General features: G+C 40.2%; 60 protein-coding genes and 1 pseudogene (1 of these 61 running past the window's edge). 33 read left to right on the plus strand and 28 right to left on the minus strand.

Annotation, left to right across the window (positions count from 1 at the left end; translation table 11 throughout):
• Positions 1–133 precede the first annotated feature (133 nt).
• A complete protein-coding gene (locus tag UYI_RS0104610; RefSeq protein WP_016865500.1) occupies positions 134–1,039 on the plus strand; it encodes an ATP adenylyltransferase family protein in 906 nt (301 codons plus the stop codon).
• Between the two features lie 7 nt (positions 1,040–1,046).
• Here the strand turns inward: UYI_RS0104610 and UYI_RS0104615 are convergent, their stop codons facing one another.
• Entirely contained in the window at positions 1,047–1,373 is a 327-nt protein-coding gene (locus UYI_RS0104615; protein ID WP_016865501.1) for a monooxygenase, read from the minus strand.
• Positions 1,374–1,513: 140 nt separating this feature from the next.
• On the minus strand, positions 1,514–2,011 hold the full coding sequence (locus tag UYI_RS0104620; protein ID WP_016865502.1) for a cupin domain-containing protein: 498 nt from the start codon (positions 2,009–2,011) through the stop codon (positions 1,514–1,516).
• Positions 2,012–2,636: 625 nt separating this feature from the next.
• Between UYI_RS0104620 and UYI_RS36485 the strand changes: the two genes are divergently transcribed.
• From UYI_RS36485 to UYI_RS0104635, 3 genes are all read left to right on the plus strand, one after another.
• Complete coding sequence (locus UYI_RS36485) at positions 2,637–2,810, plus strand: hypothetical protein (RefSeq protein ID WP_016865503.1); 174 nt, start codon at positions 2,637–2,639, stop codon at positions 2,808–2,810.
• Between the two features lie 202 nt (positions 2,811–3,012).
• The gene (locus tag UYI_RS0104630; protein WP_016865504.1) at positions 3,013–3,321 is read left to right on the plus strand and encodes a hypothetical protein; all 309 of its coding nucleotides are present in this window, start codon (positions 3,013–3,015) and stop codon (positions 3,319–3,321) included.
• Between the two features lie 187 nt (positions 3,322–3,508).
• The gene (locus UYI_RS0104635; protein ID WP_016865505.1) at positions 3,509–5,056 is read left to right on the plus strand and encodes a phytoene desaturase family protein; all 1,548 of its coding nucleotides are present in this window, start codon (positions 3,509–3,511) and stop codon (positions 5,054–5,056) included.
• Positions 5,057–5,392: 336 nt separating this feature from the next.
• On the opposite strand, the gene UYI_RS0104640 is transcribed toward UYI_RS0104635, so the two are convergent.
• The gene (locus UYI_RS0104640; RefSeq protein ID WP_016865506.1) at positions 5,393–6,427 is read right to left on the minus strand and encodes a hemerythrin domain-containing protein; all 1,035 of its coding nucleotides are present in this window, start codon (positions 6,425–6,427) and stop codon (positions 5,393–5,395) included.
• 264 nt (positions 6,428–6,691) lie between these two features.
• Here UYI_RS0104640 and UYI_RS0104645 point away from each other — a divergent pair, with 264 nt between their 5' ends.
• The 4 genes from UYI_RS0104645 to UYI_RS0104660 all read left to right on the plus strand — a co-directional run bounded on the left by UYI_RS0104645 (position 6,692) and on the right by UYI_RS0104660 (position 8,753).
• Positions 6,692–7,432, plus strand: a complete 741-nt coding sequence (locus UYI_RS0104645; RefSeq protein WP_016865507.1) for an LmeA family phospholipid-binding protein — start codon at positions 6,692–6,694, stop codon at positions 7,430–7,432.
• 28 nt (positions 7,433–7,460) lie between these two features.
• Positions 7,461–8,003, plus strand: coding sequence for a DUF2231 domain-containing protein (locus UYI_RS0104650; protein ID WP_016865508.1), 543 nt, complete (start codon positions 7,461–7,463; stop codon positions 8,001–8,003).
• 131 nt (positions 8,004–8,134) lie between these two features.
• Positions 8,135–8,548 (plus strand): ribosomal maturation YjgA family protein, encoded by a 414-nt coding sequence (locus UYI_RS0104655; RefSeq protein WP_016865509.1) that lies wholly within the window; start codon positions 8,135–8,137, stop codon positions 8,546–8,548.
• Positions 8,526–8,753, plus strand: coding sequence for a DUF167 domain-containing protein (locus UYI_RS0104660; protein ID WP_016865510.1), 228 nt, complete (start codon positions 8,526–8,528; stop codon positions 8,751–8,753). The genes UYI_RS0104655 and UYI_RS0104660 overlap by 23 nt, the downstream gene beginning before the upstream one ends.
• A gap of 245 nt (positions 8,754–8,998) precedes the next feature.
• On the opposite strand, the gene UYI_RS0104665 is transcribed toward UYI_RS0104660, so the two are convergent.
• Positions 8,999–9,619 (minus strand): glutathione S-transferase family protein, encoded by a 621-nt coding sequence (locus UYI_RS0104665; protein WP_016865511.1) that lies wholly within the window; start codon positions 9,617–9,619, stop codon positions 8,999–9,001.
• Between the two features lie 203 nt (positions 9,620–9,822).
• Here UYI_RS0104665 and UYI_RS0104670 point away from each other — a divergent pair, with 203 nt between their 5' ends.
• The 5 genes from UYI_RS0104670 to UYI_RS0104690 all read left to right on the plus strand — a co-directional run bounded on the left by UYI_RS0104670 (position 9,823) and on the right by UYI_RS0104690 (position 13,920).
• Positions 9,823–10,497 (plus strand): SOS response-associated peptidase, encoded by a 675-nt coding sequence (locus UYI_RS0104670; protein WP_016865512.1) that lies wholly within the window; start codon positions 9,823–9,825, stop codon positions 10,495–10,497.
• 106 nt (positions 10,498–10,603) lie between these two features.
• Complete coding sequence (locus UYI_RS0104675) at positions 10,604–11,125, plus strand: photosystem I assembly protein Ycf3 (protein WP_016865513.1); 522 nt, start codon at positions 10,604–10,606, stop codon at positions 11,123–11,125.
• A gap of 89 nt (positions 11,126–11,214) precedes the next feature.
• Positions 11,215–11,505, plus strand: a complete 291-nt coding sequence (gene gatC / locus UYI_RS0104680; protein ID WP_009457928.1) for an Asp-tRNA(Asn)/Glu-tRNA(Gln) amidotransferase subunit GatC — start codon at positions 11,215–11,217, stop codon at positions 11,503–11,505.
• Positions 11,506–11,640: 135 nt separating this feature from the next.
• Positions 11,641–12,612, plus strand: a complete 972-nt coding sequence (locus UYI_RS0104685) for a glutathione S-transferase family protein (RefSeq protein ID WP_016865514.1) — start codon at positions 11,641–11,643, stop codon at positions 12,610–12,612.
• A gap of 153 nt (positions 12,613–12,765) precedes the next feature.
• Positions 12,766–13,920 (plus strand): CapA family protein, encoded by a 1,155-nt coding sequence (locus UYI_RS0104690; RefSeq protein WP_016865515.1) that lies wholly within the window; start codon positions 12,766–12,768, stop codon positions 13,918–13,920.
• A gap of 9 nt (positions 13,921–13,929) precedes the next feature.
• Here UYI_RS0104690 and UYI_RS0104695 read toward each other — a convergent pair whose 3' ends face one another.
• Both UYI_RS0104695 and UYI_RS37925 read right to left on the minus strand, forming a co-directional pair.
• Positions 13,930–14,148 carry a Nif11-like leader peptide family natural product precursor gene (locus UYI_RS0104695; RefSeq protein WP_016865516.1) on the minus strand — a complete coding sequence of 73 codons (219 nt, stop codon included), beginning with the start codon at positions 14,146–14,148 and terminating at the stop codon, positions 13,930–13,932.
• A gap of 181 nt (positions 14,149–14,329) precedes the next feature.
• Positions 14,330–14,512, minus strand: coding sequence for a hypothetical protein (locus UYI_RS37925; protein WP_180977259.1), 183 nt, complete (start codon positions 14,510–14,512; stop codon positions 14,330–14,332).
• A 266-nt stretch (positions 14,513–14,778) separates the two neighbouring features.
• Between UYI_RS37925 and UYI_RS0104705 the strand changes: the two genes are divergently transcribed.
• Positions 14,779–15,300, plus strand: coding sequence for a dihydrofolate reductase family protein (locus UYI_RS0104705; RefSeq protein WP_016865518.1), 522 nt, complete (start codon positions 14,779–14,781; stop codon positions 15,298–15,300).
• 20 nt (positions 15,301–15,320) lie between these two features.
• Here UYI_RS0104705 and UYI_RS31960 read toward each other — a convergent pair whose 3' ends face one another.
• Positions 15,321–15,869 (minus strand): 2'-5' RNA ligase family protein, encoded by a 549-nt coding sequence (locus tag UYI_RS31960; protein WP_199332239.1) that lies wholly within the window; start codon positions 15,867–15,869, stop codon positions 15,321–15,323.
• 146 nt (positions 15,870–16,015) lie between these two features.
• Here UYI_RS31960 and UYI_RS0104715 point away from each other — a divergent pair, with 146 nt between their 5' ends.
• Positions 16,016–16,465 carry a hypothetical protein gene (locus UYI_RS0104715; protein ID WP_016865520.1) on the plus strand — a complete coding sequence of 150 codons (450 nt, stop codon included), beginning with the start codon at positions 16,016–16,018 and terminating at the stop codon, positions 16,463–16,465.
• Between the two features lie 248 nt (positions 16,466–16,713).
• On the opposite strand, the gene UYI_RS0104720 is transcribed toward UYI_RS0104715, so the two are convergent.
• From UYI_RS0104720 to UYI_RS0104730, 3 genes are all read right to left on the minus strand, one after another.
• Positions 16,714–17,013: a hypothetical protein gene (locus UYI_RS0104720; RefSeq protein WP_016865521.1), complete on the minus strand. Its 300-nt coding sequence runs from the start codon at positions 17,011–17,013 to the stop codon at positions 16,714–16,716.
• Between the two features lie 8 nt (positions 17,014–17,021).
• Complete coding sequence (locus UYI_RS0104725; protein WP_016865522.1) at positions 17,022–17,321, minus strand: P-loop NTPase fold protein; 300 nt, start codon at positions 17,319–17,321, stop codon at positions 17,022–17,024.
• A 111-nt stretch (positions 17,322–17,432) separates the two neighbouring features.
• Entirely contained in the window at positions 17,433–18,902 is a 1,470-nt protein-coding gene (locus UYI_RS0104730; RefSeq protein WP_016865523.1) for an MFS transporter, read from the minus strand.
• A 636-nt stretch (positions 18,903–19,538) separates the two neighbouring features.
• Between UYI_RS0104730 and UYI_RS0104735 the strand changes: the two genes are divergently transcribed.
• The 6 genes and pseudogenes from UYI_RS0104735 (at position 19,539) to UYI_RS31970 (ending at position 24,033) form a co-directional block, all read left to right on the plus strand.
• Positions 19,539–20,315 carry a sterol desaturase family protein gene (locus UYI_RS0104735; RefSeq protein ID WP_016865524.1) on the plus strand — a complete coding sequence of 259 codons (777 nt, stop codon included), beginning with the start codon at positions 19,539–19,541 and terminating at the stop codon, positions 20,313–20,315.
• Positions 20,316–20,610: 295 nt separating this feature from the next.
• Entirely contained in the window at positions 20,611–20,739 is a 129-nt protein-coding gene (locus tag UYI_RS39540; RefSeq protein WP_258003648.1) for a hypothetical protein, read from the plus strand.
• A gap of 1,055 nt (positions 20,740–21,794) precedes the next feature.
• Positions 21,795–21,925, plus strand: a pseudogene (locus UYI_RS38685) (heavy metal-responsive transcriptional regulator); the annotation flags it as partial.
• A 337-nt stretch (positions 21,926–22,262) separates the two neighbouring features.
• Positions 22,263–23,150 (plus strand): hypothetical protein, encoded by an 888-nt coding sequence (locus UYI_RS0104740; protein ID WP_016865525.1) that lies wholly within the window; start codon positions 22,263–22,265, stop codon positions 23,148–23,150.
• 92 nt (positions 23,151–23,242) lie between these two features.
• Positions 23,243–23,602 carry an ATP-binding cassette domain-containing protein gene (locus tag UYI_RS31965; RefSeq protein ID WP_016865526.1) on the plus strand — a complete coding sequence of 120 codons (360 nt, stop codon included), beginning with the start codon at positions 23,243–23,245 and terminating at the stop codon, positions 23,600–23,602.
• A 5-nt stretch (positions 23,603–23,607) separates the two neighbouring features.
• A complete protein-coding gene (locus tag UYI_RS31970) occupies positions 23,608–24,033 on the plus strand; it encodes a hypothetical protein (RefSeq protein ID WP_180977258.1) in 426 nt (141 codons plus the stop codon).
• 16 nt (positions 24,034–24,049) lie between these two features.
• Here UYI_RS31970 and UYI_RS0104750 read toward each other — a convergent pair whose 3' ends face one another.
• Positions 24,050–24,850: a glucosamine-6-phosphate deaminase gene (locus UYI_RS0104750; protein ID WP_016865528.1), complete on the minus strand. Its 801-nt coding sequence runs from the start codon at positions 24,848–24,850 to the stop codon at positions 24,050–24,052.
• A 388-nt stretch (positions 24,851–25,238) separates the two neighbouring features.
• Here UYI_RS0104750 and der point away from each other — a divergent pair, with 388 nt between their 5' ends.
• From der to UYI_RS0104770, 4 genes are all read left to right on the plus strand, one after another.
• On the plus strand, positions 25,239–26,600 hold the full coding sequence (der, locus tag UYI_RS0104755; RefSeq protein WP_016865529.1) for a ribosome biogenesis GTPase Der: 1,362 nt from the start codon (positions 25,239–25,241) through the stop codon (positions 26,598–26,600).
• A 73-nt stretch (positions 26,601–26,673) separates the two neighbouring features.
• Positions 26,674–27,615, plus strand: a complete 942-nt coding sequence (locus tag UYI_RS0104760; RefSeq protein WP_016865530.1) for an energy-coupling factor transporter transmembrane component T family protein — start codon at positions 26,674–26,676, stop codon at positions 27,613–27,615.
• A 214-nt stretch (positions 27,616–27,829) separates the two neighbouring features.
• Positions 27,830–28,906 carry a 4-hydroxyphenylpyruvate dioxygenase gene (gene hppD, locus UYI_RS0104765; RefSeq protein WP_016865531.1) on the plus strand — a complete coding sequence of 359 codons (1,077 nt, stop codon included), beginning with the start codon at positions 27,830–27,832 and terminating at the stop codon, positions 28,904–28,906.
• 693 nt (positions 28,907–29,599) lie between these two features.
• Complete coding sequence (locus UYI_RS0104770) at positions 29,600–30,304, plus strand: HAD family hydrolase (RefSeq protein ID WP_026085739.1); 705 nt, start codon at positions 29,600–29,602, stop codon at positions 30,302–30,304.
• A 57-nt stretch (positions 30,305–30,361) separates the two neighbouring features.
• On the opposite strand, the gene UYI_RS0104775 is transcribed toward UYI_RS0104770, so the two are convergent.
• Positions 30,362–30,991: a CPP1-like family protein gene (locus tag UYI_RS0104775; RefSeq protein ID WP_016865533.1), complete on the minus strand. Its 630-nt coding sequence runs from the start codon at positions 30,989–30,991 to the stop codon at positions 30,362–30,364.
• A 687-nt stretch (positions 30,992–31,678) separates the two neighbouring features.
• Between UYI_RS0104775 and UYI_RS0104780 the strand changes: the two genes are divergently transcribed.
• Positions 31,679–32,398, plus strand: a complete 720-nt coding sequence (locus UYI_RS0104780) for a response regulator transcription factor (RefSeq protein WP_016865534.1) — start codon at positions 31,679–31,681, stop codon at positions 32,396–32,398.
• Positions 32,399–32,727: 329 nt separating this feature from the next.
• On the opposite strand, the gene UYI_RS0104785 is transcribed toward UYI_RS0104780, so the two are convergent.
• The 3 genes from UYI_RS0104785 to UYI_RS0104795 form a co-directional block, all read right to left on the minus strand.
• On the minus strand, positions 32,728–32,925 hold the full coding sequence (locus UYI_RS0104785; protein WP_016865535.1) for a DUF2811 domain-containing protein: 198 nt from the start codon (positions 32,923–32,925) through the stop codon (positions 32,728–32,730).
• Between the two features lie 707 nt (positions 32,926–33,632).
• The gene (hisIE, locus tag UYI_RS0104790; protein ID WP_016865536.1) at positions 33,633–34,283 is read right to left on the minus strand and encodes a bifunctional phosphoribosyl-AMP cyclohydrolase/phosphoribosyl-ATP diphosphatase HisIE; all 651 of its coding nucleotides are present in this window, start codon (positions 34,281–34,283) and stop codon (positions 33,633–33,635) included.
• Between the two features lie 101 nt (positions 34,284–34,384).
• Positions 34,385–34,573 (minus strand): ChaB family protein, encoded by a 189-nt coding sequence (locus tag UYI_RS0104795; RefSeq protein ID WP_016865537.1) that lies wholly within the window; start codon positions 34,571–34,573, stop codon positions 34,385–34,387.
• Between the two features lie 108 nt (positions 34,574–34,681).
• Between UYI_RS0104795 and hemL the strand changes: the two genes are divergently transcribed.
• Positions 34,682–35,980 (plus strand): glutamate-1-semialdehyde 2,1-aminomutase, encoded by a 1,299-nt coding sequence (hemL, locus tag UYI_RS0104800; protein ID WP_016865538.1) that lies wholly within the window; start codon positions 34,682–34,684, stop codon positions 35,978–35,980.
• Between the two features lie 63 nt (positions 35,981–36,043).
• Here the strand turns inward: hemL and UYI_RS34520 are convergent, their stop codons facing one another.
• A complete protein-coding gene (locus tag UYI_RS34520) occupies positions 36,044–36,205 on the minus strand; it encodes a metallothionein (RefSeq protein WP_071588812.1) in 162 nt (53 codons plus the stop codon).
• Between the two features lie 393 nt (positions 36,206–36,598).
• Here UYI_RS34520 and UYI_RS0104805 point away from each other — a divergent pair, with 393 nt between their 5' ends.
• Both UYI_RS0104805 and UYI_RS0104810 read left to right on the plus strand, forming a co-directional pair.
• Entirely contained in the window at positions 36,599–38,215 is a 1,617-nt protein-coding gene (locus tag UYI_RS0104805) for a serine/threonine-protein kinase (RefSeq protein ID WP_026085740.1), read from the plus strand.
• Between the two features lie 636 nt (positions 38,216–38,851).
• Positions 38,852–39,586 (plus strand): FHA domain-containing protein, encoded by a 735-nt coding sequence (locus tag UYI_RS0104810; protein WP_016865540.1) that lies wholly within the window; start codon positions 38,852–38,854, stop codon positions 39,584–39,586.
• Positions 39,587–39,812: 226 nt separating this feature from the next.
• Here the strand turns inward: UYI_RS0104810 and recA are convergent, their stop codons facing one another.
• Positions 39,813–40,892, minus strand: a complete 1,080-nt coding sequence (gene recA / locus UYI_RS0104815) for a recombinase RecA (protein WP_016865541.1) — start codon at positions 40,890–40,892, stop codon at positions 39,813–39,815.
• Positions 40,893–41,428: 536 nt separating this feature from the next.
• Between recA and xseA the strand changes: the two genes are divergently transcribed.
• A complete protein-coding gene (gene xseA, locus UYI_RS0104820; protein ID WP_016865542.1) occupies positions 41,429–42,661 on the plus strand; it encodes an exodeoxyribonuclease VII large subunit in 1,233 nt (410 codons plus the stop codon).
• 41 nt (positions 42,662–42,702) lie between these two features.
• Positions 42,703–42,942 carry an exodeoxyribonuclease VII small subunit gene (gene xseB, locus UYI_RS0104825; protein WP_016865543.1) on the plus strand — a complete coding sequence of 80 codons (240 nt, stop codon included), beginning with the start codon at positions 42,703–42,705 and terminating at the stop codon, positions 42,940–42,942.
• A gap of 46 nt (positions 42,943–42,988) precedes the next feature.
• On the opposite strand, the gene UYI_RS37930 is transcribed toward xseB, so the two are convergent.
• The 7 genes from UYI_RS37930 to UYI_RS0104865 all read right to left on the minus strand — a co-directional run bounded on the left by UYI_RS37930 (position 42,989) and on the right by UYI_RS0104865 (position 50,881).
• Positions 42,989–43,162, minus strand: coding sequence for a hypothetical protein (locus UYI_RS37930; RefSeq protein WP_016865544.1), 174 nt, complete (start codon positions 43,160–43,162; stop codon positions 42,989–42,991).
• A gap of 63 nt (positions 43,163–43,225) precedes the next feature.
• A complete protein-coding gene (locus UYI_RS0104835) occupies positions 43,226–44,227 on the minus strand; it encodes a glycosyltransferase family 2 protein (RefSeq protein ID WP_016865545.1) in 1,002 nt (333 codons plus the stop codon).
• Between the two features lie 397 nt (positions 44,228–44,624).
• Positions 44,625–45,902, minus strand: a complete 1,278-nt coding sequence (locus tag UYI_RS0104845; RefSeq protein ID WP_016865547.1) for an ABC transporter ATP-binding protein — start codon at positions 45,900–45,902, stop codon at positions 44,625–44,627.
• A 2-nt stretch (positions 45,903–45,904) separates the two neighbouring features.
• Complete coding sequence (locus UYI_RS0104850; protein WP_016865548.1) at positions 45,905–46,765, minus strand: ABC transporter permease; 861 nt, start codon at positions 46,763–46,765, stop codon at positions 45,905–45,907.
• A 148-nt stretch (positions 46,766–46,913) separates the two neighbouring features.
• Positions 46,914–48,404 (minus strand): asparagine synthetase B family protein, encoded by a 1,491-nt coding sequence (locus UYI_RS0104855; protein WP_016865549.1) that lies wholly within the window; start codon positions 48,402–48,404, stop codon positions 46,914–46,916.
• A gap of 36 nt (positions 48,405–48,440) precedes the next feature.
• Positions 48,441–49,514 carry a glycosyltransferase family 2 protein gene (locus UYI_RS0104860; RefSeq protein ID WP_016865550.1) on the minus strand — a complete coding sequence of 358 codons (1,074 nt, stop codon included), beginning with the start codon at positions 49,512–49,514 and terminating at the stop codon, positions 48,441–48,443.
• A gap of 77 nt (positions 49,515–49,591) precedes the next feature.
• Positions 49,592–50,881, minus strand: coding sequence for a glycosyltransferase (locus UYI_RS0104865; RefSeq protein ID WP_016865551.1), 1,290 nt, complete (start codon positions 50,879–50,881; stop codon positions 49,592–49,594).
• 331 nt (positions 50,882–51,212) lie between these two features.
• Here UYI_RS0104865 and UYI_RS0104870 point away from each other — a divergent pair, with 331 nt between their 5' ends.
• Positions 51,213–52,757 (plus strand): FAD-dependent oxidoreductase, encoded by a 1,545-nt coding sequence (locus UYI_RS0104870; protein ID WP_016865552.1) that lies wholly within the window; start codon positions 51,213–51,215, stop codon positions 52,755–52,757.
• Between the two features lies 1 nt (position 52,758).
• Here the strand turns inward: UYI_RS0104870 and UYI_RS0104875 are convergent, their stop codons facing one another.
• From UYI_RS0104875 to UYI_RS0104890, 4 genes are all read right to left on the minus strand, one after another.
• The gene (locus tag UYI_RS0104875; RefSeq protein WP_016865553.1) at positions 52,759–53,385 is read right to left on the minus strand and encodes a class I SAM-dependent methyltransferase; all 627 of its coding nucleotides are present in this window, start codon (positions 53,383–53,385) and stop codon (positions 52,759–52,761) included.
• Between the two features lie 11 nt (positions 53,386–53,396).
• On the minus strand, positions 53,397–54,143 hold the full coding sequence (locus tag UYI_RS0104880; protein WP_016865554.1) for a phytochelatin synthase family protein: 747 nt from the start codon (positions 54,141–54,143) through the stop codon (positions 53,397–53,399).
• Positions 54,144–54,350: 207 nt separating this feature from the next.
• On the minus strand, positions 54,351–55,247 hold the full coding sequence (locus UYI_RS0104885) for a glycine betaine ABC transporter substrate-binding protein (protein WP_026085743.1): 897 nt from the start codon (positions 55,245–55,247) through the stop codon (positions 54,351–54,353).
• A 156-nt stretch (positions 55,248–55,403) separates the two neighbouring features.
• Positions 55,404–56,690: an aspartate aminotransferase family protein gene (locus UYI_RS0104890; protein WP_016865556.1), complete on the minus strand. Its 1,287-nt coding sequence runs from the start codon at positions 56,688–56,690 to the stop codon at positions 55,404–55,406.
• 141 nt (positions 56,691–56,831) lie between these two features.
• Here UYI_RS0104890 and UYI_RS0104895 point away from each other — a divergent pair, with 141 nt between their 5' ends.
• On the plus strand, positions 56,832–57,029 hold the 5' portion of the coding sequence (locus UYI_RS0104895; protein ID WP_016865557.1) for a potassium channel family protein. 867 nt of this gene lie beyond the right edge of the window; only the first 198 of its 1,065 coding nucleotides appear in the window; the start codon lies at positions 56,832–56,834; its stop codon lies beyond the right edge, outside the window.

The following is a 57,029-nucleotide window of genomic DNA, read 5'->3' on the forward strand; positions in this document are numbered from 1 at the left end:
TTAGTAGGTAGTCACACTCGTCACACTCCCAGACGCTTCAAACAGCGCGTCTCTACATTACTCCCCACACTCCCCACGAACCGTCAGGCAAACATAATATAAAATTTTGTTGGTATAACTTAGACCTTAACAAATGGCACAGGGAAAAATATTACTGCAAGCTGACACATTCTGGACAAGAATCAAACAGCAGACTGAACATGCTCTTGCTACCAATGCTATGGTTTCAATACCGACAGAATCGGAATTTATTGAGCAAAACGGTGTTTGCTTTTTGGTGCGGATTGTGTCTAACCTCGCTCGTAAGGATGAACTTAAGCAGAAACAAGAAAAACAAAACAATTCCTCTGCCAAAGATTTTAATCCTTTTCTTCCCTACGAAGAAGATTTATTTGTTGCAGATATTTCTGATACCCATGTGTGTATTTTAAATAAATACAACGTTGCTAAATATCACTTGCTATTGATTACCCGTGCCTTTGAAGAACAAGAAAGTTTACTGACTTTAGCAGATTTTGCTGCTATGTGGGCGTGTATGGCTCAATTTGATGGGTTGACATTCTACAATTCTGGCAAGATTGCTGGTGCTAGTCAGCGACACAAACACTTGCAACTTGTGCCATTACCACTGACACCCACAGCAGGATTGCAGCTACCAATTGCACCTCTACTCAAATCTGCTCAATTTCATAACTCGATCGCAATTATACCAGGATTTGATTTTGTACATGCTTTTGCACCGCTAAATTCTCTCTGGCAGCAACCGCCATTCACCGCTGCTAAGGCAACATTAGAGTGTTATCATTCTCTACTACAGGCAGTAGGTTTAAAAGATGAACAATCCCCAGCTTACAATCTTTTGGTAACACGAGAATGGATGCTGCTCGTACCGCGATCGCAAGAATGTTTTGCATCTATATCAGTCAACTCACTAGGATTTGCTGGGACTTTGTTTGTGCGAAACGAGCAACAAATGCAGACTCTCAAACAACATGGGCCGATGAATGTGCTGAAAAATGTCGCTGTACCAATCAACTAGCGATCGCCTATGATGAGAAAGTTCCCCAATTCAGCTTTTCTCCAGTAATTTGAGTTAATTGTTCGTTAACATCAAATTGCTTAGCGCTGATATTTTCAATCCCAAAAGATTTTAAACGTGTTATATGTTCTGTGAGGAATGTGTCTAGTGAAGATGTATCCTCAAACAAATAAATTCCTCCCGTTTCTCCATAATTAGGATTTTCTATCCATATTTTACACAACAAACCTGGAGTTTCGGAAAGTTTGTGCGCTAATTCTGAATATGCTTGCGCCATCTCATTTCCCCACGGCCCATTAAAAGGGAAATTAATCTGCAAAAGCTTTAAACCCATTGTTAATCACCTCTTTTACTTCATCGGTGTCCATCTATGTGCATCTGTGTTCGTTTTCTCAAATAAGTGCTTATGCAAATTATCCATCAAAATCGACTCAAAGCCTTATTAAGTTGAGAGTCAGGGTGAAATTAATTTTGCTAAGCAAGAAACTGTAGTCCATACTTAGTTACAGCAACTTCAATCGCCTTTTCAATGTCAGCAGGATTTGGAGGACACAAAAGATTACGCTTTTCTTCCTCACTCATTGGTTCCAAAATTCGCTGTCCCATTTCTGAGAAAAACTGCTCAGCTCCTGATGGTGTAATTATCATTAAAATTTTGGCAGGATTTGAACCAATGTTCTTGAAACCGTGATATTGATTTTTAGGAAAATTAAGAAATGTTCCAGAATAAGCAATAATAGTCTGATCTTCAAGCTGATACTCAATTTCTCCTTCTAAAATATAGTGTGCTTCATCAGCTTGATCATGACGATGAGAAGGAATCACACTTTGTGGTTGCATCAGAACTTCAGTTATTGAATAGGCTCCACCTGTATCTTCCCCTGTAGCCAAAAAAGTATATAAATCACCCAATGCTAAATACGTAGAACCCTTACCCCGCTGAACTAATGTTGTTTTATGGCTAGATGTCATGGTGATTCTCCTTTGGATGCGATCGCATGTTTCTAGTTAATTAACTATTCACCCAAAGACTTTTACGCAAAGCGATCGCTATTTTTAGCTTAGAATTGTTTTCAACATAACCATTGGCGTCAAAAGTGATCGCTTATAACTGAAGACAATGCGATACTTACTCAAGTCTGACACAATATAAACTTAACCACAGCCTGAATATTATTGACTTTGCTTGAGTAACACCAGATTACACTGGGGCAACAACTGAATAATATTTAAGATTTGTTGCCTACTAAAATCGATATTCTACCGTGCTGAGCATCAGCCAAAATAAAAGAATTTTTTCTAGCATAAGCTTTTCGAGGTTGATGACTTTGTCATGGTTTAGTTATTAACACCATGCTACGCTAAGAAATTTTTTTATTTTTTGAAAATATGCGTAAAGTTGCAAGCAGCACTTGATTAAGACTATAGAAACAAAAAATTAAGCACGCTTAGATCAACAAAAATAGTACTACAAACAGATAAAGCTCGTTGAGAAAGTTACTGTTTGATTATGAACAATAACAAAATCTCCAACCTACATTGTATCTACAGCACAAAACTTAATTTTAAAATTAATCAAAATCAAGGATAAATAAAAATGAAAATCTGCGTAGAAAATACTAATCAAGAATCTCATCTAGCATCATTATCATTCAAAGCTGATTCTGTTAATCAGAATATTTTTAATAAAAAACCAAAACTTTCTATGATTTGGGTAAAAGAATACAAAGGAGAACGAGAAATCTTTGTTGCCAAGTGGATTGCTGAGTAATACACAGTTGAATTCCATTGACAAATACAAGCAACAAATCTTGGGAGAAATTAAGTGCGATCGCTCCACTCCCTACCGAGGGACACAAAGCTTTGTGTCCCTCGGTTAGTTATTTGGTAGTACATAGGTATACAGATAGGAACATGACAAGAAAAATGCTATAAGTCAAAATAATAATAAGCTGTAATCAGGAGGCAGTGCCATGTCTGGTTTAATGCAAATCATTAGAAACTTCTTTATTCGCCTAGAAGGTCTTTTATATCAATTCTTTGGTTTGATCAGAAACATCTTCTCTCAAGTATTTGGTTTTTTGGCTAGGATATTTGGATTCTCCAATCCTGGCTATTTCTTGGAAACCGATGACGCAACTACCATCAAATCATCTCAGAGCAAGCAAGTCACAGAACCTGAGTCAAAGATTACTCCAGAACCTGCAATCACTGCTCGTCGACGTCCCGACCCCAAGATGGACTATTTTCGTAAGATGGCCCAAGAAGTGAACAAAAACTAGTACTCCACCCTACAAGTTCTGGGGTATTGCAAGGGGACAGATCCCCGACTTTTTAAAAAAGTCGGGGATCTTGCAGCGTTCCCGCAGGATAGTCTTGATTACAAACTTTTTTATAAACTTAAACTTGACAAACAAGTAGGTCAAAAGTCAAAAGTTAACTTTTGACTTTCTTTGTTGGGTAATACTAATGGACATTGCAGATGTAGTTGTTATTGGTAGCGGTATTGGCGGTTTGAGTTGTGCAGCATTGCTAGCACGATATGGCTTTGATGTAATTGTTTATGAAAGCCATTCTATCGCTGGTGGTGCTGCTCATGCTTTTGAGCGTCATGGATTCAAGTTTGACTCTGGGCCATCACTTTATTCTGGACTATCTTACAAACCTTCTGCCAACCCCCTGCGACAAGTACTAGATGCGATCGCAGAGGATTTAACATGGGTAACATACGATACATGGGGTTGTTGCCTCCCAGAAGGGGATTTTGACACCACCGTCGGTGCTGACCAATTTTGCGAAGTTCTTTCCCAACTGCGTGGTCAGGATGCTGTAGCCGAATGGCGTCATCTTCAACGTGTAATGGCGCCCCTAGCTAAGGCAGCTGTAGCAATTCCCCCGGCAGCAGTGCGCTATGATTTGGGTGCAACAATCACGGTCGGTCGATTTGCATTATCTATGGCGCGTCATGCGCCTAATATCAGCAAATTGACTGGGTCTTTTAGCCAAATCATAGATGGTGTTGTTCGTGATCCTTTTATTCGTAACTGGCTAGACTTGCTTTGTTTTCTGCTTTCTGGACTGCCAGCCAATGGAACCAGTGCCGCAGAGATGGCATTTATGTTTGCAGACTGGTATCGACCAGGTGTGGTACTGGATTATCCTGTTGGTGGTAGTGGTGCGATCGTAGATGCCCTGGTACGAGGACTGCAACGACATGGTGGTCAGTTGATACTTAATGCTCATGTGGAACAAGTGCTTGTAGAAAATAACCGTGCTACAGGTGTGCGTTTGCGTAATGGCAAGGTGATCCGGGCGCGTCAGGCTGTTATATCTAATGCATCGGTGTGGGATACGCTGAAATTATTGCCAGAAAAAGCTTTGCCAAAATCGTTTCAACAACGAGCCAACACACCAGAGTGTGATAGCTTTATGCATCTACATCTAGGTATTGATGCCCAAGAACTGCGCCCTAATTTGGCGTGTCATCATATCATAGTCAACGATTGGGAAAGAGGTGTTACCGCCGAGCAAAACGTTGTTTTGGTATCGATTCCATCTATTTTAGACCCATCGCTCGCACCCCCAGGAAAGCATGTGATTCACGCCTACACTCCTGGTAATGAACCGTATGCATTCTGGCAGGGAATGAACAGAAACAGCCAAGAATATCAGCAACAAAAGCAAAAACGCGCAGAGGTGATGTGGCAAGCCTTAGAACGAATTATTCCCGATGTGCGATCGCGCTGTGATGTTACTCTTGTGGGTACACCCCTCACCCACGAACGATTTTTACGCCGTCACCGAGGTTCCTATGGCCCAGCCATCCCAGCCGGAAAAGGTTTCTTTCCTGGTTCCACTACACCCCTAAAAGGATTGCTATGTTGTGGAGATTCGACATTTCCTGGGATTGGTCTACCAGCAGTTGCCGCTAGCGGTATGATTACTGCCAATACACTTGCACCTGTTAATAAGCATTTACAAATGCTCAAAGATATTGGTTATATCATGTCCGCTTGAACACTTGTATTATGCGTTGAGGTCGGTAATGGGTAATTGGTAATCGGAAAACCAATAGACTTCTCCGACAAATAGTGTACCAGACGTGCCATGGCACGTCTGGTACAAGGATTTTGGGTAACGCATAATTAATTTCTGGAGATGTCTAATGACATAAACTCAATGACTAAGCTTTATATCATAAGCAATTAGCCGGACTTGATATTATTAGTCTTTTGATTATTTTCAGATAAAATGCCGTAGGGGCGTACGGCTGTACACCCCTACAAGACATTGTGATCCAAAGTGATGAATTAGTTGCAGTGATTAACTATTTTGCTAGTAGCAAAATGATAACTACTTAGCTGCTTGCTGTTGGATTTTTTGCTTAGCAGCTTTGAATTGGCTAGCTAATTGCTCACTTTCATCGCTACTCAAGTTGTTGCGAATAGCAGCGAACATTGTGCTTTCTTCTTGACGAATGTGGTCGCCGACAGCATCCATTAGCTGTCTAACTTTATCTTTGAATTGAGAAGAAGAAGGATTAATTGCCTTGATTTCCTCTAACATCCGCTTCATTTCAGCTTGTTCGTCATACAATTCTTGAGTATCGCTTTGACCGTAGAAAGGACGTACTCTTGGGTAGACTACTTCTTCTTCAGCAACAGCATGAGCAGTCAAGTCTTTGTAAATTTGACCAAAGTACTCTTGGATTTTTTGGGGATCGTTGCTTGCCAACAATTCAGTGAATAAGGTGTTAACTTTGTTGTGATCCAAGCGAATGACATCCTGGACGTTCATATCGCTTTTATCACTGGTTTGGGTAACAGCACTACCAACAACACCGCTTAATGCTGCCATAGCATCTTGTACACGTGCCCAAATACCTTGGTCTGCATCTTGTCCAGTGAGTTCACGAACACCTAAGATTTCTAAAACACCTTTGAGTTGTTCTTGGTGAGCGCGGTTCTCAAAGTTAACAGTATTTAAAGGCCCAATCGCCAGCATTACATCCGCACCAACTTTTTGTGCTGCTTTGTGAATTGTCAAGCCGGACATTACTTGTTGATGCTTTAATAATTCATGCTGAAATACTTTTTCATACAAGCTTAATTCAGAGCCTTGCATCAATTGCCGAACCTTATTAATCATTTCTGTAATTGTATTTTCTGGCTCGGCTTGAATGCCATATTGCACATTAACTGTTTCCAGAACGCCCTTATTTTTGCGGTCATCTTCGAGCATTTTCCGGAAGCGATCGGCAATTTCGCTATCGTTAATTTCTTTCAAAAACTGTTCTTCGTTTTGAATGAGCAAATCTTGGATTGCTCTCATAGCTGCCAATTTTTCAGCAATAGCGGTACGCTTAGAATCATCTAAAGCTACAACCATCTTGTATTCTCCTCTAAAAAATTTGTCTCTTTACTTTTCTCAGGTTACATAAAGGTTTCAGAGAGTACCATCTTTCTTTTGAACGATAACCTCAAAACCAAGGAAATAAAAATTTCATTTTTAGGATAATTTTAAAAATAAAAATATATCTATACTTTGAGATAGATAACTAGGAAAACTATACCTCCACCGCCAGATAGATAAAATTCCTTTTCTACTTTTCTAGATTGACTCAAGGATAGTAAAACTGGAGATTGATTCGTAATGTCTGAAAATCCTGGACTAGGAGAACAGGCGCTAAATAAAGCCGTAGAAATGGGTTTATCTAGTCAGTTAGATGAAGTCGAAAATCTAGATGTCAATGTCAAAGCTGAACCACTCAATCTAGTCCAAGGACAAGTGGAAGCAGTCTCTATTGACGGCGAAGGTTTGGTAATGCAGCAAGAACTCCGCATGGAGAAAATAGAGATGGAAATTAGTAGCGTTGCTATTAATCCTCTGAGTGCTGCTTTCGGCAAAATTGAATTAACTAAACCAACACAAGGCCGTGCATTGGTGGTATTAACCGAAGAGGATATCAACCGTGCCTTTAATTCTGAATATATCCGTTCTCAGCTACAAAGCCAAAAAATTCGAGTTGATGGGCAATTAATGACTGTTGTGCCGCAAAAAGTTGAGTTTCGGTTGCCTGGAGACGGTAAAGTAGCTTTGAGTGCAACCTTAGTTTTAAAAGAAAGCAATGAAACTCATAAAATCAGCTTTTCAGCAGTTCCACGTGTGAGTGAGAATGGAGAAACATTGACACTCGAGAATGTCGAATATGGTGATAGTCAGGAAGTATCACTGGAACTGACAAAAGCTTTAGTGGATGCAACTAGCCAAATTTTGAATTTGAAGAACTTTAATTTAGAAGGAATATACCTAAAAATCAAAAGATTAGAGGTGGAAGCAGGCAAACTCATCCTTCAAGCAGAAGCAGAAGTTGAGCAAATCCCTTCAGCATAAAGTTACTTCAATTCTTAAAGGTGAGACTATGGACACTCAAGAAAGAAACTCTACACCCTATCCTAATATTCCAGCCTTTTTGGAAAGTGACGATAGAGAGTTTCGTGACCCTGGTGTACCTAGTACTGTAGCAGTTGCAGGTCATCCCATCCATCCTATTCTTGTGCAATTCCCAATAGCTTTTCTTGTAGGGGCCTTGTTAACTGATGCAGTTTTTTGGTTCACAGATGATAGTTTTTGGGCAAGGGGTTCTTTTTGGTTAATCGCTGCTGGCTTGGTGGGTGGTGTGGCAGCAGCCCTCACAGGACTTATGGACTTTTTAAGAATCGGACGAGTCCGTAAGCGCACTGCTGGCTGGGCACACTTAATCCTGAATGTGAGTGCTTTGGTGCTGACGATTATCAACCTAGTATTACGTTGGAATAACCCCATATCGGCTGTACTACCTTGGGGACTTGTAATCTCAGTACTTGTAGCTACGCTTCTTGGCATTTCTGGCTGGTATGGCGGTGAATTAATATACCGACACAAAATTTCTGTGATTGGCAACGGAAATCCTAACCAACCTTAGTGCAGCTTTGCCTACACCCCTACACCCATTTTCATTGGAGGGACTAAAGAAAAATTAAAAATTGTAAACTTTATATTTTTAATTTTCAATTTTTAATTTTTAATTGACTTGTCCCGAACCCTGAGAAAAGCGTGTCAAAAAAAACACAAAGTTTTTATATTATAGTTTCTTTGCTCATCTTTACAGGGATGGGCTTTTTATTTAAATACTATACTGGTTTTGCTCATAAATGGTTCAATAATTATGGGGCTGCTGTTTTCTACGAAATATTTTGGTGCTTGTTTGCATTTCTATTTTTCCGGAGTCCAAAAGCTATTATTCAAATTCCTTTATGGGTCTTTATAATTACCTGTATATTAGAATTTCTACAACTATGGCATCCTCCCTTTTTAGAGCAAATTCGCGCTACTTTATTAGGTAAACTACTACTTGGTACAACCTTTGCTTGGTGGGATTTTCTTCATTACGCAGTAGGCTGTTTTTTAGGTTGGTTGTGGCTGCGACAATTACAAGGAAAGGGTTATGCAAAGAAAAGTCAAAGTTAAACCAAAATCAAAGATGCAAAAAATAGAAGAAGCTGCCGATGGCAGTTTGATTGTACATTTAAAATCCCCGCCTGTTGATGGTAAAGCAAATGAAGAATTAATAAAAGTTTTATCTGAAAATTTTCATGTCCCACAATCTAGGATTAGAATTAAGTCTGGGTTATCATCAAGACAAAAGTTAATTGAAATAGACACTGATTTATAAAGCCAAATAACATTTAAATAAAGTTAAGTAAAAATCAGAATTAGTGAAAAATTTAAATGATAGAATGGGAGTAAATTACAAATTGCTTTCTAAGCTCGGCAATACCCACCCTGGTTGAGATTCGCTAGATATGATGAGCATCCAACAACCCCAATAAACTTTTAAAAATACTCTGAAATACAACAAACTCGTTTTCCAGCCTCAGCTTAGAAAACGAGTGGGTAGATGCAAATTATATGAACAAATCAATGCTGTAATTCTTCTTTAATTGAGATATATCTTGGCTGTGCTTTTACTCTTTCAATCCATGCTTGGATAGCAGGAAATTGTTTCAAATCATATCCACCTTCATCAGCTACATGGGTGTAAGCAAACAAAGCAATATCGGCAATAGTATAACGTTCGCCAACAAAAAAGTTATGACTCTGTAAATGATTTTCCATCAGTTTTAAGGCTGCATAACCAGATTCACGTTTTTGCTCTATGGCTTCCTTGTATTCTTCCGCTTTGCCTAGTATAGAAATCCAAAATCTCAATGGTGCAATGCAAGGCTTAAGGCTGCACTGTTCAAAAAACAACCATTGCATTACTTGCGCTCGTAAAAAGCGGTCATAAGGTAAAAATTCTGTGCCTTCACTTAAATAAACTAATATGGCATTTGATTCTGCCAAATATTTATCTGGTTTCACCTCCAATAATGGAATTTTACCATTAGGATTTTTACTTAAAAACTCTGGTGTTTGAGTTTCACCTTTCAAGATATTCACCTCTACCCTCTCAAATGGCATACCAATTTGTGACAATAAAAGACGTATCTTGTAGCCATTTCCTGAAGGTAAAAAATCGTACAATCTTAGCGTTTCCATGCCAATATATTGTGAGATGAAGGTTTTGATTATTTATGATGCAGCAAAATACAATGGTTTTTCAAAAAAACTAATAAACAGAATAAAATTTTTATAAATGCTGCAATTCTATACAAAATAAATTCTCTGAAAAACAAATTTTATTTAAGTATTATTTTTATCATTGAAATGTTTAATTAGAGTCAGCAACTAAGGATCAAACAATGTGTGGAAGATTTACTTTAAGCGTATTTCCAGAAGTTTTAACCCAAATATTTGAGATCGAAAAAGTTCCTGATTTCAAGCCGCAATATAACATTGCACCTACGCAAATGGTTTTGGTGGTTTTGTATAATTCTGAAGGTCACAAGCGCGAAATTCAGCGATTACGTTGGGGTTTAATACCTTCATGGGCGAAAGATCAGAGCATGGGGGCAAGGCTAATTAATGCTAGGGCTGAAACCGTAGCGGAAAAACCAGCGTTTCGTCGTGCTTTTAAGCGCCAACGCTGTTTAGTAGTAGCAGATGGCTTTTACGAATGGCAACAACAAGACGGTAAAAAACAGCCATATTATTTTCGTCTGTCGGATGGAAAACCTTTTGGTTTTGCAGGATTATGGGAAGAATGGCAATCTCCAGAACAAGAACAGATAAAATCTTGTACAATTTTGACAACCCAAGCTAACGAATTACTGCAAATGGTTCATGATCGTATGCCAGTAATTCTCCAACAAAAAAATTATGATTTATGGCTAGATCCCCAAGTTCATGACGTGGAATTGCTACAACCACTACTGCACCCCTACCCATCAGAGGCGATGACTAGCTATCCTGTTACAACCTTTGTGAACAGCCCCAAAAATAATAGCGCTGAGTGCATTACCCCAGTCAACACTTGAATCTAACGAATAGTCATACAACCGATAACTGACAACTGAATAACTGTTAAATTAGCTAATAGTTAAAAAACCCCTGCCTTTAGCGCAACCTCAATAGAGGCCTGATATGCCAAGAACTCAGAAAAACGATAATTTTATCGATAAATCTTTTACAGTCATGGCGGATCTGATCCTGAAGATCCTGCCGGCGAACAAAAAAGCCAAAGAAGCCTTTGTTTACTACCGAGATGGGATGTCGGCACAATCAGAAGGAGAATATGCCGAAGCCTTAGATAACTATAGACAAGCCTTAGAACTAGAAGATGATTCCCTCGATCGCGGTTACATACTCTACAACATGGGATTAATCTACGCTAGTAACGGCGAACACGAAAAGGCTCTAGAGTTATATCACCAAGCACTGGAGTATAATCCCCGCTTACCACAAGCCTTAAACAACATTGCAGTAATTTATCACTACTTGGGTGAAAAAGCCAAAGAAGCAGGAGACGAAGACGGTGGCGAAGCACTGTTTGACAAAGCTGCTGACTATTGGATCAGAGCCATTCGCCTTGCTCCCAACAACTACATTGAAGCCCAAAACTGGCTGAAAACCACAGGTAGAATGCAAATTGATGTATTCTTTTAGTCCAGGGTCAATTGTCAATTGTCCAGAGTTTTTACAAATGACCATTGACCATTGACCATTGACCATTGACCATTGACCAATGACTATCTATGCTCGATCGCGAACAAGTCCGTAAAGTAGCCCATCTTGCTCGTTTAGAATTGACACCAGAAGAGGAAGAGCAATTCACTACCCAACTGGCAAGCATTCTAGATTACTTTGAGCAACTCAGTGAATTGGATGTTAGTGATGTACCACCCACAACACGGGCTATTGATGTTAGCAACGTGACACGCCCTGACGATCTACAACCTTACAGCGATCGCGAAGCTATTCTTCAGAGTGCGCCAGAACAAGAAGGCGAATTTTTCAAAGTGCCGAAAATTCTCAATGAAGAATAGGTTGATGGTTGGTTGTTGATGGTTGATTGTTGATGGTTGGTTGTTAATGGCTAATTGTTGGTGGTTTAAGATAATTCCCAACAAACAACAAACAACAAACAACCACCAACACACATCCATCAAAGGAGGATAACTATGGGTTTGGGAATTCTCAAGGATGGTAAATGGTTATCTGAACGGGAACAGGAAGACTCAGAAGGTAAATTTATCCGTCCTTCAACTACTTTCCGTAATCAGATTACCGCTGATGGTGCGAGTGGATTTAAAGCTGAAGCAGGGCGTTATCATCTGTATATTTCCTGGGCGTGTCCTTGGGCGTGTCGCACTGCGATTATGCGCCAACTGAAAGGACTGCAAGATATTGTTGGTATGTCTGTGGTTGCTCCCGAAATTCACGACAACGGCTGGGAATTTGCAGATGAACCAGGCTGTATTCCTGATACAGTCAACGGCGCTGATTATCTCTGGCACATTTATCTCAAAGCTGATCCTAACTATAGCGGGCGTGTCACAGTTCCAGTTTTATGGGATACACAAACCAATACTATTGTCAATAACGAATCCCGCGAAATTATGCGGATGTTTGATACTGAGTTTCATCATCTTGCTCAGAATAATGTAAATTTTTATCCAGAAAATTTACAAAAGATGATTGACGAGACAATAGATGCTATTTACCAACCGATTAACAATGGTGTGTATCGGGCGGGTTTTGCAACCAAGCAAGCAGCCTATGATCAAGCAGTAACAGAACTATTTGATGCTCTTGAGCATTGGGAAAAAGTTTTAGGAGAGCAACGCTATCTTTGCGGGGAGCGAATTACTGAAGCAGACTGGTGTATGTTCACAACTTTGTATCGCTTTGACCCAGTCTATTATGTGCATTTCAAATGCAACTTACGCCGGATTGTAGATTATCCTAACTTGTGGAATTATCTCAAAGACTTGTACCAACAGCCTGGTGTCAAACAGACTTGTAACTTAGACCACATCAAGCGACATTATTACCGCAGTCATCCCAAAGTTAACCCGACTCGGATTGTTCCGAAAGGGCCACTGATTGATTTTGATGCTCCCCATAATCGCGATCGCCTGTTTGCAAAATAATCTAAATATTCACCAAACGATAGCATAGTCATAGATCATGCCTTTGCTGCCATTTAATTCCCAATCCCCGATTCCCGATCTCTGATCCAGAATTGCTACCGACAACCTCTGAGTTATGGAGTAGACTAATCTCATGGTGTGAGAAGTGGGAATATGGCTAATCCACGACCGGGGGTAAGGTTACTTTCTTTGGCTTTTATTGGTGTATGTTTTTGTGTAGGCATTAATATAGGATTGGGTATCCGCTCGAAGCGATCGCAAGCCACAGATACGAACAACCTACCCAGTGAAATTGTCCCTGAGTCGAACTCACCTCCACTGATCAAAGAGCCAAGTTATATAGACACTATTACGATTCAAGCAGTAGGGGATGTGATTCCTGGTACAAATTTTCCTAACTACAGATTGCCACGCGATCGCAACCAATTAATCCCAAAGTCCGTAAGGACACACCTCAAAAAAGCTGATATCTTGTTTGGTAACTTTGAAACCAGTTTAACAAAGCATCCCTACACTACCAAAGACATCAGTCGTGGACAGGTGTTTGCATTTCGCTCTCCACCTTCCTATGCTCAGTTGTTTGCTGATGTCGGCTTTGATGTATTCAATATAGCTAACAATCATGCGATGGATTTTGGTCTAGTGGGATTTGCAGATACGATTAAGAATCTCTCTGCGGTTGGTATTGAAACACTAGGTCATAAAAATCAAATACTTTTGCTGCAAGCTAAAAATATTCCAGTTGCAATGATCGGGTTTGCACCCTATGAACGTTACAACTCCATTCACGATTTTCAAACAGCAAAAGCCCTTGTACAAAAAGCCAGAAAACGTGCAGATATAGTAATTGTATCGATGCACGCAGGAGCAGAGGGAACAAAAGCATTACGAGTGAAAAATCGGACAGAGACTTTCTACGGAGAAAATCGGGGTAACGCGGTAAAGTTTGCCAGGACAATGATTGATGCAGGAGCAGATTTAGTTCTTGGCCATGGCCCCCATGTTCCTAGAGCCATAGAAGTTTATAAAGGAAAATTGATTGCTTACTCTTTAGGAAATTTTTTAGGATATCGAACTTTATCTACAAGAGCCGAGACTGGTTACTCAATGATTTTAGAAGTTAAGTTAAATTCCCAAGGGGATTTAGTAGGAGGTAAAATTATTCCTGTACATATGGATCGGCAAGGAATTCCCCATATTGATAAGCAATTACGAACTGTAAAACTTGTACGCAATTTGATTGCAAAAGATTTTCCAAAAACACCAGTTAAGATTAATAAAAAGGGAGAAATTACAGTAAAAAATTAAATTCACCCTTCATCCTTCATACTTCCCCTGAATTTCAGATACCTGAGATTCTGACTCTTCCATTACTAAGCCAGTGGCTTTTTGCCATTCCTCAACAGTGAAATTATAGCCCTGTTGTTGCGCCATTTGTACAAAAGCTTCTAGGTCTGATGCCGAATTAAGTGTTTCCCTTAAATTAGGATTAGTTTGAGCGGCTCTAAATAGTCTAATCACTTCTTGTTTGGACATAGGTCTTCTAAGGTTTCTCAATTTAGTCATTAGTAAATAGAATTTGTAAGGGAGGTGTAAAAATTTGAAAAAAAATATATATTGGGATAGGTAGTATTGTTTTATATGCCTACTCCAAGCTCTAAAATTTAAAATTAGTATAAGTTTTTCATTTGCTAATCAATTCCTAATTATTTTGTTCTTACACCCAATCAAGATGTTTATTAATTTTTTGTATCTTTATCAATAAACATGCTCCTTCGGCACAACAGCCATGCTTCTGCATAGCAAAAGCAGCATTTAGAATGATATTGCTACCTGCTTGTAAAGTCAAAGTAGCTGTACGATGAGTTTGGCTTGTTAATTGTGTGCTGTCCACATTCACTTGTACGGTAGATTGTGGAATTATTTGTAGATTCAGTATCACCTTGAGGACAGATATTATGATTACTCAGTTAACCGTCATTTTACTGAAAATAATCGAAAACCTCTGTCAGAAATATTACTGATAATCATGTAATTTTTTTTTGAATGTCTCTACTTTACGCCACAACGGCTTGATTGTCTACACTATTACCCCATAATAATACTGAGAATGATATAAAATTTAGGATAAAAATATAACACTATATTTAGCGCAAGAGTGTAGTTATGGAAATGGCTAGGACAGAGTTTATTCTTTATGTAGCAACAAGTATTGATGGATACATTGCCAGATTAGATGGGAGTGTCGATTGGCTACCAGCACCTGACGAAAATAGCTATGCTAGGTTTTATGACTCGATTGATGCTTTAGTAATGGGTTCCACCACTTACGAACAAGTTTTGAGCTTTGGAGATTGGCCATATCCAGGCAAAGTATCCTATGTTTTGACGAGTCGGAATTTATTAACGACGCGCACAGACGTATTTTTTGTCAAAGGTGGTATCGAAGAAGTTTTAGAGGATGTGAATCGCAAGGGGTATAAAAGAGTTTGGTTAGTAGGAGGTGCAAAAGTAGCGTCCTCATTCATGAATCGGGGATTAGTAGATGAGTACATCATCGTAGTGATTCCAACCATCTTAGGGTCAGGTATTTCTCTTTACCAATCAGTACAGGAATTGAAGCTTGATTTAATTGAGCTAAAATCTTATCCTTCAGGTCTTGTAGAGCTACGTTACAAGCAGAATTAAAGACACTGTATAAGAATATCTCAAATTCCAAAAGCAAACTCACCCACTAGTTCCCACGGCCCACCTTTGTAATGCCAAAGTAGCAGCCCTTCCCCGTACCCGTCAAAGGATTCCCAACTGCCTATGAGTTGGTTGTACAATTGACGAGCTGCTTGTGGAGTGACTTTGTTCTGGATCGTGACATGGGGACGGTATGCTTGCCGATCCTGTGGACTTAGCCATAAACTCCAAGCCTCGGCGAGGAATTTTTGCAGCCGAACCAACTCGGGACAGTCTACCACCACAGCTACACCTCTACCCAGAAAACGCAAGTTTGGAAAGCAAACAGGTAAAAGCGGAGTATGCAGACAGACATCTTGCAGAGTCTGCTGGATAGATGATTCTTCCTCACCAGGTAGCATATGGAAAAGAGTCACATGTGCAGGCAGGAAGTTCCTCTCTGAGGGAAAATACTGCTGACGCAGCCTGTCGAGGAAGTCGAAGGCAATAGGATCGAGCTTGAGCGTCACAATCAAAGGCGAAGATGGTAACGGCATATCGAGTAATTTGAGGGATGGTTGCGATCGCAATGGTATGACGTTCGTTTATTCAATCTGTTGAAAGAGTGAATTTGTTTAACAACTTATAGCGAGAGAACCTCTGTCTAGAGAATGTTTTAGCTGATGAGCTAGATGGAGTAAAAATAGGATGCTAAATCTCATGAATATTGTATTCTATGAAACTAAATTATTTAACGAAACGGCTCTCAACTGTAGGACGTTGGATAGCTACAATTCTGTTTTGTGTATCAGCGATCGCCTTCGTTTGGCAAGGTGCGTTTTTCTCCAATACCGCAGCAATGGCTGATCCTGCTGTCAACTTGATCGCATCGTCAAACCTGGATAATCAGGTTAAAGGAAAAACCAATGAAGATGCTGGACGAGCCAAGAATTTCATCCGCGATACAGCAGATAAGGTTGAGCAAACTGCTAAGACAAATGCTAAGCGAGTAGAGCAAGCAACAGATGACAACGGTAGTTTTGTTGAGCGCAAAGCCAAGAGAGATGCGGCTCGAATTGAGAAAAGAGCAGAGGAAGATGCAGCTCGGACTCAAAAAGCAGTAGACAATACCAAGAATGCTGTTGAAAGCGCTGTTGATAGCATCAAAGATGCTTTTAGCAAATAGAGAATAGATCCTGGTTTGAAAGATCAATGTGCATTGTTTTCTTCATCGCATCTACTTGAATAGATATCTTGTAAAAATCAGGATAATTCTTAATTACGAACACAGATGAACACAGATTTTATTCGTGTTTATCTGTGTTAGTTTTTCCGAAAATACACTTTCTCTTGCTAATTTTCCATAAAAATACTCTGCTACCTGGTGCGCTTTCCTCTGCGATTCTCTGCGTTTAAAAACCCTATAATTTCTTCTCACAAGAACTGCCGCATCAAATTAGCTAACCCTTCACCACTTTCAACAATCTTTTGCAGCGATCGCTTCACATCTTCTTTTGCCTCACTTTGCCAACAATATAATTTTTCTGCTAGCTTTGGCACTTGCTGTAGCGAGTTTTGCACAACAGCATCTTGCAGCCGTTGCAAGGCTATTTCTTCCAATTCTTTTAGGTGCTGGGTGCTGAGTAGCCATTCCTGTTGTGGACTAACTTCATGTTCCTCAACCAAAGTTATGATTTCGCTAACAATTATCGATAAAGCATTACCGCTTGACATCGTATATTTCAATGAGTGCGAGTGCGATCGCACATCTGCTTGGGTGTATTAGCAAATATGGCATTGAGTTTTTCAAAAAGCAGCCTGCGAAGTAAGATTTTGTCTGGAAGCGGCAATTCAAAAGTAGTTTGGATAATTTTATCAAGATAAATATCTCCAGATATACCTTGCGTCTCAGCAATAAATTTGTACACAACATCTTTATTGAAGGCTAGAACATAAACAACGTTAGTAAAATTTGGAATCGCCTTCAGAAGGCGAAATAATTGCATAATCGGATAATATAAGTCCTCAAGCGGACATGACATAACCTATTTCGCATCATGCTGCATAAAAAAATGAAATCCTTCCCCCTGAAGGAGGGAAGGATTTTTTGAATAGTGAACATGAGTTCGTTACATCGGAATCTAACCCTTGTGTTAAGCCGCGATTTTCTCTGCTGAAACTAGTGCTAGTTTTGGCTTCAAGGGCAGAATTTTTCCCATCACATGAATAATTGGCTTGCTGCGCGGTTCTCGAACAAATACCAGAGGTAACAGCGCGACTAATCGCACGGCAGCTGAAAGGGCAAATAATCCAGGTAAGCCACCAATAATATCTAGCTGCGCTAACAAACCACCAACTGTCGAACCTAAACCACCACTAACACCAGTAACAGCTGCTGCGATCGCAAAATACTGAGAAGGACGATCCAGTGGTGCCATTTCCATCTGAATATTACTGTTGCACAACTCGATCGCTGCTCCAAAACCACCAGTTACTATGTGGATGAGCGGTAGCCATAGCCATACAGAAATTGAGTTATTCCCGGCCCCCAACCAGAATAAGGGTGTTACTGCTATTAAAACGCCAATTAATAATAACAGTGGACGATTTCCTACCCTGTCCGCCAGTTTACCCCAGAGTACTAACATAACTAAGTTGGCCCCTGCTACCAAACTGGTATAAATTGTGACTGTACTGAGGTTTAAACCTAAGTTTTTCAGCATGTAAAGGTTAAAAAATGGGGCGCTGAGGTTCATTGCGAACGTCCACAGACCAAAATAAAGCAGAAATTTCAAGAAATTAAGGTCTTTAAAAATACTAAAGCCCTTTGGTTGACCAGTGCGAGAATTTTCGTCCTGTTGGAGTGAAGCTTCGCCAGAGTGGAAATTTTGCGGATTGACATCTACCATCCAAAACTGACACGCCAAACTGATTAGACCAATTACTACTCCTAGCAACAACAGTATGCCGTAACCTTGGACTGTACCACCAGGCCAGGTGGAAACAGCAAATCCGAGCAATGGCACAGACAACAGATTAGCTAAGCTAGCGGCACTACTGCGAAAGCCAAAATAACGCCCTCGCAAGCGAGGGGGAACTAAAGCAGCCATCCAGCTAAACCAGGCGCAACCGCCCAAGGCTCCTAAGACATTGGTGACTAGAATTATTCCCAGCGTCCAGGTTACTAGGTGGTGGGGTGCAGTATTAGAACAGGAAAACCAGGCTATACCCGCCACTAAAATCAACCAAAGTAGCCTAGATGGGCCGAAAATAACCAGGGTATACCAATGGCGGCTAGAAGTGCGATCGGCAAGATAAGCCCCCAGTGGTTGTAAGAAATTTACCAGCAGGGGAATTGAAGACAGCAAGCCAATTTCCACTGGACTAGCACCCAGTTGGAGTAAAAAGTTAACCAGCAATACACCACCGGTAATATTGGAAAAAATGGTAGCAAACACTCCATCTAGGGTTGATGCCTTCAAGCTAGTTCGAGTGGCTTGCTTAGAAATTTTCGGCGGTGAGTTTGTCTTGAGTGTCGGATCTGGTACTGTTAGGGAATTTAGTAGTTCTATATGAGGCAGGTGTTCTAGTACTTCTTCTGTAGAGGTAGATAGAGTCTTCACTAGAGGAAAATATTACTTAGTTATTTAAAGTTGGACAAGCAAAGATTAGCCCACCTGTCTCGGTGGTTATAACCTGAACAATACGCTGACAATCAAGGCTGAGTAACAGCCAGAAGAATGATAGATTTTTCAATCTATCGAAATAAAAATTAAAATATAATGTTCTGTCTAAAGACTCAAGCGTCTATGTTTACGAATAGTTAAACATTACGACGTGTTAAACGCACAAAAGAAAATTGAAGTACTCAAGTACCCGTTAATTTCTTTTGAAGCATAGTTTTCCAACTTCAAGATATTGCCAAACGATAGGCTGAGCTTGGAGAAGGTGAAGAAATTTACGAGCAGTGAGTAAAGTTGCTCTTTTTATGGAATTGTAACATTATATTTCTTATCTAATTATGATTATAATTGTTTAGAAATAATTTGCAATCATCTAGAAAAATTTAAGTATACTTTACATCATATAGGCATAGATTTTACCATCTCAATGCGTCCGGTTCTTTGAGTCTCCCTGTGAAGCAAGCATCCCATCTACTTTTTAGTGGTGGGGTGGGAGTGTCAAACTAACACTGCTTGCGATAGAAGTTAGGAAGAATTAGAAATGTTACGCTTCAATCTGTAAATTAACTGAATTGAGTGCAAAATTTGTTCTTGATTTTAGAGAAATTCGGGTTATATTGGTTGGCATTTTTCGGGATTATTCTAGTCCGATACTTTCTCATTGCAGGCGGAGCATACTGGTTGTTCTATTCAGTGATGGGAAAGTATTTTGTGAAGCGGGGGTTACATCTGAAACTTGCCCAGTGGAAATCCATTCGACACGATATTGAACTCTCAGTTCTCTCTGCGGTATTTTTTGGACTTTGTGCCGCGCTTATTCTGTCAGCATACGATTCGGGCGTCACACTCTTGTATACTTCTGTAAGCCAGTATGGGCTGTGGTACATAGGAGTCAGCTTTGTTGCAGTACTTATCCTCCAAGATACGTACTTTTACTTTATCCATCGAGCGTTTCACTACCCCTCACTTTTTAAGTGGCTGCACTATGGTCATCATCGTTCGGGACATCCAACACCTTGGACATCCTTCGCGTTCGACTTGCCAGAAGCGGTTGTACAAGGTCTTTTTTTTGTAGGAATTGTCTTCCTGATTCCACTTCATTTCATCACCTTGATTGCGGTGCTGATGACAATGACAGTATGGGCAGTGTTGACTCACCTCGGATTTGAACTGTTTCCCTCATGGTTTTTCCGCCAATGGTTTGGCAAGTGGTTCATTGGTTCGACGCATCACTCAATACATCACCGTAAGTATAGGGTACACTACGGGCTATACTTCACGTTCTGGGACAAACTGCTTGGTACTCACGATCCTAATTATGAGAATGAGTTTACTTCTCCTTCAAGAAAGTAATCTAAGTAAAAAATACCATAAGTCTGTGCCCTTTGCGACCTCCTTTGCGAACCTTTGCGTTTAAAAACACTACGAATTATGTTTCAACCTTAAATTTTGCTGAAACCTGCATCAGAATACTTTCGTTTAACTTTTAAAGAATTAATTGAATAAGTTTGAACTATGAAGAAAAACTCAAATTAAATACTAATTGAGATGATGCGATCGCTTCATGAAATTATAATGGTTAAGAAACTTTATGCCTGTTATTTACGTCAAATTTAATGAATTATAAACTATATTTTTGTTATAGTATATGAAATTTATAAAGTCATTTGTTTTGGGAGCGATCGCTACTTTTGGAGTTTTGTCTACAGGCTGTCAAATTCAGCAATCACAAGGTTTAATTACCAAGGCTTGGGGGACGTGGAAGCCTGTTTTTTAAAAAACATGTCCGACAACGCCACGCCCCCGGTAATTAGGTAATAGGTAGTGGGTAATTGGTAAGAACTTGTTGGAGTCTTTGCAATTACCAATTGACGATTACCAGTTACCGGCAATTCCTGCAACCATATCTTGGGCGAATCCCCGTATATTTATGTCGGGGAGTGCCCTCAAAACAATACTAATAAGTTTCCATATAGTTACGCCCCCATAATTATTAGCTTTATCAAAAAAAGTTAATTATTAATAAGAATAAACAGTTAAAATTTACATGAAAATCTAAATTTAGTATCAACACAGCCGATTTATAAGCTTTTTTTAATCACTTATTGATGTTTCTAAAATCAATAAAAAGACTAAAATTTAGTTATGCACTAATGTCGAATTTCAGGTGTGTCAAGCTAGCTCTTGACGAGGGAAAATCTCTGCTTTTTATTTGCATTGCTTAGAGTTATTTATAAAGTAAAAATAAAATAACTGTAGGGTGTGTTAGGCACGTATTTTAAGCGGCTAACGCACCGCCAATGAGATGGTGCGTGATAGCAAAGCCATAACACAACGCCTCTTTCTTTATGCCGGGAAACCCTTACTTTACAGAAGCCGCTACGCGTCTACGCGTCTACGGCAGTCGCTCATGGGGGAAACGCCTCACCACCGCACTGGCTCTCCTACTTAAGATTGACTTTATAAATAGTCTCTTAAGAGTGGACGATAAAAGCACTATATTTTATATATTTTATGTTATTTTTTATATTCACGTAAGTAACAAAAACTAACATATAGGTTAATAAGTGTTACTTTATACTATTTATATTTATTATGCCAGTTATACTGTTTTTCAGGTTCTACCTGGGAATTACTTAGAAGTGGCTCTGCCACTTCTTTTTCTGTAACCTATTGTGTCGATGTATTTTCTCACTAGTTTAACAGTCGCATCATTTATTTAATTCCATATATCGATACAAAAACCACAATAAATTTAAATATAACATATAGATTTATACACAATTATGTAAATTAGTAATAAAGGTGTATTAAACTTAGAAAGAACATGCTATTGATTGTCAGGTAACAGCTTTAAACAGAGTTCTAATTAAAAAACCATTCGCTATTATGAAAGCCTTGGTCTACTCAAATTATCAGGACATACAGAAGGAAGTTTCCGGCAGTTTTCCTGGGATGTCCTGAAATGATTGATGTTGTAGCGCAGTTAAGTCCAGTGTTAACTTTTAAGGCTTGATATAGCAATCCTATATGATTTGTGAGAATCGCAAAGCCAATATCCCCGGCTTCTTAAATCAGTCGGGGATCTTGTCTCTCACGAATGATTGAGGAATGCTATAGCTGTTGAGTTGATTTATTACTTCTCCTCACCTACTCGTAGTCCACCATACTAATATTGATAGATTTGTAGTGGGGACTTTAGTCCTCAAATTTACTACGAACAATTTCATGATGATTTCATTTCAATATGACAAACTTTAGCTATACTCTCACCTATTAATAATACAGAGCAAGATTTCTATGAAATATTCTATTGCTGGAATTGCTGCGATCGCAGTTTTATTACTTAATCAAGGTTGCTCATCACAAGTTAAGTCTGGAGAAACTGCTTCCCAAGAGAATACAATAGTATCAGCTAATCATCATGGACACGCTACTGAACAAATGCATCATGACAATCATTCAAACAATCATCATAATGGTAATCACGTCTCTACCCAAGCAAAATTAACTGCTCTTACAAATATTGTTGCAAATCAGCCTCTACCTTTAGTAATTAACATCCAAGATTCCCAAGGCAAATCTATCAGCAAATTTGACAAATTTCAAGAACAGTTGATGCATTTAATTGTTGTCAGTGATGATTTAAAATTTTTCAATCACTTGCATCCAAATTACAAAGGAAATGGGCGTTTTGAAATTAATACTAATTTCCCTGAACCTAATAACTATACAATTTTTAGTGATTATAAGCCATCTGGTGAACAAGAACAGGTTACTGTGATGAAAATCACAGTACCTGGTTCAACTCCTGTACCTCAAGAGTTAGCAAAATACAGCAACACGAAAATTTTAGCTGATACTAAAGTCAACCTGAATTTTTCTCAACCAACTCTCAAGGCTGGTGAGAAAGTCAACTTAAAGTTTGCTCTCAAAGACAGTGGTAATAATCAACTAATTAAAGATTTACAACCATATTTAGGAGAAAAAGGACATTTAGTTATCATCAAAAGTTCTTCTCCTTTGACAGTAACAGATTATATTCATGCTCATGCGCGTAAAGATTCTCCTGATGGACAGGTGGATTTTGTAACTAGTTTTCCTGAAGCAGGAACATACAAACTTTGGATGCAATTTAATCGCAACGGCAAAGTTAACACTGCTGATTTTTGGGTGAATGTGCAATAGTTCGGCAAGATATCTTGAAATTATGTTAAAAATACAAGAGTACTACAAAGTAAAATTTTCATCTGCATAAACCGCGATGCAGTAAGTTCGCCATGCGAATATTGGAAGCTTACAACCTCAAAAAGACTTATCGTCAAAACATTCTCGCAGTCCAAAATGTTTCCTTAACTATTGCATCTGGTGAAGTTTTAGCATTTCTTGGCCCTAATGGTGCAGGCAAAACAACAACGATTAAAATGATCGCTGGACTAATTCAACCCGATGCAGGTTCGGTGAGAATAGCTGGAAGTGATCCTCATCGCAACCCAGCAGCACTAGAAAAATTAGGTGCAGTCTTGGAAGGAAATCGTAACGTTTATTGGCGATTAACTCCCGAAGAAAATTTGGAATATTTCGGAGTGCTGAAAGGACTCACTCGACGACAAGCACGCCACTCAGGAAAAGCACTATAATTATAATGCTCGGCAGTCTCTTTATGATCATGGCGTTTACTGGAAGCCGTCTCAACTTCCCTCCAGCATTGCTTTTACCGCTTGTCACCGTTTTACTAGGAGCTTATGGCATTGCTTTAACATTAGGGTCTTTAGCATTATTGCTCAAGCGTGTTCAACAATTGTTTGCCATCATTCAGTTTCTACCATTATTTTTGCTGGCGACTCCTACGGAAACTTGGACAGAACCTCTACAATTTTTGGCAAATTTATTGCCGATGACTCCCGGCGCAGGATTACTGCGCGACTTAATGGCAAGAGGTGAAAGTTTAAATTTCACAAACTTGGCTATAGCTTTTGTAAATGGAGGAGTGTATTTCGCTGTGGGTTTATTGCTTTTTCGTGTCGCCGAACGTGCGGCGAAGAAAAGAGGAATTTTGAGTGGTTATTAATTTCACAGTAGAGATGCTACACAGTCCACCTTTCCACCCCTTCACTCCTAATTAAAGTCGCAGAATCTTCATCTAAAAACAAAGTTGCTTGTGGTTGCTTACGAAGAATAGAAGCAGGACATTCTATGTTTATATCTCCTTGCAAAATTTGTTTGACAATTTCAGCTTTATGCTTTCCTGGTGCAAGACAAAGAATTTTTTTGGCAGAACAAATTGTAGGAATAGTAACAGTAAAAGCATATTTCGGTACAGCTTCTAAACTAGGAAAATGGCCTTGTTTTACTTGTTGTTGGTGATTCGCTTGATCTAATTTCACTAGTTTCACGCTATAAGGATCTTGGAAACTAGCCACAGATGGATCATTGAAAGCAATGTGTCCATTTTCTCCCACACCCAAGCAACATAAATCAATTGGTTGTGCTTGCAATAATTTGCTGTAGCGATCGCATTCCAATATAGGTTCTAGAGTGTCACCCTCAATATAGTGAAATTCTTTCAGATTGACTCGTTTATGAAAACGTTCCCAGAGGTAGCGGCGAAAACTAGCAGAATGATCAGCAGAAATCCCTAAATACTCATCCAAATGAAAACAAGTAACCTGCGACCAATCAATACCACCTAATGCTATCAATGCATCAAGGAATTTAATCTGAGAATTACCTGTAGCCAGTAATACAGCAGCATTACCATTTTGTTGTAGAACATCCTGTAAATAATTCTGTGCAATTTCTGCGACATTCTGAGCTAATTCAGTTTCACAGCTATCAATTTGCACATTCAAGTCATTAACACGAAAAACTTTTTTGGCAGTAGACATTGAATTATGAACTATGAATTATAAATTATGAATCAGGGAGTGTGTAAATGATGAACAATGAAAGAGGAAAAATATAATTGATTGTTCATCAATTCTTACTCACTTTTGAATTCTAATAGAAGATTCTTACTACAACAATTCATGAATTATTAGCGAATTCTCTATAAAAAAACTCAGCGCCCCTCTGCGCTGACTCAGCGTTCCTCTGCGTTTGAGATCACTACAATTTTACACAAAGCCGTACTTAACTTAACTCAATCCTGAGCAAGGAAAGCTAAGGGTATCTACAAAGCTGAAATGAGAAACTTTCTACTAATTAAATAGCAAACAGACAAAAAGAACAGCTCTAATCGCTACAATAAAGATTTGCAGTATTCTGCATCAGCTTATGAAACTTCCTATCGTAGCTATTATTGGCCGCCCAAATGTGGGCAAATCGACTCTTGTCAATCGTTTGGCAGGGGAGCAATCTGCTATTGTTTATGACCAACCAGGAGTAACACGCGATCGCACATACTTACCTGCCTTTTGGCGCGATCGCGAATTTATGGTTGTTGATACTGGTGGTTTAGTCTTTAATGATGATACTGAATTTTTACCACTAATTCGCCAACAGGCTATGGCTGCCCTTGCGGAAGCCAGTGCGGCTATTTTTGTAGTTGATGGTCATACTGGGCCAACAGCAGGCGACGAAGAAATCGCTACATGGTTGCGACAACAACCCGTACCCGTACTGTTGGCTGTGAATAAATGTGAATCTCCAGAACAAGGTTTAATGCAAGCTGCCGAATTCTGGAATTTAGGATTAGGTGAACCTTTCCCCATCTCCGCTATTCATGGTAGCGGTACAGGAGATTTACTAGACGCCTTAGTAAATTATTTACAACCAGTCCAGGATATTCCTGACATCGATGAAATCAAAATCGCAATTGTCGGACGTCCAAATGTTGGCAAATCAAGCTTATTGAACGCTTTTGTTGGTGAAGAAAGAGCGATTGTTAGCCCAATTTCCGGTACTACCCGCGATGCAATTGATACCGAAATTGAACGTAACGGACAAATCTATCGTTTGATCGACACAGCCGGAATTCGCAAAAAGAAAAATGTAGAATACGGCCCGGAATTTTTTAGTATCAATCGTGCTTTTAAAGCAATTCGTCGCGCCGATGTCGTTTTATTGGTAATTGATGCTATTGATGGTGTCACCGACCAAGACCAAAAGTTAGCCGGACGGGTAATCGAAGAAGGACGGGCCTGCGTTGTTGTGGTGAATAAGTGGGATGCGGTAGACAAAGACTCTTACACCATCTACGATTACGAAAAACATTTACAAGAAAGGCTGCATTTTACTGAGTGGTCAGAAACTATCTTTGTCAGCGCTTTAACTGGACAAAGGGTAGAGAAGATTTTGGAATTGGTAAATCAGGCAGCCGAGGAACATAAGCGTCGCGTCAGTACCTCGGTAATCAACGAAGTTCTCGAAGAAGCAGTTCGCTGGCATTCGCCACCAGTCAGCCGCAGTGGCAAACAGGGCAAAATTTATTACGGTACGCAAGTTAGCACTCAGCCACCTACAATAGCATTGTTTGTCAATGATGCTAAACGTTTTAACGACAACTACCGTCGCTATATTGAGCGACAATTCCGGCAACAACTAGGATTTAAGGGTACTCCAATCCGATTGATCTGGCGGAGTAAAAAAGCTCGAGATGTGGAAAATGCTAATAATAACAGAGCTACCCGCGTATAAAATTATGAATTCTGAATTATGAATTCTCAATTCAGCAATTCATAATTCATCATTCATCATTCATAATTTCACAATGGATTTACTGCGATCGCTACCAATAGGCCTTTATCTAGAACAACCACAAACTTGGTTACACAAACTCGATCCGCGCATCAAGTTTTTTTGGTTGATGAGCTTTCTGACTACCTACGTTTTTGCTAACAACTTGTGGCGGGTATTACTGGTGGTATTGTTGATTATTGCTACCTTAATCGCCAGAATTCCCAAGCGAGTTTGGCAGCAGCAGATGGGTTGGTTATTAATGCTATGCTTTTTTGTGTTAGTGATTGCTGCTATTAGCCCTGATGGTTTGGGTATAAGCTATCAACCCCGCCTACCAGAAAACGATTTCATTTTAACCGAGCAATCCAATCCTGCTACTTCTACTACTCCAACTCCAACTATTGAAACTTCACCTACTCAGGAGCGACAAAAATATAGTTACGTACTGTTTGAAAAAGGAGCAATAAAAGTAACTCGTCGTTCTTTAGATTTAGCAATCAGCCTAAGTACGATATTATTTACTGTTATTTATAGTACTAATTTATACTTACTAACAACCGCACCGGAAGAAATTACAGCTGCGCTTGAAAGCTTAATGCAACCCCTGCAAAAATTTAATATACCTGTAACTGAAATCACATTAATGTTGACTTTATCGTTACGGTTTATACCTTTAGTCCTAGAAGAAGTACAGAATTTAATTCGCTCGATTATGACAAGAGCAATCAATTGGAAAAAATTAGGATTAAAAGGAGCAGTTAAAGTTTGGATGCTTGTAGCAGAGAGACTTTTGCAAAACCTGCTACTGAGAGCAGAACAAATGGCAAACGCCATGATGGTCAGAGGTTTTACTAGTCCTAATGAACATCGAGTCCAATGGCACGACTTACGGCTCAAAAGACGCGACTGGCTAGCGATCGCAACTTTAATTCTGTTTTGGGGAGTGCGGCTGGCGATAGGTAATGAGGTTTAGTGGAAGTAGTGGAGATGGGGTGGTGAGGAGTGTGAGGAGTGTGAGGAGTGTGAGGAGTGTGGAATAACTACTAACTACTAACCACTAACCAATGACAATTGAGAATTGACAATTGACCAATAACAAATAATCTTGCTTAGGAATGACCAGAAAATCCAGCAAAAAAGGCAAAATAACGAGACAGATAGGCTGTCGTGCTGGATTCTCCTAGCTTATGAAAATTAATTGGGTTCACTTTTACGTGGAAGATGCCAAAGCTTGGCGTGATTGGTTTGTCAGTCATCTTGGTTTTCAGGCGGTTGAAAGTTCGACACTTTTAACCCCCTTTATAAATACAAACAACGGGAGTTGTTTTCACACTTGTACAGAAGCAGTCAAAAGTGGTTCAGTTTGCTTTTTGTTGTCTTCACCACTGTCATCTACAAGTCCAGTGGCAGATTTTCTGCGTCACCATCCCCCCGGTGTAGCAGATGTTGCTTTTGTTATTGAAGATGTAGAAGCTGTGATCGCTCGCGCTCAAGCATACAGTGCTAAAGTCTTACAACCCATCCAACACTATCAACAAGGAGACAGATACATTAAGTGGAGCAAAATAGCTGCTTGGGGTTCTCTGACACATACGTTGATAGAAAAATGGGAAGATAGGGAGAAGATTTCACCCCATCACCCTATCACTGCAATAGATCACATTGTCCTCAATGTCGCAGTGGGTGATCTTGAGCGTGCAGTGACTTGGTATGAAAAAATTCTTGATTTTCAACCCCAGCAGACATTTAAAATTCAAACCGATTACTCGTCTTTGTATAGCCAAGTGATGGTTTCTCGCTACGGCGATGTCCAATTGCCTATTAATGAACCCGCTTCAGCTAATTCTCAAATTCAGGAATTTCTAAATGTTAATCGAGGCCCAGGAATTCAACATATTGCTTTACGAACTGCGAATATTGTAACTGCGATCGCTCAATTTCGTGCTTGTGGTTTATCCTTGCTCCCAGTTCCCCAAAGCTATTACTCACAGCTTAAAGAACGTCCAGAATTTCCCCTTTCTAGTGCAGAACTAGAAGCGATCGCTCAACAAGAAATTTTGGTGGACTGGAACCAAAAGACTCCCCATGCTTTATTACTGCAAATTTTCACCCAGCCTATATTTGGACAGCCAACTTTTTTCTTTGAATTTATAGAACGCCGTCGCCAAGCTCAAGGTTTCGGTGAAGGCAATTTTCAAGCTTTATTTGAAGCGATCGAACGAGAACAAATTAAACGGGGTAGCTTGTTAGAGGCTAAGGAGTAGGGGAAGTGTAGTTCAGTTATCAGTTATCAGTTATCAAATTCTATTACTCACTGCGGCTGGTACTAACCAACCACTAACCACTATTGTACAGACGCGAGGAACATCGCGTCTCTACCCACTAACCCTACCCTTACCTTAAGCCACTACCCTGCCTTAAGCCCTCCGGGTACTCTACCTTGAAGCCGGGCTTCGCCCGTCTACGGGGGTTCGCATACCCTTACCTTAAGCCCATGAGCGCGTCTACGTGACCCAAAGCCCAGCCACTGCGGTGGACTCTTCTGCCGGCATAAAGGAGCCACTGCGCCCTTGGGGGTTCCAACAGTTGTAGCACGTGGCGTCACGTGGCGTCCAAGACTGCGACCCCCTCACCGCTTCGCGTCTACGTGTCTACGGGTTCGTCAGTCGCTCATGGGGGACTCACCGGCCCCCACGACCGACAGGGAGGAGCCAGTGCGGTGGACGGGTTTCCCGGCATAAAGCACCTGGCGTTGAGGATTGGGGGCTAGGGGTCCCCTTTGGGGTTGGGGGAGGGACCCCCCTTGGGGCGCGCTGACTCACCACTAACCACTAACCACTAACAATCAACAACCATCTGATTAGTAATTCTAAACACATTCATTAAATATTTAAAACTCTAACATCACTACATCTGGGCTAGTCTGAAGGTAAATTTTAATGTTATTTTTCAAAAAAATGTTAAGACTTATTACAGACTTCGACGGCCCAATTATGGATGTCTCAGAACGATATTACCGCGTATATCAGTTCTGCTTAGAGGAAATCCGCCGTCCGGGGCAAAAAGTGCAAGAACTTTCTAAAGCAGAATTTTGGCAAATGAAGCGCCAACGCGTGCCAGAAACACAAATCGGTATGATTTCTGGTTTAGATGAGTTACAAGCACAAGAGTTTTCTAGCCTGCGTCGCAAAACAGTACATACAGAACCTTATTTCCGGTACGATCGCCTAGCAGTTGGTGCTGTGGATGCGTTGTTAAAAATTCAACAAGCTGGCATCGATTTAGCGGTGATGACTATGCGCCGAGTTTGGGAGCTAGATTATGCTTTTAAACAGTATGATTTAGGTAAATTTTTCCCCGAAAATCGCTGTTATTGTCTGAGTAATGACTATGTAAAAACCCGTGACATTGATGATAAACCCTTATTAATGGCACGAGCATTAAAAGAACTACCAACTGCTACAGATACATGGATGGTAGGAGACACAGAAGCGGATATTACTGCTGCCAAAAAGAACGGTATAAAGGCAATCGGAGTGGAAAGTGGTATTCGCGATCGCGCACAATTAAAACTTTATCAGCCAGATTTTATTGTTAAAGATTTCAGTGTAGCTGTTGATTTAGTTTTAGAGCCAGCGTTACAACTCACTAGAACTTGGTAATAGATAATGGGTAATGGGTAATGGGCCGATTACCAATTACCTATTACCAATTACCTATTACTTAAGGAAACTACTAATTAACCACAACAATACAAAAGTCACTACCGTAGAAAATTGGTTTGGTGTCAAACTAACAAACTGCTGTATTTGTGGTATTGCCCAACTAGCAATCATTCCTCCGGCAATTAAACCTGTGATTAAACCAAATAGGATAAATAAAACTGCTCGACCAAACTTACCTTCCTTGCGATTGATGAAGTAAATACTAATACCTACACCAACCACTAACGCCATCGATAAAATTTGATCGCTACCACCTGGATAAAATACGCTTATAGCACTTAAACCCAGATACCAAATACCAGGTAAAAGCACATCGGCTGGTGTTGGTTTATCTAGAAACTTTTGCAGCCAGACAGGCGACTGTTCGCGAGAGACGGGAGTTTCTTTCGGAGGTGCTTGTACAAGGCGTTCTGGAAATCGGATACGTTCAGGTACTTTAATCTTTCCTTCTTGGCGCATCCGCAAGCGATCCATCAAAATCGCATCGTAAGCTGCTTCGATGACTTCTACACGCTTGCTATCGCCGCTATATTGCTGCAAGAGGCGATTACGAACATCTTGAATTTCATCGAAGCTAGCTTCTTCAGATACCCCAAGTTTTTCGTAGGGACTTTGCTCGCTCATGGTGAGTTTATTACTTTAGCCTTTCTCGGCAGCAGTCTTTAATTTGCAGAAAAAATAACTTGAGATTTTGTGTCGGTCGAAACCAATGTTTCGGTCGATTTATATATCATACCTGGATAGTAGCATGGGTAAGCAGAATCGACCTGGTAGTTTTAACTATAGACACTTTAACATATTGCCATAACTCCGTGTATCCCCTCATGTCGTTCACAATTTCAAGCTCTACTCTAGAATTTAAGTTAAAAATACCTAAAAGCCTTTCTTTTATGAAAGAAATATCTTTTATATTTCAAATTTGGTTGTTGACTGTACCTTGATAAAGTTTTAAATAGGAAGCCTTACATTCCCATGTGTCATAAAGCCGCATATAGATTTAAAATTAATAGCGTTGAAATTACTAAGTAAGTGCGATACAAAAGTATCTTACTTGACTTAGGTTTGTGGCTGAAGTGAGAGCATCTACTTAACTATAAACCAAGGTTAACAACTATTAGCCTAAAACACTTCAGGGTGGCATTATGATAATATTCGCACTCTAGTTGTCGAAAATCCTGATTAAACTAGTATTTGGATTATCAGGAAATTTATGCCTTAACCTTGTAGATTTTATTTGCTCCTAAGCAGGAAATGCGTTTTTAGCGCGACCTGTATGTTTATCCTAATAACTTTTTGTGCAAAGTGATGGTCATGGCTCCCGCCAAGATTCTTGTAGTTGATGACGACCCTGCGGTTCGGAATTTAATCCAACGCTTTTTGATGAAGCAGAACTATCAGGTGGAGGCTGCTGAAGATGGTAAAACTGCTCTAGCTCTGTTTGAGCAATTTAATCCAGATTTAGTCATTTTGGATGTTAATTTACCAGACGTGATCGGCTTTAACCTCTGCCAAGAAATGCAAAGCCGCAATGGTGTTTTTGTTCTGATGTTAACTAGCCGTGCAGATGAAGCTGACAAGATTCGCGGCTTTTCCAAAGGTGCTGATGACTATCTCACCAAGCCATTTGGTCTGGGAGAACTGGAAGTCAGAGTTGCAGCTATTTTGCGGCGTCAGCGGGTTGTAACCACAGCAGAACAAAAACGCCTCATCTTTGAAAAGTTGATGATTGACCCGGTGCGGCGAGAGGTAACGCTCAATCATGAACCAGTACCCTTAACCGCCTTAGAGTTTGACTTGTTGCATTTTTTGGCTAGTCATCCAGGTCGAGTTTGGCGAAGAGCTGAACTAATCCAGGAAGTGTGGGATTATGAATACGTCGGCGACCAACGGGTTGTGGATGTACACATAGGTCAAATTCGCAAGAAAATAGAAGTTGATGCTAGCCAGCCAGCATTAATTCAGACTGTACGTGGTGTTGGCTACAAATTTGAATGTCCTCCTCAATCTCAACAGCCTGACAAACCACAATAGTCATTAGTTGTTAGTTGATAGTTGATAGTTGGTAGTTGTTTGTAATCACAACCAACAAACAACTACCAACTATTAACAATTGTCACTAGTTTTGCGACCTAGAGCAACTACTTGAAATTTCATACAGCTTTGCTTGATTTTTTGGTTTTGATGCTTACCCTAAACCAATGGCCGCTTCTGTTCACGAAAAATTAGCTATTTGGATTACCATGTGTAAAATGTGACCTAAAGAGCATAATCCATTTATAGCACTACTTAATTGAAGCACCCATGACCAAGCTGTCTACTAAATTAGCTTTTAGGCATAATTTAGTCAAAGATATTTCTACTTAGCAGTGATGAAACAAAGTTTCTAAATATACACGAGCAGCGCGGCGATCGCTATCCCCATTTTGGAGTAAAAACAACGACAGCGCTGCCGTTAATACTCGGTTTTGATCCCAATCAGGATGCTTTTCTAAGTAGGTTTTGAGAGACTCATGTAGTGTTTCAGGAATTTCTGTAAAAATGCTGACAGTTGTATTCATGAGGTTTTTCTCCTTGGCAGTGTCCATTGACTAGGAAATCTTGCTTTGAGTTAGAGCCACAGGATGAGAGTGTGTAGTCCTTTGCCTGTCCAATAATTCTGTAGTCAAGTCAAGCAATTTTGGATTTAAGATTTGCGATTTTGGATTAAGTAATCCAAAATCCGTCTTGAAAAGCTTTGAGGTTCCCTCCGGGACGCTTCGCGTCTACAAACTTTTCGCAAAATCCAAAATCTAAAATTGGCACGGTCAATGGTCATTTCACACAGACATTCAGAGCAGATTAAAAAGGTAAGCCGCATCATTTTGCGGCAAAAGGGGGTAGGGTTGTCAATGCTGCGAAATGTTAAGAACAAGTTTATGAAAAAAATATACTTACGAAATTATAGGGCTTTTAAGTATTTTTTGTAATACTTCTTAATAGAAACTCAGTCTTATATATCTTCAGCAGTTGTGAATAAACAATCCCCAGGCAAGAGTTAGGAAGCCCATACCATCGTCGAGTCTCTGTGGAAAACTAGGAAATAGCCTGTGGAAACTCTGTGGAATCAGTGAGGAAAATTTCATAGAATAATAAGAATTACAAAAAGATTAGATTTGTTTATTTTGATAATTAGTTTTTAGTCATAGTTCTCTGACAAAATGTGAGCCACGTAATCAGTTATCAGTTATCAGTTATTGTTCACTGTTCACTGATAACTGTTCACTGATTAACGACGACGCTCCTGTAATTTACGATACACAGATTTCAAGTCAACTTGATGGTGAGCAAGAGCGACCAGGGTATGGTAAAACAAATCTGCAACCTCTGCTGCGATCGCATCGTCATCATTATCCTTAAACGCCATGACGACCTCTGCGCTTTCCTCGCCAATTTTTTTCAAAATCTTGTTATCGCCACCTGCCAATAGTTTACAAGTGTATGAACTTTCCTGAGGATAATCACGGCGATCGCAAATTACAGCAAATAATTGTGACAAAGTATCAGCAGGTGGTGGAGTGATTTTCCCTTCTACCTGATGAAAACAACTGCGTTCACCAGTATGACAGGCAATCTCTCCCACCTGCTCAACTCCAATTAATAGTGCATCACTGTCACAGTCGTAACGAAGACTTTGCACCTTCTGAACGTGGCCAGAAGTTCCTCCCTTGTGCCATAACTCCTGACGGGAACGACTCCAAAACCAAGTTTCTCCTGTTTCTAAGGTCTTTTGTAATGACTCCCGATTCATCCACGCCATCATCAAAACAGTACCATCTAGATAGTCTTGGACAATTGCCGGGACAAGACCGTGCGAATCGTAGCGAATTTGATCAACAGGGATAACTTGGTGTTGGGGATTGCTTGCAGAAAAAAACATACCAGCTGCTTGAAAAAAAGCGAGAATGATTCATGGGTTCACGATACCATTCTAAAGAGGGCAACTGGCATTTTGCGCCGGAAAATATTTTCTAGTCAGCCTTAGACAACATAACTCTTATGCATAGCAGACTGCATCTTAACAGCACTTAAAGCGACCTGATGAGCCTTTGTAGCTTCACCATACCAATGAATAGCCGAGTTATAAGCCGCCCGGTAAATATCCTGGTATGCCTCGGATAAGCGAGTGCGAATCTCCACAGGCAAGTCTTGGTTGGACTTGTATAACATATTGTTATTTTCTTGGTTCGGATAACTTTATACGATATAAGTTCTGAGAAGACTTAACCCCTATCCCAAGACAGACCTTTATTATTTCCCACCGTTTAGGAGAGAACCTTGGTAAATACAACAATTAAAACAACAAAATCACAAGAAATCTTCGCTGCTGCTCAAAACCTCATGCCAGGAGGGGTAAACTCTCCAGTTCGCGCCTTCAAATCTGTGGGAGGACAACCGATAGTTTTTGATCATGTTAAAGGCGCATACATTTGGGATGTAGATGGCAATCAATACATCGACTACGTAGGTACTTGGGGACCAGCTATTTGTGGTCATGCTCACCCAGAAGTGATTGCAGCGCTGCATGAAGCCCTAGAAAAAGGCACTAGTTTTGGTGCGCCTTGCGTACTGGAAAATGTCTTAGCAGAAATGGTGATCGATGCTGTTCCTAGCATTGAAATGGTAAGATTTGTTAACTCCGGCACTGAAGCTTGTATGGCAGTATTGCGATTAATGCGGGCTTTCACTGGACGGGAAAAAGTCATCAAATTTGAGGGTTGCTACCACGGTCATGCTGATATGTTTCTGGTAAAAGCAGGTTCCGGTGTTGCTACCCTGGGTTTACCAGACTCTCCTGGCGTTCCCAAATCGGTAACAAGTAATACTCTAACTGCACCTTTCAATGATTTGGAAGCCGTCAAAGCTTTGTTTGAAGAAAACCGTGATCAAATCGCTGGAATCATTCTAGAACCAGTGGTAGGTAATGCTGGGTTCATTCCTCCCGATGCTGGATTCTTAGAAGGATTACGGGAACTTACCCACGAACACGGTGCTTTATTGGTATTTGACGAGGTAATGACAGGTTTCCGTATCGCCTACGGTGGCGCTCAAGAAAAGTTTGGTATTACCCCTGATCTGACAACCTTAGGCAAAGTTATCGGTGGTGGTTTACCCGTAGGAGCCTATGGTGGCCGTCGGGATATCATGTCAATGGTAGCCCCTGCTGGCCCGATGTATCAAGCAGGGACTCTTTCTGGTAATCCCTTGGCCATGACTGCGGGTATTAAGACCCTGGAATTACTACAAAAATCTGGTACTTACGAGTACTTAGATAAGATTACCAAGAAGTTGGCAAACGGTTTGTTGCAAATTGCTCAAGAAACTGGTCATCCAGCTTGCGGCGGTTCCATCAGTGCTATGTTTGGTTTGTTCTTTACTGCTGGTCCCGTTCATAACTACGAAGATGCCAAGAAATCTGATCTGGCTAAATTTGCTCGTTTCCATCGCGGTATGTTAGAGCATGGTATTTACTTGGCACCATCACAATTTGAAGCTGGATTCACTTCTTTTGCTCACACAGAGGAAGATATTGACAGAACGTTAGAAGCAGCTAGGGATGTAATGTCTCAACTGTAAAAATAGCAACCCCGCCCACTAGTGGGCGGGGTTGAAGTTTATATAAGCAGGAATAACAGCTAACTAACAGCCACAACCACTGTGACCACAGCCTTTCGTCGTTTTATGGCCGTCAGCACAGGCTTCACAGCAGTAGTATTTACTATCTTTTTGAATCGCATCTTCAATAGAAACGATGCATAGGCAAGATTCACAGGCACATTTCATTTGGGTTACGGTAGTCATTGCTTTCTCCTTTATGTCCTCTCGTCAAAATATTAATATACTTGAACATATATTCATGTATGCACTTAATAAAAGTTTAATTGGTTACATAATCTGCCTGGGGCAACAGATGCTTGATCTTGGGTAATGGGCCAATTACCAATTACCCATTACCCATTACCAAAGCGGTGGGACGATTTTCCTCCCCACCCACGAGGGGATAGTGTTTCCCGCCGCTTTTAATAAAATTACGTAAGTCTACTATTGCTTCATCTCAGCTTAGCCTAGCTTTAGCAACTCTTCAAAGGATTTCCAGCAAAAATTACCTGGTGAAAGTAGCTTTTGATCTAAATAATTGAGATCGGAGTGAGTGTAACACTCCCCGTGAATCTTCGTGCAGCGAGTTGACAGTGCATGAGCTACTGCGTAAATCCTAACTGTCCCAATCCAGAAAACTTGGCGTATAGCGAGAGGTGTCAGTCTTGTGGCTCGCGATTGCTGTTACGTTCGCGCTACCGGGTAGTAAAAGCTCTAGGTCAAGGTGGTTTTGGAGCAACCTTTTTAGCCAATGATGAAGCCTTACCAGGCGAACCGAGTTGCGTAATCAAGCAATTACGTCCATCAGGAACCGCACCCCACGTTCTACAAATGGCACGGGAGTTGTTTGAAAGAGAAGCTGTGACTTTAGGCAAGATTGGCAATCATCCGCAAGTACCACGCTTGCTAGATTACTTTGAAGAGCGCGAACAATTCTATTTGGTTCAGGAATATATTAGCGGCTCCACCATACAGCAAGAGGTTAAACACATAGGAGTATTCACTGAAGCAGCAGTGAAGCAATTTTTGAGTGAGATCCTGCCATTACTGGAATATATACACGAACGCAAGGTAATACATCGTGATATCAAACCTGCCAATATAATTCGCCGCGCTCAAGATAGTAGATTAGTCCTCATAGACTTTGGTGCTGTTACCAACCAAGTCAGACAAGCTGTGGTGAACTACTCAGAACACACAGCATTAACTGCATATGCAATTGGCACTCCTGGTTTTGCGCCTCCCGAGCAAATGGCAATGCGTCCAGTCTACGCCAGTGATATCTACGCCTTGGGGATTACATGTGTTTATCTACTAACCAGCAAATCTCCTAAAGATTTGGAATATAACCCCACCACAGGCGAAATTATATGGGAACATCACGTACATGTGAGTGACCATCTAGCAGACGTGTTGCGGAAAATGCTGGAAGTCTCTGTACGCAATCGCTACCAAACAGCCGAAGAAGTACTCAGAGCATTAGAACTAGAACCGTATTTAGAGAGTTTGTCGAAAAGTTTGGTTTCTCAACCAAGCGGCGGTGTTAAAGAACGAACAGTTCAGCGTTTAGAAGATTCTGGTATTTATAGCAGCAATCCTTCCGGTGTCTCTGGCATGAGTGTGGCACAGGTAGCAGCAGCAATTCGAGCAAGACGGGCTAAAATCACAGAAGGTGCTGGTGTTACCCATGCAGGGGGAACACGACAACGAACGCTAACCACAAAATCAACGACTTTGGCTAGCAGTTGTAGTAGTTCTCAAGGTCAAAAAGCTCAGGCTATGCGCCAATTAGATAGCCAAAATTTGATTGCAGCTTATCTAAAAGGGAGACGAGATTTTGCCCTACATAATTTAAATTTGCTCAATTTGCAAGGTGCCAATTTATCAGAAACAAATTTCCATTCTTCTCAACTGCAAAGAGTCAACCTCCAAGGAGCTAATCTCCACAATAGCGATTTTGGCAGAGCTAGTCTCAATCGAGCGAATCTTAGAGATAGTAATTTAACCAAAGCTTACCTGAATAATGCTGATTTAGAAGGAGCAGACTTACGAGGCGCGGATCTCAGCTATGCCTATCTGCAAAACGCCAACCTGCGGGGAGCTAATTTGTGTGGCGCTAATTTGACTGGTGCGAAAATTTCTGAAGAACAACTAGCACTAGCCAAAACGAATTGGATGACGGTACGTCCCAATGGCAGACGAGGGTTGTTATAATCCCTCTGTTAAGAAAGAGGGTACAGGGCAGAGGGCAGAAGGGAAGAAGATTTGCTTTGTTTCTTTCATTCGTAGCTCCTGGTGTGCCACCAGTGCGCCTGCTTCTAAGAAACATTTCTGTTTATTTAACGTGAGTTCGATTAATATTATCAGACTAAAAAATTGAATCGCCCACAAGTAAATCAGTGAACAGTTATCACCCTCGTCACCAGGTTGAATCTGGTAACAAGTTGGGAATTGCTTTGTGTAAATTCAATTGTTTAATCAGTATTGTTTAAATAAACAGTCATATAACATTCCTAAATCATTCGTGAAAGACAAGATCCCCGACTTCTTAAATAAGTCGGGGATCTGGGCTTTGCTATTCTCACAAATCATATAGGATTGCTATATATTATTAAGCTAACTAAAGCAAATATTCTAAATCTTTTCTCAACATTAAGTAGTATTGCGGTTACTTTAAACTGAAGAGAAACTTTAATCTGGGAGAGGGAAAAGTTCATGATTGTCTATTGCTTGATGCTTAAACTTACAGCATCAAGCATGTCAGACACTGTTTCAGATTATAAGATTCAGAATAATTGTTCATAACTGACTTCAAAAATAGATATTTTTTAGCAATATAAAGGCTAATATATGATTGCTGAATTTTCAGAAAATGAATTAGAAAAGCGGCTGAGTTTATATCAAGTATTCCTTAAGTTGTATGAACACCATAGTAGCTTTTTAGATGAAATTCTTCAGTTAGAAAATTTACCTCAGCCGTCGTCTACAGGAGTGCAGGGGTGTTATCTACAAGGTGTAATTGATGGTTCTGCTGTTTATGTTATTACTAATTTATGTGAGAGTAAGACGCAAACATTATTACAACCACAGTATATTTGGACTATAGGGCGCGATCGCACCTGTGGTATTTGTGTTTGTGACAAACGCGTGTCTCGACGTCATGCAGCTATTCAGTATATTGAAAATGCTGATTACTCAGGCTTTTACCTTGTTGACTTTAGTAGTACCAATGGTACTTTTGTGAATGGCGAACCTGTTTATCGCCCAATCAAACTACAAGATGGTGATCATATTCGGCTAGGTAGCATGACTTTTTCTTTTTATATGAATTTGACACCACCCCAAGTATTGCCTAGAGTTGCAGTTGAGTTATTGATGCAACTAGTTACACGCAAAAGTGGTGATGGTGATGAGGCACAAATAAATAGAAAAGTATCTCTGGAGAACTTAGATAATACTTTAGAAGCTTTGAGAGAGATTCCAATAATTAATAGTGAAGAAATTGCAGTATCGCTAAGTCAAAAACAGCAATCAGAAATTTTAGATAATTTCTTCAGTAAACAAATGCCTAGTAATTCTATATAATGACTGTTTTTACAGATTTGATGATTATTTTATTAACTTTGACTACATAACCCCGACTTCTTTGAGAAGTCGGGGTTCGTGTTTTTCTGGCAGAAAATGCTTAGCACTTAGCAGTTAGTTTTTGACTACTAATGTACAGACGCGAGGAACATCGCGTCTGTACCTACTAACTAATAACTACTGTACAGACGTGCCATGGCACGTCTGGTACAACCACTAACCAATACTATTCTTCTTCAGAAGCATCATCCATATCTTCGTCTTCGTCTTCGTTTGTCTTCCTAACAGAGTTAGCGGAAACAACAGCTCCTTTTTCTAATTTTTCCCGTACTATTTGCTTAATTTGTTCAGCAAATTCCGGTTTTTCTTCTAAGTACTTAATGGCGTTATCTCGACCTTGGGAAATATTGTCGCCATTGTAGCTATACCATGCTCCCTTGCGGTTGAGTACGCCAGTTTCTTCTGCTAAATCCACAAGACAACCCAAGGTAGAAATACCTCTACCAAAAATAATGTCAAATTCTGCAACTCTAAAAGGTGGCGCGACTTTATTTTTAGCAACTTTGACTTTGACGCGATTACCAAATTCCTCGGTTCCTTTTTTCAGGGTTTGAATCCGACGAATATCCAAGCGTACCGAAGCGTAATATTTAAGAGCATTACCACCAGTTGTAGTTTCTGGATTACCGTAGCTAACACCAATTTTTTGTCGTAACTGGTTGAGGAAAATTACTGTGCAACCAGATTTACCAATATTACCAGTTATTTTACGCAGAGCTTGGCTCATCAATCTTGCCTGAAGACCAACGTGGGCATCGCCCATATCACCTTCGATTTCCGCGCGAGGAACTAAGGCTGCTACCGAGTCAATGACAACTATATCTACTGCTGCTGAGCGAACGAGTTGATCGACAATTTCTAATGCTGCTTCTCCTGTATCTGGTTGAGAAACCAATAAGTTTTCTGTATCTACACCTAAAGCTGCGGCGTAGGTGGGGTCGAGGGCGTGTTCTGCATCAACATAGGCAGCAATACCGCCATTTTTTTGTACTTCTGCAACGGCGTGTAGTGCTAATGTCGTTTTACCAGAACTTTCTGGGCCATAAATCTCTATCACTCGACCTTTGGGTAAACCACCGCCTAATGCCAAATCCAATGTCAGCGCCCCACTGGAAATGGTTTCTACCCGCATCCGGGTAGCGTCGCCCAAGCGCATGATTGTTCCTTTGCCAAAAGTACGCTCAATCTGGTTGAGTACCATGTTGAGCGCTTTTTGCTTGCCAGCATTATCAGTATTAACAGCCATTCCTACCTCTATATATATGGATTTAGGGAGTGTTGCTTGGGAAGATTTAATAGAACAGATATACTATTTTGACATTTTCCTGCGGCTAATCGCTACATAGTTTAGCGCGGGCTGATCAATAATTGCTAGGACTGGGGATTATACCATTTTGGATTTTAGAATGGGACATCTAATCTGGGTATAGGTTCTGTAGATCCTGTTGCAATCATTTCTAAAATTGGTATTTGGTATTAAATTTTGTATTGTCTATCTTGGTTATTATGCAACATGTAGTAGCTAGATGCCTGCTCAAATGCTAGTACAAGCATATTTTTACGTTTATTTACAGAACATTGTTGACTGATATCTTACACCAGTACAAGTCCCGGAACGAATCCAAAATCCGTCTTGAAAAGCTTTGAGGTTCCCTCCGGGACGCTGCTTTGTAGACGCCCGCAGGGCGGCTTCAAGGTTAGAGTACGGAGGAAACCTCCGCACCCTTAGGGAAGCCACTTCGTGTCTACAAACTTTTCGCAAAATCTAAAATCCAAAATCGAATGACTGCTGATTTTACTGACTTTTTGATTCCTGATACAGCTGTTAGCGTCGCTGGTTTGACTGACTATATCCGCTTGCTACTAGAACAAGATGAACAATTACGGCAAATTTGGGTAATTGGAGAAGTTTCTAGTGCTAACAACCACCGCAGTGGCTTATTTTTTACTTTGCAAGATCCTGATGGCCAAGCAGCAATTAAATGTGTGGTATGGAGTGGGCAATTACCTAAACTAATGCAAAGACCAACTGTGGGTGAGCAGTTGATTGTTTTGGGCAGTATAAGGCTATACCCAGCACGGGGTGAATATCAACTTTCTGTTTGGCAAGCTTTACCTGCTGGTGTGGGTTTGCAGGCGCTACGTTACCAACAACTGCGAAACCGTCTAGAAGCAGAAGGATTACTTGATCCACAAAGGAAGCGATCGCTTCCTTCTCATCCCCAAACAATTGCTGTTGTCACTTCACCCACTGCTGCTGCTTGGGGGGATATCCAAAAGACTCTCAAACAAAGATACCCTGGTTTACATGTTTTATTTTCTCCTGCGACAGTTCAGGGTGAGCAAGCACCGGAGTCTATTGTTAAGGCTATTGAACGGGTAGAAAGAGATGGACGAGCTGAGGTGATCATTTTATCGCGGGGAGGGGGTGCGGTGGAGGAATTGGCTTGTTTTAATGATGAGCGGGTAGTGCGAGCAGTGGCTAATTGTACAATTCCTATCATTACTGGAATTGGGCATCAAAGGGATGAGTCTTTGGTAGATTTAGTTGCAGATGAGAATGTGCATACTCCCACTGCGGCGGCAGAACGAGTTGTTCCGGCACTGGCGGATTTATATAATCAGCATCAACACAGAGTTGTGAGTTTGCAGCAAGCTGTGCAACGGGAGTTAGAAACGGCTGATGATCAACTGCAAGGACTGCGAGAACGTTTGCAGCGTTTACGGTTGGATAAGCAGGTACAGCAACAAATGCAGGCGCTGATTTGGCAACGTCAGAAATTGGTGCAAATTACGTCTGGTAAGTTACAACAAGCTACTCAACATTTGGAGATGTTACGACAGAAGTTAACAACTCTTGACCCCAAGGCTGTGTTACACCGTGGTTATGCGGTAGTCAGGCAAGAAGATGGGATGATTGTTCGCAATGCGAGTGAGTTAGCTATGGGGCAGGAGTTGGTGATACAGTTGGGTCAGGGTGAGGTGAAAGTAAGGGTTACGGGTAAAAAAGAGTAAGAAGTTTAAACCACAGAGACGCAGAGGACGCAGAGAGTTTGATGGCTAGACGTGCTAATTCTTCTAATTCTAAGTCTGTAGAGGCTGAGGTCTGGAATTATGAGGCGAAGGTTGCTGAGATAGAGGGTATTATTGATCGGATTGAGGGGGGTGAGTTGGAATTGGCTGATGTGTTTGAGCAATTTGCTCAAGCTGTTGAGTATTTGCGTGAGTGTGAAAGTTTTTTACGTCAGCGACAACAGCAAGTAGATTTGTTGATTGAAACTTTGGATAATAAGTAGTTGGGGATTTGGTTTGAGTAATTGACTGTAGATGCTACGAGTTGAGTCAGTTGTTTGTAGAGGTTGAGGTAACTATTGATACTGGCTGTTCTATTTCACTGATAGGAGCGGGTTTCATTTCGCCGCGAAAGTCTAGTATTTGTACTAGAAGCAGGTAAGCGATCGCTAAAATCAAAGAAAAAACGCCTGTAATAATTGCGACAATTTTTGAACGATTCATTTGTATTTCCTATATGAAAGTTAGAACGAGAGAGCAGCCTCATTGCGTTCTATTTTCTACTAACTATGATATTACACTGAATTTTCTTTTTGTGTTGAGCAAGTATTGATTCAGGGAACTGATAATTTTTTTGAGAAACAACATTATAAAAAATATTCTTTCTGTATGTCTAAATCCAAAAACATTTTGAATCAAATTATATGCTGTTCGTTGACTGTTATGTTTAAAATCAGGAGATAATATTAAAGTTTTTTCCAAGAATTGCAGGTACATTCCATAGTCAACTTTTAATGATTCTCGTGCCAGTTCAAAATAAGATAAAGCTAATGCACAACGATACTTAATTGTTAATTGGTTTGACTGTATTAGCTTGTTTTGTGCTTTTTGTAATACTAAACTTTGGGATTCTATCCAACGAGATTTGCTACAAGTGGAAACTGTCACATTGCCGTATCTTCTATACACTGAATAGCAACCTGGTTGATATACTACTTTGGCACCATTCATTACTACTGATAAGAAAAAATCTCGATCCTGTGCAGCTGATAAGCTTTCATCCCATCCACCACTGTTTTCGATGGCGCTTCTTCTGTAGAGTAAAGAAGCAACCGCAGTCCACCAATTTGCTAGTAACGACTCAAGAATATCAGCTTGTGTTGCAGCAATTTCTATGCGACCTAAAAAACTTGTTCCATCTGAATTGTGATATTGATGTCTCCAATCACCATAAACAACATCTGCTCCAGTCGTTTCTAAATAACTTACTTGTCTGGCAATTTTTTCAGGTAATATATAGTCATCTGCATCTAGGTACTGGATATACTCTCCTTTTGATATCTGAAAGCCATAGTTTCTGACATGATTTCCGCCTTGATGAGGTAGAGATTTCCAGATAAGTTTATCACCGTAGCTTTTGATAATTTCTAATGAATTATCAGTTGAACCATCATCAATAACAATAATTTCGAGATGAGGATATGTCTGCTGTAAGCAGCTATCAATTGCTTCCTGCAACCATTTTTCTGCATTAAAACAAGGAATGATTATTGAGACAAGTTTTGGCATTTGTATTTGACTGGATGTGTTGGAATATATTCATCAATAATTAAAACCACAGAAATAATATGGTTTTGAAATTATGCAAGATACAGTTAATATTTTGAATATAGCAATGGTTAAACCAGGAAATATAAATTTTTCCATAAAATATTTTTGCGATTGCAATATTTAATGGAAATCATGTTGATATGATTGCTCGTGTCCTTTGATTTCTCATGAAGAGATGTTAACGAACATATCCAATATCATGTTCGTTTGAATGCTTATACTGTCACGTAGGCTGGTAATAGGTAATAAGAAAAACCAATGATCAACAACGAAGCATAAGATTGTAAGCAACTAGCTAAACTTAATATAGTACTATTAAAAATTTGACACAATAAACGCTTGGTTGCAGTACTATTTAATTCATAACTTTCCATTCTCGGGGTTGATAAAATAAAGATTGACTAGTAATCGTATTTGATTTCACTGTAAATCTAAAAGATTCGACTGCATCAAAAGAGTAAGCACCTTCTTTAATAAAAACTTTAGTATTGTAGACACCAGGATTCAAACAGCAAAAAGGCATATACATTTGTAGTTCATTTTTGCCTGGTAAGACCTCTAAATACTCATTATCGTTGGCAGCAGTGAGATATAAGATCCGTCCATTTTCTCCACCAACATCTGTAATTGTGACGCATAAATTAGCATTAGTTACTCTCCGATGTGCTTTGCATTCTACACATAGAGAAATAGACTCACCACTTGTAGGTGTTGCTACAATATTGCCTTGTGCATCTTTAAAATATACAGAAGTAATATCTATACCTGTGCTTTCACTCTCAGATTTATCCGGCAAAACCAAATAACCTGGAGATTTTTCTGTCCCAGCTAGACACAAATCTTCTTCATATTTACGCACTACAGTATCTATATCGCCGGTAGTAATTAATTTACCTTTTGATATATACACTGCCGAAGTACAGACATTTAAAATAGCTGGTGGATTATGAGAAACTAAAATAAAAGCAGTGCCGTTATCTCGAAGTTTAGCTAGTCTGCGATGGCATTTCATTCTAAACTTAATATCTCCAACTGCTAAGACTTCATCAATTAGTAAAATGTCTGGCTCTATATGGACAGCACAAGCAAATCCTAGTCGTGCTGCCATACCAGAACTATAGGTTTGTACAGGTGCATCAATAGCATCAGCAATTTCAGCGAAATCTATGACATCCTGAAATCTTTCTTCAATTTCTTTTGTAGATAGACCCAAAATTGACATATTAGCATAAATATTTTCTCGCCCTGTCAAAATTGGATTAAACCCTGCTCCTAAGGCAATTAATGGTGCTATTCTACCTCTAACTCTGACTCTGCCAGTATCGGGCTTAATTAAGCCACTAATAATGCGTAGTATGGTACTTTTACCAGCTCCATTTGAGCCTATTAACGCTAGTGCTTCTCCTCGTCTTAATTGAAAGCTAATATCTTTCAGTGCCCAAAATTCTTTTGGTCTTAAGACATCACTGTTTCTATTGACGCCAAACAGTTCTGTGGTGATATCTTGCACACCATATAATAAAGATTTTTTTAAGTTTCTACAAAATTTTTTAGAAACATTCTCTACTGAAATTACTACCTCAGAATCGTCTTGAGGCTGGATAGAAATCTTTTTTTCGATTAAATCAGTCATGATTAAGAACTTACTCTTTCAACTACGAAAGGCATGGCAAGACGAAAAGCGATCCAAGTCAGTAGTAAACCAATAATAGTAATTGTACTGACTACCCAAAATCCTAAAGGTTCTGATACTACTCCTGTGGTTGCTAACTCTCGAGTTGTGACTAATAGAGGAGTTACAGGATTAAGCTTCACTAAATATCCAAATGTTCCTTCGTTAGGAACTGCATAGACTACTGGAGTTAAAAATAGCCAAAATCCTGTGATTAAACTTAGCCCTTTGGATATATCTTGATATAAAACTCCAAAAGGGGCTAATAAAATACCAATGAATGTTCCTAGTAAAACTAGGTGAATTAATGCTACTGGCGCTATAATCACCGTCCAACTTACGGAAACACGAAAAAATATAAATAATGCCACTATCAAAATTGTTTTTATGCCAAAGTTAAAAAACACTTCGCCTAGCTTTGCTAAAATCAGTGCTTCTCGAGGGAAATTAACTCTGGCTAACATTGGCTTGGCAACTGTCACGGCTTGCACTGGGCCGTTTAATGCTTCTACAAATGTTTGCCACAGAGCAGTGCTGAACATGACGTAAGCTGGATAAGGTATATCTGTCACCCCGACATTAATAACTTGGGCATTATTGGCAAGGGTAAAACTAGCTGCCATGACAATAGGGGGTAAGAAAGCCCAGGCTATTCCTAAAAATGATTGACGGTACTGGGCACTAATATCACGTACCATTAGTCGCCAGGCGAGTTCACGAGAAGCGAGTAAGTCTCGCCACATTTGTTGGAGTAATCGGAGGGGATGTTTCAGGCTACTTTCTGGTGTATGAATCACCTCAGGTAGCTGATGTTTTGAATGCATGTTTGGCTTCAAAGTTTTTCACCCTACTACACTGTATTAATTGCCAATCACAGGTGGGTGTTATCCACTTTTCTATTGACTGAGATATTGTCAATTTAGACTGTGATGTGGCAAGATTTGGATTTTTATTTACTGACAATAAAAAAGACTACCGCGATCGCAGTTTTCTGGCAACGCTTCGGGGTATATATAAAGGGTCATATGAAGATTTGATGATGATTGCCCGGAGTCTGCCAAAATATTTGTCACTGGGGTTGCAAGGGTAACAAGATAGATGAGGGACAGCTTGAGAAATCAAATCGAGCTGATACTTGCCATTGAGGCGACGGTTTTCGGCAATACTAAGCATTAAAGCATAGGTGCGAGCAGCGTTAACAATGGGGATTCTCTGGATATTACTAAGGTCATACAATTGTTCTTTGGAACTTTGCCAGCCGGCTAGGCGTTGTTCGATGTAAAACCTGTCTCGCCAATCCATATGTGCTTGGGGAGTTTGCTTCACCCATTCTAACCACTGACGTATACCTGCGATCGCACTTGAGTTCAACGGTTCGCCATAGGTTTGGGCAATTTGTTGGGTGCAGATTTCGGTGTCGTCTATGGTATTAGGCAGAGAATTACGCCACATTGCTTTACCCACTTCCATGCACCAACCACCAACAGAAATTCCCTCTAGGGAATCTCGTACACTTTGGAGAAAAGGCAAGGCGTCACCCTGTGAAACATGTCCTGCGCTATGTTCAGTAACGAGATGCTGACGGTTGGCTTGACTGTTGCGTCCATGCAAAAAGATGTGCTTATATCCGAGTTTTTTTGCTAGGGTAGCTGGGAGAATGCGATCGGCTACTGACATTCTGGCAGCAATCCGGGTAAAGGGTGCGATGTTGATACCGCCACGATATGCCATTGCTAGTACTAATCGTGAATCAACACCCGCCGAAAGTCCTAACCACACTTTGCTTTGTTTTTGATAAAGTCGCCGCAGTGCTGTGATCATACTTTGGCTCAACAGTTCCAAAGCCTCTTCATAGTCAAGATCAGGATTGATTGGCGGTAGCAAAGGTCGGGGTTGAATGCTACCGTCTTTGAGTTCAATAACTTGACTAGGTAAAAGACGACTGATGTCTACAAAGCGTGAAAGTGGTGGTGTAAACCACGACAGCCCTTGTTGGTAATATAACTGCCGAGAATCAGCTTTGGGTGACAGTATATCAGCAAGTAAAGCTGGACTACTTGATACCCAGACTTGACCGTCGCGTGTTGTTCCATAAAAGCAACCGAGAAGGCCGGAGGCATCCATGTGTACCTTGCCATTACCGATTAACACCCAACGACCTGCCCAACTGGCATAGAGGTTAGGTACATCGGCGCTGGCTGTCTGAGCAATCTCTGCTAGTGGTTCGGAACGGGATTCTAGGGTTTCCACAGCCACTCCCAAGATTACCCAAGTAGTCCCGTTTGCATCGGTTGTCCAACTAGCAAGGAGTTCGGGACAATAGGAAATCCATGTGGAGGCGTCGAACTGGCAACAATGCCAGTCTTCATATACACGAAAACTTTCTGGTCCAATCACAAACTGGCGACGGTGAGGCCGCATCATTAATGGGGAATTATTAGTAAGCACAGATTCTTTTTGCATGGAGGTTGTGTCCTTGGTTTGGCAGGCACACCCTGATTAACTCTGGGATGAGGCCGTCATAGTAGATGTTGGTGGCTGTTGTGGAGGGATTTGATTTGGCGATCCTTGCAAGTATTTTTTTGCATAGCGAGAGGTAAGATAATGGTTTAACGCCTTATCTATTTGTCGGAGAATTTTCCCTACCACTCGAGAGCCAAGTTTGCCAAGGGGAAGTTTACGGACGAGGGGGTTGACAATTGTCATATCTCGCCGCCATCCTAAGCGTTTGTACTTGTTTTGGAAGTATTCATCTTCGCTCAGATTCCACTTATCACGTAAGCGTTTCAAACTTGCTAGTTCCCAAGCATCACTCCACCGCAGCATATAAAAGTGTAGGTCTGTCCATTTTAAGGGCGGGCCTGGTACATAGGTTACTAAGGATTCAGGTTCCAAGTAGACTGTACCGCCAGCCTCGTTAACCATAATACACAAATCTACGTGTTCTTTCGTATTCAACAGTCCTTCATCTAAAAGACCAATCTGATCAAATATTTCTGTGCGTACCATCATACAGTGAAACTCTGCTAACCCGGTTTGTTGCCGTTGCAGTTGGGGACGTACATCTGCTACTTTCCGTCCTTGCTTATAAATTTTTTCAATTATTCGCCGTCTGGTAGTCTCGCCTTTAGTTTCTACTTTCACACCAGATTCTCCACCTGCACAATGCACTTCTGTGTGTAGTGGTAGGTATTGACAGATGAGGGGACTAACTATAGTGGCCCCAGTTGCTTCAGCACAATCTATCAATGGCTGCAACCAACCAGGTGTAACTACAACATCGTTATCTATAAAGACAACATATTTACTGTTAACTTGACGTAAACCGATGTTTCTAGCATGGTTGGGGGAAAGGTAGTGATCAGTGCGAATTAGTTGAAATTTCTTCTCAACTGCTTGAGTTGCGAGGTAATTTTTGATGTGAGTAGGTGAACCTCCATCAACATAGATTAACTTGAAGGGGTTATTTGTGTTTTCGTAAATACTTTCCAAGGATTCACGAGTGTAGCTAAAACGCTCACGAGGAACAACGACAATAGTAACTTCTGGCTCAAGAATTTGAGATTGATTCATGGTTTCAGCCTTTTTGAAATATGCAGAAAAAAGTTAAGTGAACTGTTGTGAAGAATTTTGACTAGCCTTTATCTCTTTTAGGTGTATTTAGGACTAGCGATGGAATCTATGCTTTGCTCTGAGCATGGCTGTAATTTATCTACTATGACTTGCTGATAAATTTTTACTAGTTCATCATTGAGGTGATTAATGTCGTAATGCTTTTCTACATAAGCACGACCAGCTTTACCCATTTGTTCCCATAATTCTGGATGCTCAATTAAATAAGTTAGTTTATCTGCAATCGCATCTGCATCTCGCTCTGTAACTAATAAACCAGAAATACCATCTTGAACTAGTTCTGGAATGCCACCGTGCCGAGTAGCAATGACTGGTAAACCCATAGCCATTGCTTCTTTGAGGGTATTTACAGGAGCATCTTGATTACCATCTTTAGCGGTGACACTGGGAGCAATAAAAATGTGAGTATTATCGATAATTTGAATAATCTCTTGTTGATTTTTCCAACCTAAGAGCTTGATTTTTTCTGCCGCATCCAGTTCTGTAATTACTTGCTGCAAATGTGCTTTTAAGTGTCCATCGCCAATGATATTGTATTCTAGGTTGGGATAGGTTTTTAATACTTTGGCAACGGCACGAATGGCATACTCTATTCCTTTCTTTTCAACCAAGCGACCAGTCGTAGCAATACAGATTTTGCCATCTGCTACAGGCTTGCGTACCCGAAAAGTAAATCGACTACAATCTATTCCAGAACCGTGAACAATTATTTTCTTTTCATCACAACCTAGTTGAATTGCTCGCTGACGAAAAAACTCACAATTTGCTAGAAAAAAATCTCCTTTGAGAAACAGTTGATTGTATATTTTCTCTCCATACTCTTTGACATACCAGCTGATATCATAGCCCCGAAAAGAAGTCACTAACTTACCTTTGATCGCACCAATTTCACGATAAATTATTCCCTCGTTGCCCAGGATGCCAAATTGACAGTGAATGATATCGTATGGTTCTGCATCTAACAAAGGAATAATTGAGTATAAAATTCTTAGAACTGGTGCATCTTTGTTGAACTTTAAAAATTTGAGCGATCGCAATATTACTAATGGAGCTTTATGAAAATTTGTAATAATTAACCACAGTGCTTTGAGCAGCCGCCAAAGTTTATTATGAGGCATGTGAGGAGCATAAAAAGTGCATTTTAGCAAGTCATATTTTTCTACATCTGGATGAAATTTAGTAGTATCATCAGGTCTATAACCGTAAATATGAACTTCATGCCCTCGGCAAATTAAGCCTGTAATTTGATTCAAAATAAATGTTTCCGATATGACCGGAAATTTATTAACTATGAAGGCTATTTTCATATGCTGACGTTACCAATCACTAGCTGTTGCTCAACAGACAAACAATTTAGTTGCACTATATTACATGTACTTTTAAACCTAATTATTTTTTGCTATTCAGAAATAGTGTCAGAGACATCTTCATTATTTTTTTACAAAAAAGCAGAATAATTAAATTTTTTTTGAAATGAAAAAACTCATGCTGATAAAATACCGAGATATGATATTTGTACTGCTCAAAATCAATATTTTTTAACCGCGAAGACACAAAGTTCACAAAGGTAACAGTTACCACCCTATGCTTGTGGAGTCGCTACGATCAAAATCAGTGACTTTGCTGGAATCAAGTTCTATGTCTTTAACTGAAGAAATTCTTTCGCAATTACCAGGTGATGTTTTAGGGGGATTGCGTCGTAGCGATCGCATTTTATCATCCATGAGAGAAGGTAAAGTTCCAGTACCGACGGTAGTCAGAGAAAATCAACAAGAGTTGGGTGCTGTCGATTGGGATATTTTAATTTGCGGTGGTACTTTAGGGATTTTAATTGGCTGCGCCCTTGCCCTGCAAGGATTGCGGGTAGCATTGATAGAACGGGGTAGATTGCGGGGGAGAGATCAAGAATGGAATATTTCCCGTAAAGAATTGCAAGTATTCTTAGAATTATCTCTATTAACAGATGCAGAATTAGAAAAAGCGATCGCTACAGAATACAACCCTGCCAGAGTTGGCTTTGATAACCGCGTCGAGATTTGGGTAGAAAATGTATTAAATATTGGTATAGATCCAGTGTATTTACTGGAAACTTTAAAACAAAAATTTCTGGCAGCTGGTGGAAATTTATTTGAAAACACACCTTTTGTAGAAGCGGTAGTTCACCCAGATGGAGTGATAGTCAACAATCAATACAAAGCTAGGTTGTTAATCGATGCAATGGGACACTTTTCTCCCATTACCCAACAAGCGCGACAAGGACGAAAACCAGATGCGGTGTGTTTGGTAGTTGGTAGTTGTGCCCAAGGTTTTCCAGAAAATCACACTGGCGATTTAATTTTATCTTTTACACCGATTCAAAAGCAGTGCCAATACTTTTGGGAAGCTTTTCCTGCTAGAGATGGCAGAACTACTTACATGTTTACCTATATGGATGCAGATCCACAACACATAGGATTAGAAGCTTTGTTTGAAGAATATCTGCGCTTCATGCCAAAATATCAAGGTGTGGAATTGTCACAACTAACATTCCAACGGGCGCTATTTGGTTTCTTTCCCTCCTATCGTCAAAGCCCACTGCATACACCTTGGAGTCGCATTCTCCCCATCGGAGATAGTAGTGGAAATCAATCTCCTTTAAGTTTTGGTGGCTTTGGGGCGATGGTGCGTCACTTGTACAGATTAACCCAAGGTATTCATGAAGCACTGCAAACTGATCAACTATCTGCTAATGCGTTAGCACTACTGCAACCATATCAACCTAGCTTGAGTGTAACTTGGCTATTTCAAAAGGCCATGAGTGTTGGTGTCAATCAAAAAATTGCTCCTGAACAAATTAATGAGTTGCTATCAGCAGTATTTTCACAAATGCAACAATCGGGTGACATGGTTTTAAAACCATTTTTACAAGATATCGTACAGTTTCCTGCCCTAACACAAACCTTATTAAAAACAAGTGTTGCCCATCCAGGTATTGTTGCTAAAGTTATCTCCCAAGTAGGTTTACCAGCCTTATTAGATTGGATGGTACATTACGGAAATTTAGGCGTATATTCGGCGCTATTTTGGCTCAGTCAAAGATTAGAACCTTGGGAGAAATATTTACCCAACATTCCTAAATACTATTGGCATCGCTGGGTTGATGCTTGGAAATATGGTTCTGGTGGTGATTATTTGGATGAGTAGCTTAAGTCTTTTTGCTAGCTGTAGCTATCATTAATCCCCAGAGAATATCGAAACGAACTCTTGTTGAACGACGAATCACAAAATTACTATTTTCAAGCAAGTGGTGAAATTCAGCTTGGGTGTAACACTGCTTATGAGCCGGATCAAAAATCTTAAGTATAATATCGCAAATTTTACAAAGCAAATAATCTCTACACCAATCCAGAATGATAACTTTACCTTCAGGCTTAAGGACACGTCTCATCTCTGTTAATGCAGCAGCTGGTTCATCAAAGTAATGAAATGAATTGGCAGATACAATCACATCGAAACTATTGCTGGCAAATGGTAATGCTTTTGCAGTCGCGGTATAAAACTCGACTTGAGGGTAAGGACTACATTTTTGTTTAGCTATTGCCAGCATCTTCTCTGAAATATCTATTCCAACAATGTGTTGTGTTGAATGTTCACTCAACAGTAACCTTTCAAACTCACCAGTGCCACACGCCACATCAAGTACACTATCCAAGGGTGATATCTCTGCCCAGGTTTTGAGAAAGGACAGTGTCTTAGAAATATAACTTTTCCATCGGAGATCGTAAACGGCTGCTACTTGATCATATTGGTTGCGAACTGTGTTTTCAATCATCTTTTAACCTTTCACCTGACATTTTCTCCTTTACTAACAAATACAAACCCCCGGGTTTTACCTGAAACTGCATCAATAGTATTCATTGCCTTCCACAAGTCTGTTGTCTTTACCCAAACAGGCGGATATTTGTAACGGGATACATCCATAATTAAAAATCTATCTGTTTGTTCATTGTAAGCAGCTAACGGGGAAATATGTCCGCCTTTTTCTTGTCCAATTTCTTTACGTAAATAGTTCACTAAAATCAAATTACCAGGCTGTTTTAAATTTTCTGCTGCTTGTTTACGAAACTTTTCTAAGCTAGTATCAGCAGCGTGGTAGACTTGTACTTTAACGCCGTAACTTGCTAGTAGTTGCCCCATTTGGTTTAATGTCATTCCCATACGAGCAACAACTTCAGGACTGATAACTTTTCGTGTCGCTTCGTTGTTAAAAAAGTTTTCCTGAGTAAATACTTTATACGGTTTATATTCGGGTGCTTCCGGTGCAGGAACTCCCAAACTATTCAGCACCATAACTATGCTGGCAACTCCACAGTAAGCTTGATTATTTTGAGTGACAAATTGTGTGCTGAGAGGAAAGAAGTCTTGCCGAGAACGACTGTTAATTAATAGTTTTTCCCCTTCGGGTGTAGTAAAGCCAATTAAATTTGGTGTCAAAGTTAGAGTTTGGGCAATAGCACTGCCACTAGTAGTGTATATTCCTAAAATTAGAGTGTTTATGGTTGTTGGAATAATATGGAGTTTAGAAAACATAAACTAAGTTTGCTGTGAATAGTATGATTTTATGTCTGATGTGAGTTAGTGGTGGGGGAGGAATGGTTTTGAAATATCGAACACAGATGCACACCGATAAACACAGATAGTCTATCGGTGTGCATCTGTGTTTATCTGTGTTCGTTTACCCAAAAATACTTTGTCATTGCTGCGAAGTTAGATTAGACGTATTTCAGTTTAAAATCCTCATAATCCTTTCGATTTTCTAAACTCACTCACAACTTCTTTAATATCACGCAACTCCCCTTCAACTAAATAATTCATTTGCTGCATTTCGTCAGCTGAAATCTTGCCACTAAGTTGGGATATAGCAGTTCTTAACTTGGGATACTTTTGTAATGTTTGTTGACGTGCGATCGCTACTGCTTGGTAAGGTGGAAAATACTGTTTATCATCCTTTAGCACTACCAACCCTAACCGAGATATTTGACCATCAGTGGAATTACCATTAATCATATCAACTTGTTTTTGCAATAGCGCCCGATATATTAATCCTAAATCCATAATCCGGGGAGATTGAGCAAAACGTAAATTATAGGTTTTGGCTAAACCTGGAAAACCATCTTCTCTTTCCATAAATTCATAACCAAAACCACCCCGCCATTGAGGTGTATATTGAGCAGCTTCAGAGAGAGTTTTCAGATTATAGCGCTTTGCATCTTCACCACGTATCACCATCGCAAAAGTATTTTCAAAACCCAAAGGTGGCATCACTTCTAAATTAAATTTCTGGGCGTAGGCTTGTTTTAACTTTTCATAAACAATTTTTGGATCTTTAATATCTTTCTGTTTTAATATAGTTACAAATGCTGTACCTGTGTACTCTACATAAGCATCGATTTTGCCAGCAACCAGAGCATTATGAGTCACCAAAGCACTAGTAAAACGGCGTTGCTCAACTTTTAAATTAGTTGTAGCTGCTATTTGTTGTGCTAAAAGTTCGCTTAAAATATCTTGTTCAGTAAAACCTTTAGAAGCAACAACAATATCCCCTCCAACACTACTTATTTTCCCTGTTTGGCAACTAGCTAGTGTAACTATTAAAGCAAAACTTAAAAGGCATAATGCTAAAAATCTTTTCATAAATCTGTGTTTATCTTTTCTTGGTGTCTTAGTGTCTTCTTGTTGCAAAAATGGTTTTTTCACTACAAAGACACAAAGACACTCAGAATAAAACTATTTGTAGTAAGCGCTGTAGACGCGAAGCGGCTTCAAGGCAGAGTAGCGCTTACTACGAACTTATGAGACAGTTACACTTGCCATTACTTTATCAACAATCTGCAACGCCGTATCTACTTCTTTTTCACTCACAATTAAGGGTGGTACAAACCGGATGACTTTAGCCCCGGCTGGTACAAGTAACAAACCTTCGTTAATAGCTGCTTTGACGACATCGCCTGCGGTAAGTTCAATGTCTGCTTTTAATTCCATACCGTTGATTAAACCCCAACCGCGTACATCAACGATGTGATTTGGATATTTGCTAGCCAACACTCTTAAACCAGTTCGCAGTTGTTCACCCCGTTGTTGAACATTCTGTAAAATATTCTCTTTTTCTAAGGTTTGGCAGACAGCTAAAGCCACACCACAGGCCAAAGGATTGCCGCCAAAGGTGCTAGCATGTTCTCCTGGTTGGAAGACATCGCAGAATTTTTTGCTGATCATTGCGCCAATGGGAACACCGCCACCCAAACCTTTGGCACTGGTAAAGATATCCGGTTCTACGCCAAGATATTCATAACCCCATAACTTGCCACTGCGCCCCATCCCGACTTGCACTTCATCGAAAATCAGTAAGACGCCTGTCTCATCGCAAATTTGCCGTAATTTCTGGAAGTAGTCGACATCTCCCGGACGAACTCCGCCTTCTCCTTGTAATGGTTCAATCAGAATCGCAGCAACGCGGTAATCACCTTCATCCAATTCGCTAATTGCTGCTTCTACCGCTGCAATATCGTTGTATGGTACATAGTGGAATCCCGGTACTAAGGGATCAAAGTTCTTTTGATACTTCGGCTGGCCTGTGGCGGTAATAGTTGCTAGTGTTCGTCCGTGGAAGCTGGAGTGAGTGGTGAGAATAATAGGACGTTCGATTTGCAACAGTATATGTGCGTATTTACGCGCTAGTTTAATTGCAGCTTCGTTTGCTTCTGCCCCCGAATTGCAGAAAAACACGCGATCGCCACAGGAATGCTCAACTATCCATTTTGCCAATTCTCCCTGTTCAGGGATGTAGTATAAGTTAGAAACGTGATGCAGTTTTTGCATCTGTCGTGTCACCGCTTCTACCATTGCTGGATGAGCATGTCCTAAGGTACATGTGGCGATTCCTGCGACAAAATCGAGATATTCCCGTCCTTGGGTATCCCAAACGCGGCAGCCTGCACCTCGTTCCAAAGCGAGGGGAAACCGCCCATAGGTAGACATAACAACTGCATCAAAACTATCAGCATCAAAGGCGCTAGATAATGCAGAACCTGACTCTGAAGTAATGGGGTGTTGTTGAACAAGAGTTTCTAGGCTCACCTGCTTAGCTCCCTAAATTCTTTATTGTAGGGTGATTCACTGGTCTGATAGAAATCTGTCAAAATTTCTTATCTTTACCTCATACTTCATCTTAAGCTGTCACTCAGTTATCCTCAAAACGAGTGGCGATGGTGAATAATTGTGTACTCAACTCTGGAACAGAAATATCAACGCATCCAAAAAGAGTTAATGGCAGGGGCAATTGCTCTTGGTGGTGTCTTTCTGATTGGTACTCTATGGTACGCCCTAGTTGAGGGCTGGTCATGGCAAGATGCAGCATATATGACAATCATCACCTTAGCTACTGTGGGCTATGGTGAAACAAGACCACTAGGCGAT

Source organism: Fischerella muscicola PCC 7414 (genome assembly GCF_000317205.1).
In the GTDB taxonomy this organism is placed as follows: Bacteria; Cyanobacteriota; Cyanobacteriia; order Cyanobacteriales; family Nostocaceae; genus Fischerella; species Fischerella muscicola.

What these genes read in the sequence shown, in the direction of transcription:
- UYI_RS0104610 (WP_016865500.1), top strand. Translation starts at nt 134, where the DNA reads ATGGCACAGGGAAAAATATTACTGCAAGCTGACACATTCTGGACAAGA.
- UYI_RS0104615 (WP_016865501.1), bottom strand. Translation starts at nt 1,373, where the DNA reads ATGGGTTTAAAGCTTTTGCAGATTAATTTCCCTTTTAATGGGCCGTGG.
- UYI_RS0104620 (WP_016865502.1), bottom strand. Translation starts at nt 2,011, where the DNA reads ATGACATCTAGCCATAAAACAACATTAGTTCAGCGGGGTAAGGGTTCT.
- UYI_RS36485 (WP_016865503.1), top strand. Translation starts at nt 2,637, where the DNA reads ATGAAAATCTGCGTAGAAAATACTAATCAAGAATCTCATCTAGCATCA.
- UYI_RS0104630 (WP_016865504.1), top strand. Translation starts at nt 3,013, where the DNA reads ATGTCTGGTTTAATGCAAATCATTAGAAACTTCTTTATTCGCCTAGAA.
- UYI_RS0104635 (WP_016865505.1), top strand. Translation starts at nt 3,509, where the DNA reads ATGGACATTGCAGATGTAGTTGTTATTGGTAGCGGTATTGGCGGTTTG.
- UYI_RS0104640 (WP_016865506.1), bottom strand. Translation starts at nt 6,427, where the DNA reads ATGGTTGTAGCTTTAGATGATTCTAAGCGTACCGCTATTGCTGAAAAA.
- UYI_RS0104645 (WP_016865507.1), top strand. Translation starts at nt 6,692, where the DNA reads ATGTCTGAAAATCCTGGACTAGGAGAACAGGCGCTAAATAAAGCCGTA.
- UYI_RS0104650 (WP_016865508.1), top strand. Translation starts at nt 7,461, where the DNA reads ATGGACACTCAAGAAAGAAACTCTACACCCTATCCTAATATTCCAGCC.
- UYI_RS0104660 (WP_016865510.1), top strand. Translation starts at nt 8,526, where the DNA reads ATGCAAAGAAAAGTCAAAGTTAAACCAAAATCAAAGATGCAAAAAATA.
- UYI_RS0104665 (WP_016865511.1), bottom strand. Translation starts at nt 9,619, where the DNA reads ATGGAAACGCTAAGATTGTACGATTTTTTACCTTCAGGAAATGGCTAC.
- UYI_RS0104670 (WP_016865512.1), top strand. Translation starts at nt 9,823, where the DNA reads ATGTGTGGAAGATTTACTTTAAGCGTATTTCCAGAAGTTTTAACCCAA.
- UYI_RS0104675 (WP_016865513.1), top strand. Translation starts at nt 10,604, where the DNA reads ATGCCAAGAACTCAGAAAAACGATAATTTTATCGATAAATCTTTTACA.
- gatC (WP_009457928.1), top strand. Translation starts at nt 11,215, where the DNA reads ATGCTCGATCGCGAACAAGTCCGTAAAGTAGCCCATCTTGCTCGTTTA.
- UYI_RS0104685 (WP_016865514.1), top strand. Translation starts at nt 11,641, where the DNA reads ATGGGTTTGGGAATTCTCAAGGATGGTAAATGGTTATCTGAACGGGAA.
- UYI_RS0104690 (WP_016865515.1), top strand. Translation starts at nt 12,766, where the DNA reads ATGGCTAATCCACGACCGGGGGTAAGGTTACTTTCTTTGGCTTTTATT.
- UYI_RS0104695 (WP_016865516.1), bottom strand. Translation starts at nt 14,148, where the DNA reads ATGTCCAAACAAGAAGTGATTAGACTATTTAGAGCCGCTCAAACTAAT.
- UYI_RS0104705 (WP_016865518.1), top strand. Translation starts at nt 14,779, where the DNA reads ATGGAAATGGCTAGGACAGAGTTTATTCTTTATGTAGCAACAAGTATT.
- UYI_RS0104715 (WP_016865520.1), top strand. Translation starts at nt 16,016, where the DNA reads ATGAAACTAAATTATTTAACGAAACGGCTCTCAACTGTAGGACGTTGG.
- UYI_RS0104720 (WP_016865521.1), bottom strand. Translation starts at nt 17,013, where the DNA reads ATGTCAAGCGGTAATGCTTTATCGATAATTGTTAGCGAAATCATAACT.
- UYI_RS0104725 (WP_016865522.1), bottom strand. Translation starts at nt 17,321, where the DNA reads ATGTCATGTCCGCTTGAGGACTTATATTATCCGATTATGCAATTATTT.
- UYI_RS39540 (WP_258003648.1), top strand. Translation starts at nt 20,611, where the DNA reads ATGAAATTTATAAAGTCATTTGTTTTGGGAGCGATCGCTACTTTTGGA.
- UYI_RS0104740 (WP_016865525.1), top strand. Translation starts at nt 22,263, where the DNA reads ATGAAATATTCTATTGCTGGAATTGCTGCGATCGCAGTTTTATTACTT.
- UYI_RS31965 (WP_016865526.1), top strand. Translation starts at nt 23,243, where the DNA reads ATGCGAATATTGGAAGCTTACAACCTCAAAAAGACTTATCGTCAAAAC.
- UYI_RS31970 (WP_180977258.1), top strand. Translation starts at nt 23,608, where the DNA reads ATGCTCGGCAGTCTCTTTATGATCATGGCGTTTACTGGAAGCCGTCTC.
- UYI_RS0104750 (WP_016865528.1), bottom strand. Translation starts at nt 24,850, where the DNA reads ATGTCTACTGCCAAAAAAGTTTTTCGTGTTAATGACTTGAATGTGCAA.
- der (WP_016865529.1), top strand. Translation starts at nt 25,239, where the DNA reads ATGAAACTTCCTATCGTAGCTATTATTGGCCGCCCAAATGTGGGCAAA.
- UYI_RS0104760 (WP_016865530.1), top strand. Translation starts at nt 26,674, where the DNA reads ATGGATTTACTGCGATCGCTACCAATAGGCCTTTATCTAGAACAACCA.
- hppD (WP_016865531.1), top strand. Translation starts at nt 27,830, where the DNA reads ATGAAAATTAATTGGGTTCACTTTTACGTGGAAGATGCCAAAGCTTGG.
- UYI_RS0104770 (WP_026085739.1), top strand. Translation starts at nt 29,600, where the DNA reads ATGTTAAGACTTATTACAGACTTCGACGGCCCAATTATGGATGTCTCA.
- UYI_RS0104775 (WP_016865533.1), bottom strand. Translation starts at nt 30,991, where the DNA reads ATGAGCGAGCAAAGTCCCTACGAAAAACTTGGGGTATCTGAAGAAGCT.
- UYI_RS0104780 (WP_016865534.1), top strand. Translation starts at nt 31,679, where the DNA reads ATGGCTCCCGCCAAGATTCTTGTAGTTGATGACGACCCTGCGGTTCGG.
- UYI_RS0104785 (WP_016865535.1), bottom strand. Translation starts at nt 32,925, where the DNA reads ATGAATACAACTGTCAGCATTTTTACAGAAATTCCTGAAACACTACAT.
- hisIE (WP_016865536.1), bottom strand. Translation starts at nt 34,283, where the DNA reads ATGTTTTTTTCTGCAAGCAATCCCCAACACCAAGTTATCCCTGTTGAT.
- UYI_RS0104795 (WP_016865537.1), bottom strand. Translation starts at nt 34,573, where the DNA reads ATGTTATACAAGTCCAACCAAGACTTGCCTGTGGAGATTCGCACTCGC.
- UYI_RS34520 (WP_071588812.1), bottom strand. Translation starts at nt 36,205, where the DNA reads ATGACTACCGTAACCCAAATGAAATGTGCCTGTGAATCTTGCCTATGC.
- UYI_RS0104805 (WP_026085740.1), top strand. Translation starts at nt 36,599, where the DNA reads ATGAGCTACTGCGTAAATCCTAACTGTCCCAATCCAGAAAACTTGGCG.
- UYI_RS0104810 (WP_016865540.1), top strand. Translation starts at nt 38,852, where the DNA reads ATGATTGCTGAATTTTCAGAAAATGAATTAGAAAAGCGGCTGAGTTTA.
- recA (WP_016865541.1), bottom strand. Translation starts at nt 40,892, where the DNA reads ATGGCTGTTAATACTGATAATGCTGGCAAGCAAAAAGCGCTCAACATG.
- xseA (WP_016865542.1), top strand. Translation starts at nt 41,429, where the DNA reads ATGACTGCTGATTTTACTGACTTTTTGATTCCTGATACAGCTGTTAGC.
- xseB (WP_016865543.1), top strand. Translation starts at nt 42,703, where the DNA reads ATGGCTAGACGTGCTAATTCTTCTAATTCTAAGTCTGTAGAGGCTGAG.
- UYI_RS37930 (WP_016865544.1), bottom strand. Translation starts at nt 43,162, where the DNA reads ATGAATCGTTCAAAAATTGTCGCAATTATTACAGGCGTTTTTTCTTTG.
- UYI_RS0104835 (WP_016865545.1), bottom strand. Translation starts at nt 44,227, where the DNA reads ATGCCAAAACTTGTCTCAATAATCATTCCTTGTTTTAATGCAGAAAAA.
- UYI_RS0104845 (WP_016865547.1), bottom strand. Translation starts at nt 45,902, where the DNA reads ATGACTGATTTAATCGAAAAAAAGATTTCTATCCAGCCTCAAGACGAT.
- UYI_RS0104850 (WP_016865548.1), bottom strand. Translation starts at nt 46,765, where the DNA reads ATGCATTCAAAACATCAGCTACCTGAGGTGATTCATACACCAGAAAGT.
- UYI_RS0104855 (WP_016865549.1), bottom strand. Translation starts at nt 48,404, where the DNA reads ATGCAAAAAGAATCTGTGCTTACTAATAATTCCCCATTAATGATGCGG.
- UYI_RS0104860 (WP_016865550.1), bottom strand. Translation starts at nt 49,514, where the DNA reads ATGAATCAATCTCAAATTCTTGAGCCAGAAGTTACTATTGTCGTTGTT.
- UYI_RS0104865 (WP_016865551.1), bottom strand. Translation starts at nt 50,881, where the DNA reads ATGAAAATAGCCTTCATAGTTAATAAATTTCCGGTCATATCGGAAACA.
- UYI_RS0104870 (WP_016865552.1), top strand. Translation starts at nt 51,213, where the DNA reads ATGTCTTTAACTGAAGAAATTCTTTCGCAATTACCAGGTGATGTTTTA.
- UYI_RS0104875 (WP_016865553.1), bottom strand. Translation starts at nt 53,385, where the DNA reads ATGATTGAAAACACAGTTCGCAACCAATATGATCAAGTAGCAGCCGTT.
- UYI_RS0104880 (WP_016865554.1), bottom strand. Translation starts at nt 54,143, where the DNA reads ATGTTTTCTAAACTCCATATTATTCCAACAACCATAAACACTCTAATT.
- UYI_RS0104885 (WP_026085743.1), bottom strand. Translation starts at nt 55,247, where the DNA reads ATGAAAAGATTTTTAGCATTATGCCTTTTAAGTTTTGCTTTAATAGTT.